The organism is Blautia parvula (assembly GCF_020215665.1).
Lineage (GTDB): Bacteria > Bacillota > Clostridia > Lachnospirales > Lachnospiraceae > Blautia > Blautia celeris.
Genome location: NZ_CP084061.1, coordinates 2,866,350 through 2,924,020 on the forward strand (window position 1 = coordinate 2,866,350; position 57,671 = coordinate 2,924,020).

Annotated in this window: 53 protein-coding genes and 1 tRNA gene (1 of these 54 only partly in view); 8 read left to right on the forward strand and 46 right to left on the reverse strand. The window is 47.2% G+C overall.

The features are described 5' to 3' along the window. Window positions 1-65: 65 nt before the first annotated feature. Genes LC508_RS13375 through LC508_RS13385 form a run of 3 tightly spaced genes read right to left on the reverse strand, consistent with a single transcriptional unit; the run spans window position 66 to window position 1,514 of the window. Window positions 66-449 carry a cupin domain-containing protein gene (locus LC508_RS13375; RefSeq protein WP_207727870.1) on the reverse strand — a complete coding sequence of 128 codons (384 nt, stop codon included), beginning with the start codon at window positions 447-449 and terminating at the stop codon, window positions 66-68. A gap of 33 nt (window positions 450-482) precedes the next feature. After that, entirely contained in the window at window positions 483-1,160 is a 678-nt protein-coding gene (locus LC508_RS13380; RefSeq protein WP_033141052.1) for a DUF554 domain-containing protein, read from the reverse strand. Between the two features lie 15 nt (window positions 1,161-1,175). Next, window positions 1,176-1,514, reverse strand: a complete 339-nt coding sequence (locus LC508_RS13385; RefSeq protein WP_018596100.1) for a cyclic-di-AMP receptor — start codon at window positions 1,512-1,514, stop codon at window positions 1,176-1,178. Window positions 1,515-1,912: 398 nt separating this feature from the next. On the opposite strand from LC508_RS13385, the gene LC508_RS13390 reads away from it, so the two are divergent. Then, a tRNA-Gly gene (locus LC508_RS13390) sits at window positions 1,913-1,985 on the forward strand. Between the two features lie 66 nt (window positions 1,986-2,051). Here LC508_RS13390 and LC508_RS13395 read toward each other — a convergent pair. From LC508_RS13395 to LC508_RS13410, 4 genes are all read right to left on the reverse strand, one after another. After that, entirely contained in the window at window positions 2,052-3,575 is a 1,524-nt protein-coding gene (locus LC508_RS13395; RefSeq protein ID WP_103732566.1) for a serine hydrolase, read from the reverse strand. 280 nt (window positions 3,576-3,855) lie between these two features. After that, a complete protein-coding gene (locus tag LC508_RS13400; protein ID WP_103732565.1) occupies window positions 3,856-5,478 on the reverse strand; it encodes a collagen-like domain-containing protein in 1,623 nt (540 codons plus the stop codon). Window positions 5,479-5,546: 68 nt separating this feature from the next. Beyond that, window positions 5,547-6,635: a tetratricopeptide repeat-containing glycosyltransferase family 2 protein gene (locus LC508_RS13405; protein WP_103732564.1), complete on the reverse strand. Its 1,089-nt coding sequence runs from the start codon at window positions 6,633-6,635 to the stop codon at window positions 5,547-5,549. A gap of 96 nt (window positions 6,636-6,731) precedes the next feature. Then, on the reverse strand, window positions 6,732-7,496 hold the full coding sequence (locus tag LC508_RS13410) for a nitroreductase family protein (RefSeq protein ID WP_033141049.1): 765 nt from the start codon (window positions 7,494-7,496) through the stop codon (window positions 6,732-6,734). A gap of 181 nt (window positions 7,497-7,677) precedes the next feature. Between LC508_RS13410 and LC508_RS13415 the strand changes: the two genes are divergently transcribed. From LC508_RS13415 to LC508_RS13430, 4 genes are read left to right on the forward strand one after another with little or no spacing between them, the layout of a single operon-like run. Then, window positions 7,678-8,049 carry a GntR family transcriptional regulator gene (locus tag LC508_RS13415; protein WP_033141048.1) on the forward strand — a complete coding sequence of 124 codons (372 nt, stop codon included), beginning with the start codon at window positions 7,678-7,680 and terminating at the stop codon, window positions 8,047-8,049. Continuing rightward, window positions 8,046-8,744, forward strand: coding sequence for an ABC transporter ATP-binding protein (locus LC508_RS13420; protein WP_033141047.1), 699 nt, complete (start codon window positions 8,046-8,048; stop codon window positions 8,742-8,744). Before LC508_RS13415 ends, LC508_RS13420 begins: the two co-directional genes overlap by 4 nt. Continuing rightward, window positions 8,738-9,559, forward strand: a complete 822-nt coding sequence (locus LC508_RS13425; RefSeq protein WP_103732563.1) for a hypothetical protein — start codon at window positions 8,738-8,740, stop codon at window positions 9,557-9,559. The genes LC508_RS13420 and LC508_RS13425 overlap by 7 nt, the downstream gene beginning before the upstream one ends. A 48-nt stretch (window positions 9,560-9,607) precedes the next feature. After that, a complete protein-coding gene (locus LC508_RS13430) occupies window positions 9,608-9,919 on the forward strand; it encodes a YbjQ family protein (RefSeq protein WP_033141045.1) in 312 nt (103 codons plus the stop codon). 64 nt (window positions 9,920-9,983) lie between these two features. On the opposite strand, the gene yicI is transcribed toward LC508_RS13430, so the two are convergent. The 19 genes from yicI to LC508_RS13525 all read right to left on the reverse strand — a co-directional run bounded on the left by yicI (window position 9,984) and on the right by LC508_RS13525 (window position 36,210). Further along, the gene (gene yicI / locus LC508_RS13435) at window positions 9,984-12,230 is read right to left on the reverse strand and encodes an alpha-xylosidase (protein ID WP_103732519.1); all 2,247 of its coding nucleotides are present in this window, start codon (window positions 12,228-12,230) and stop codon (window positions 9,984-9,986) included. Continuing rightward, window positions 12,227-12,865: a YesL family protein gene (locus tag LC508_RS13440; RefSeq protein ID WP_033141043.1), complete on the reverse strand. Its 639-nt coding sequence runs from the start codon at window positions 12,863-12,865 to the stop codon at window positions 12,227-12,229. Before LC508_RS13440 ends, yicI begins: the two co-directional genes overlap by 4 nt. 32 nt (window positions 12,866-12,897) lie before the next feature. Further along, window positions 12,898-14,895, reverse strand: coding sequence for a glycoside hydrolase family 31 protein (locus LC508_RS13445; RefSeq protein ID WP_054351948.1), 1,998 nt, complete (start codon window positions 14,893-14,895; stop codon window positions 12,898-12,900). Between the two features lie 77 nt (window positions 14,896-14,972). Then, window positions 14,973-17,042: a glycoside hydrolase family 31 protein gene (locus LC508_RS13450; protein WP_146051735.1), complete on the reverse strand. Its 2,070-nt coding sequence runs from the start codon at window positions 17,040-17,042 to the stop codon at window positions 14,973-14,975. Between the two features lie 26 nt (window positions 17,043-17,068). Continuing rightward, on the reverse strand, window positions 17,069-17,923 hold the full coding sequence (locus LC508_RS13455; RefSeq protein WP_033141041.1) for a carbohydrate ABC transporter permease: 855 nt from the start codon (window positions 17,921-17,923) through the stop codon (window positions 17,069-17,071). A gap of 1 nt (window position 17,924) precedes the next feature. Next, entirely contained in the window at window positions 17,925-18,818 is an 894-nt protein-coding gene (locus LC508_RS13460) for a carbohydrate ABC transporter permease (RefSeq protein ID WP_118593771.1), read from the reverse strand. A gap of 113 nt (window positions 18,819-18,931) precedes the next feature. Beyond that, a complete protein-coding gene (locus tag LC508_RS13465) occupies window positions 18,932-20,323 on the reverse strand; it encodes an ABC transporter substrate-binding protein (protein ID WP_052099400.1) in 1,392 nt (463 codons plus the stop codon). 214 nt (window positions 20,324-20,537) lie between these two features. Continuing rightward, window positions 20,538-21,275: a response regulator transcription factor gene (locus tag LC508_RS13470; protein WP_033141039.1), complete on the reverse strand. Its 738-nt coding sequence runs from the start codon at window positions 21,273-21,275 to the stop codon at window positions 20,538-20,540. Next, window positions 21,272-23,110 (reverse strand): sensor histidine kinase, encoded by a 1,839-nt coding sequence (locus LC508_RS13475; protein WP_103732562.1) that lies wholly within the window; start codon window positions 23,108-23,110, stop codon window positions 21,272-21,274. Before LC508_RS13475 ends, LC508_RS13470 begins: the two co-directional genes overlap by 4 nt. Before the next feature lie 76 nt (window positions 23,111-23,186). After that, window positions 23,187-23,921, reverse strand: coding sequence for a peptidoglycan recognition protein family protein (locus tag LC508_RS13480; RefSeq protein WP_033143760.1), 735 nt, complete (start codon window positions 23,919-23,921; stop codon window positions 23,187-23,189). Between the two features lie 132 nt (window positions 23,922-24,053). Beyond that, a complete protein-coding gene (guaB, locus tag LC508_RS13485) occupies window positions 24,054-25,508 on the reverse strand; it encodes an IMP dehydrogenase (protein WP_033143761.1) in 1,455 nt (484 codons plus the stop codon). Window positions 25,509-25,566: 58 nt separating this feature from the next. Continuing rightward, window positions 25,567-26,070 carry a DUF6106 family protein gene (locus LC508_RS13490; protein ID WP_033143762.1) on the reverse strand — a complete coding sequence of 168 codons (504 nt, stop codon included), beginning with the start codon at window positions 26,068-26,070 and terminating at the stop codon, window positions 25,567-25,569. 102 nt (window positions 26,071-26,172) lie between these two features. After that, a complete protein-coding gene (gene groL, locus LC508_RS13495; protein WP_033143763.1) occupies window positions 26,173-27,798 on the reverse strand; it encodes a chaperonin GroEL in 1,626 nt (541 codons plus the stop codon). A gap of 117 nt (window positions 27,799-27,915) precedes the next feature. Next, the gene (gene groES, locus LC508_RS13500; RefSeq protein ID WP_033143764.1) at window positions 27,916-28,200 is read right to left on the reverse strand and encodes a co-chaperone GroES; all 285 of its coding nucleotides are present in this window, start codon (window positions 28,198-28,200) and stop codon (window positions 27,916-27,918) included. Between the two features lie 382 nt (window positions 28,201-28,582). After that, a complete protein-coding gene (codY, locus tag LC508_RS13505; RefSeq protein ID WP_018596076.1) occupies window positions 28,583-29,374 on the reverse strand; it encodes a GTP-sensing pleiotropic transcriptional regulator CodY in 792 nt (263 codons plus the stop codon). Between the two features lie 854 nt (window positions 29,375-30,228). Continuing rightward, the gene (topA, locus tag LC508_RS13510) at window positions 30,229-32,319 is read right to left on the reverse strand and encodes a type I DNA topoisomerase (protein ID WP_118593773.1); all 2,091 of its coding nucleotides are present in this window, start codon (window positions 32,317-32,319) and stop codon (window positions 30,229-30,231) included. A gap of 1 nt (window position 32,320) precedes the next feature. Beyond that, entirely contained in the window at window positions 32,321-33,208 is an 888-nt protein-coding gene (gene dprA, locus LC508_RS13515) for a DNA-processing protein DprA (RefSeq protein WP_103733226.1), read from the reverse strand. Continuing rightward, on the reverse strand, window positions 33,205-34,731 hold the full coding sequence (locus tag LC508_RS13520; protein ID WP_118593774.1) for a YifB family Mg chelatase-like AAA ATPase: 1,527 nt from the start codon (window positions 34,729-34,731) through the stop codon (window positions 33,205-33,207). The genes dprA and LC508_RS13520 overlap by 4 nt, the downstream gene beginning before the upstream one ends. Before the next feature lie 618 nt (window positions 34,732-35,349). Further along, complete coding sequence (locus LC508_RS13525) at window positions 35,350-36,210, reverse strand: AraC family transcriptional regulator (RefSeq protein ID WP_054351942.1); 861 nt, start codon at window positions 36,208-36,210, stop codon at window positions 35,350-35,352. A gap of 214 nt (window positions 36,211-36,424) precedes the next feature. Here LC508_RS13525 and LC508_RS13530 point away from each other — a divergent pair, with 214 nt between their 5' ends. Together LC508_RS13530 and sigK are read left to right on the forward strand one after the other, a co-directional pair. Next, on the forward strand, window positions 36,425-36,691 hold the full coding sequence (locus LC508_RS13530; RefSeq protein ID WP_081960452.1) for a helix-turn-helix domain-containing protein: 267 nt from the start codon (window positions 36,425-36,427) through the stop codon (window positions 36,689-36,691). Window positions 36,692-36,789: 98 nt separating this feature from the next. Further along, window positions 36,790-37,416, forward strand: a complete 627-nt coding sequence (gene sigK / locus LC508_RS13535; RefSeq protein ID WP_033142378.1) for an RNA polymerase sporulation sigma factor SigK — start codon at window positions 36,790-36,792, stop codon at window positions 37,414-37,416. On the opposite strand, the gene LC508_RS13540 is transcribed toward sigK, so the two are convergent. The 9 genes from LC508_RS13540 to mtaB form a co-directional block, all read right to left on the reverse strand. Further along, a complete protein-coding gene (locus LC508_RS13540; RefSeq protein ID WP_103731489.1) occupies window positions 37,384-38,625 on the reverse strand; it encodes a peptidase U32 family protein in 1,242 nt (413 codons plus the stop codon). The two genes, sigK and LC508_RS13540, sit on opposite strands and share 33 nt — an antisense overlap. Window position 38,626: 1 nt before the next feature. Further along, complete coding sequence (locus LC508_RS13545) at window positions 38,627-39,283, reverse strand: O-methyltransferase (protein WP_103731488.1); 657 nt, start codon at window positions 39,281-39,283, stop codon at window positions 38,627-38,629. Between the two features lie 15 nt (window positions 39,284-39,298). Then, on the reverse strand, window positions 39,299-39,775 hold the full coding sequence (locus tag LC508_RS13550) for an endolytic transglycosylase MltG (RefSeq protein WP_054351941.1): 477 nt from the start codon (window positions 39,773-39,775) through the stop codon (window positions 39,299-39,301). A gap of 65 nt (window positions 39,776-39,840) precedes the next feature. Then, window positions 39,841-40,179 carry a YlbF family regulator gene (locus LC508_RS13555; protein ID WP_033142375.1) on the reverse strand — a complete coding sequence of 113 codons (339 nt, stop codon included), beginning with the start codon at window positions 40,177-40,179 and terminating at the stop codon, window positions 39,841-39,843. Window positions 40,180-40,183: 4 nt separating this feature from the next. After that, the gene (locus tag LC508_RS13560; RefSeq protein WP_033142374.1) at window positions 40,184-41,851 is read right to left on the reverse strand and encodes a ribonuclease J; all 1,668 of its coding nucleotides are present in this window, start codon (window positions 41,849-41,851) and stop codon (window positions 40,184-40,186) included. A 23-nt stretch (window positions 41,852-41,874) separates the two neighbouring features. Then, a complete protein-coding gene (locus LC508_RS13565) occupies window positions 41,875-42,141 on the reverse strand; it encodes a DUF1292 domain-containing protein (RefSeq protein ID WP_033142373.1) in 267 nt (88 codons plus the stop codon). Window positions 42,142-42,241: 100 nt separating this feature from the next. Next, a complete protein-coding gene (ruvX, locus tag LC508_RS13570; protein WP_033142399.1) occupies window positions 42,242-42,676 on the reverse strand; it encodes a Holliday junction resolvase RuvX in 435 nt (144 codons plus the stop codon). Between the two features lie 2 nt (window positions 42,677-42,678). Further along, the gene (locus tag LC508_RS13575) at window positions 42,679-42,951 is read right to left on the reverse strand and encodes an IreB family regulatory phosphoprotein (RefSeq protein ID WP_018596061.1); all 273 of its coding nucleotides are present in this window, start codon (window positions 42,949-42,951) and stop codon (window positions 42,679-42,681) included. Window positions 42,952-43,071: 120 nt separating this feature from the next. Then, window positions 43,072-44,376, reverse strand: a complete 1,305-nt coding sequence (mtaB, locus tag LC508_RS13580) for a tRNA (N(6)-L-threonylcarbamoyladenosine(37)-C(2))-methylthiotransferase MtaB (protein WP_103731487.1) — start codon at window positions 44,374-44,376, stop codon at window positions 43,072-43,074. Between the two features lie 164 nt (window positions 44,377-44,540). Here mtaB and LC508_RS13585 point away from each other — a divergent pair, with 164 nt between their 5' ends. After that, window positions 44,541-44,777, forward strand: coding sequence for an HPr family phosphocarrier protein (locus LC508_RS13585; protein WP_018596059.1), 237 nt, complete (start codon window positions 44,541-44,543; stop codon window positions 44,775-44,777). A 65-nt stretch (window positions 44,778-44,842) separates the two neighbouring features. Here the strand turns inward: LC508_RS13585 and thiI are convergent, their stop codons facing one another. The 11 genes from thiI to dnaK form a co-directional block, all read right to left on the reverse strand. Further along, on the reverse strand, window positions 44,843-46,021 hold the full coding sequence (gene thiI / locus LC508_RS13590; protein ID WP_054351940.1) for a tRNA uracil 4-sulfurtransferase ThiI: 1,179 nt from the start codon (window positions 46,019-46,021) through the stop codon (window positions 44,843-44,845). A gap of 19 nt (window positions 46,022-46,040) precedes the next feature. Continuing rightward, window positions 46,041-47,195, reverse strand: a complete 1,155-nt coding sequence (locus LC508_RS13595) for a cysteine desulfurase family protein (RefSeq protein ID WP_103731486.1) — start codon at window positions 47,193-47,195, stop codon at window positions 46,041-46,043. Between the two features lies 1 nt (window position 47,196). Further along, complete coding sequence (locus LC508_RS13600; protein ID WP_103731485.1) at window positions 47,197-47,934, reverse strand: 16S rRNA (uracil(1498)-N(3))-methyltransferase; 738 nt, start codon at window positions 47,932-47,934, stop codon at window positions 47,197-47,199. Window positions 47,935-47,945: 11 nt separating this feature from the next. Next, window positions 47,946-48,899 (reverse strand): 50S ribosomal protein L11 methyltransferase, encoded by a 954-nt coding sequence (prmA, locus tag LC508_RS13605; protein ID WP_054351939.1) that lies wholly within the window; start codon window positions 48,897-48,899, stop codon window positions 47,946-47,948. Between the two features lie 57 nt (window positions 48,900-48,956). Next, window positions 48,957-49,874, reverse strand: a complete 918-nt coding sequence (locus tag LC508_RS13610; RefSeq protein WP_033142367.1) for an AEC family transporter — start codon at window positions 49,872-49,874, stop codon at window positions 48,957-48,959. Window positions 49,875-50,115: 241 nt separating this feature from the next. Further along, complete coding sequence (locus LC508_RS13615) at window positions 50,116-51,471, reverse strand: APC family permease (RefSeq protein WP_103731484.1); 1,356 nt, start codon at window positions 51,469-51,471, stop codon at window positions 50,116-50,118. A gap of 159 nt (window positions 51,472-51,630) precedes the next feature. Next, entirely contained in the window at window positions 51,631-53,592 is a 1,962-nt protein-coding gene (locus tag LC508_RS28590; RefSeq protein ID WP_103731483.1) for an oxidoreductase, read from the reverse strand. A gap of 416 nt (window positions 53,593-54,008) precedes the next feature. Beyond that, the gene (locus LC508_RS13625) at window positions 54,009-55,016 is read right to left on the reverse strand and encodes a GntR family transcriptional regulator (protein WP_103732776.1); all 1,008 of its coding nucleotides are present in this window, start codon (window positions 55,014-55,016) and stop codon (window positions 54,009-54,011) included. Then, a complete protein-coding gene (locus LC508_RS13630; RefSeq protein WP_158587220.1) occupies window positions 55,013-56,011 on the reverse strand; it encodes a GntR family transcriptional regulator in 999 nt (332 codons plus the stop codon). The genes LC508_RS13625 and LC508_RS13630 overlap by 4 nt, the downstream gene beginning before the upstream one ends. 135 nt (window positions 56,012-56,146) lie before the next feature. Next, window positions 56,147-57,313: a molecular chaperone DnaJ gene (gene dnaJ / locus LC508_RS13635; protein WP_033142362.1), complete on the reverse strand. Its 1,167-nt coding sequence runs from the start codon at window positions 57,311-57,313 to the stop codon at window positions 56,147-56,149. A gap of 87 nt (window positions 57,314-57,400) precedes the next feature. Beyond that, on the reverse strand, window positions 57,401-57,671 hold the end of the coding sequence (gene dnaK / locus LC508_RS13640) for a molecular chaperone DnaK (protein WP_033142361.1). The gene runs 1,601 nt beyond the window's last position; only the last 271 of its 1,872 coding nucleotides appear in the window; its start codon lies beyond the right edge, outside the window; its stop codon occupies window positions 57,401-57,403.

The following is a 57,671-nucleotide window of genomic DNA, read 5'->3' on the forward strand; positions in this document are numbered from 1 at the left end:
ATGCGAAAACGTCCTTTTTGTCAGATTTCGTCAGAGGCTTTTCTCCTCCGCAAAATCTGTCCTGTCTATTTTGCTGCTTCGTTGTAAATGAGAGCCATCATTTCAAAATCTTCGTCTGTATTATTCTCCATGCTGTGGCTCTGTCCCGGCTCAATGACACATACATCTCCGGGATGCACTTCTGTACGGCTGCCGTCATTGTCCACGAAAACTCCTGTTCCCTTCAGCACAAAATACGGCTCTGTGTTGCCCACATGCTGATGCATACCGATGGAGCTGTGCGGCTTTAACACTACTTTGGCATATAACTTGCCGTGTCCGTAAAGCTCTTCCTCCTTCAGGATATGATGGAATTCCACGGTGCCTTCTCCGCCCCGCACATTCTGCTGTTCCACTACATTTGTCTTTCTGACCACGATGTTGATCCCCTTTCTTCTGTCGTATGGCATCCATCCCTTATGACCGGGGTTTGGATTTTCTGTTTATAAAAATGATTTGACGATAAAGAACACTGCGGGAACCAGAAATGCGGGAAGCATATTCATGGTTCTGAAATTCTTGATTCCCAGGATGCTGAGGCCTGAGCTGAAGATCAGGATACCTCCGATAATGGAAATCTCCGCCATGATCGCCGGACTCATGACACCGGCCAGCAGCAGTGCCAGGCAGTAGAAAAATCCCTGCCAGAAAAACAAGACAATGGCTGCCAGTGCGATACCGAATCCAAAGGTGGATGCCAGCACAGAGGATGTGACAAAATCCAGCATGGCATTGGTGAACAGGTAAGTATTGTCCCCTCTCAATGCGCTCTCCATGGGCCCCAGAATGGACAGGGTTCCCACGCAGAACAGCAATATCGCCGTGGATAAGCCCTGAGCCAGATTCCCATTGGAAAACCCGGTGACAAACTTCTTAAACTTGTCCTCCAGATGTATCTTCTCTCCGAGAAGCCCGCCAAGTGCCAGACTCACAATAAACAGAACCGGGTATTCACTCTGGGGCATGTACTTGACTATGGCATTGATTCCCAGCGCTGTGGCTGCCAGCCCCATGGCCTGCATCATGATCTCCTGATGCTCCTCCCGTATTCCTTTTTTCAATCTGCTGCCGATAAAGCTCCCTGTCAAAATCGTAGCGCAGTTTACCAGTGTTCCTATCATCTCTCGTATCCGCCTTTACAGTTTCAGGTATTGTTCCACATTCACAATAAATACTGTAGCGCCGCCCACATCAATGGTGACCGGCGGTGCGGAATATCCCAGCACCGGACCTTTTGTCCCGGCGGAATAAGTTGGATTGATGAGCATCTCTTTTCTTCTAGAACACTCTTCCTTGATGACCTGGAGCACCATTTCCACCTTGTCGTCCTCAGTTCCTATCATCAGCGTGGCATTTCCTTTTCTCAAAAATCCGCCTGTACTGGCAAGTTTTGTCACACTGATGCGTTCCTTATTCAGACGTTCTACCACGAATCCTTCATCTTCCTTGTGCACGATCGCAAAAATCATTTTCATAATGAAGCACCTCCTAATGCAGTGCTGCTCTCTGCCCCCGTCCGGTCTTATCACAGACCCCAGGCGCCGGTGGGCGTCTGACCAGCTTTTCGTCTATTATAGCATAAATTGAGCATAATGGAAAATTATTTTCTCCTTTCACAAAACATTCAAATTCCATTCACAATTCTTTTAATATTTCACCACAGTTTCATCACATTTGTGCTTTATTATTAGATACATAGAAAGGCAATCACCTTTATATAAAAATTTTCTTTTTCATACGCCGGGCTTTATAAAAAGCCCGGCCCTCCTTTTTTTACAGGGTAAATACCCCAGAAATATTTTTTAATTTTTTTCAAAAAACGTGTTGACATTTGACGAAAGATATAGTATATTATGTTTTGTCGTTAAGACATGCGCGAGTGGCTCAGTTGGTGGAGCGCGACCTTGCCAAGGTCGAGGCCGCGGGTTCGAGTCCCGTCTCGCGCTCTTTTTATTTCTTGAAAAGGACGGACATCTCAAAAAGATGTCCGTCCTTTTGCGTTCTGCATTTATCTATGCATAAACACTCCCCGCTTTTCTCACAAGTTCCTCCAGCAGCTCCTGCATCTTCCCAACCACCGGATGACTGCCCAGTCCATATTCTCCTGCCAGCCGTTCCATTCTTGGAAATGCCAGCCAGGTACTGCCCGTCTCATCCTCCCAGAGGGCAATCCTGAGCGGAAGTTCCAGGGAAATGCTCTGATCCTCCTGCATCAGCCCGGTTCCCACTTTTGGAGCACCAAAGACGACCACTGTGGTCGGCCGCAGGGACAGACCTGCCTCCTCTGCATTTTTCGCATGGTCAAATTCTGCAAATACCGGAATTTTCTTTTCTTCCAGAACGTTTTTCAATCGTCTGACCATATCCTTTACCGGAAACTGCCCCTCAAAGAGATACAATTTATTATCATCATAATTGGTGGACAGCAGATCTCCGAACGCCCCCGCAATTCTTCTTCCCAGATTCGTAAAGTCAATACCTTCCTTATTTGCCAGCAGCGTAACGCACACCAGTTCATCCGGATGGGTAAACCTGCTCAGGAAAGAAGAATACCCGGGAACAGAACCTTTGATATCCATCAGTCCTCTGTGCTTATAAAACTGCCAGCCTGCCACTCCCGGCACCTCTCTGCCGTCCGGCAGGTTCCACGGGGCGTAGACAAGCTTTCTGTGCTCAGGCTCATGGATCAGCACTCCTCCTGCCAGCCCGATATCCCAGAAGGAAATATCCTGCGCGGACGCCCAGACATCCCCCACGCCCCTGAGGGCTGAAGACGCTGCCCGCCCTGTCCTTCTGCCGAGTTCGTCATAACTTGCGGCCGGTTCTGTGGGGTCAATGTATGTCCCGTCTTTTTTAAACAACTGATGGATGTTCTCCGTCAGGGATACATCCTCATGCCTGAAGTTTTCCAGGTCCTCCGCAAATCCTGTCCTCTTTAGTCCAAGGAAATGGATCTGCCTTTCTGTCACAAAATCATGATATGTCTCACCGCTTACACGTTCCACGATCTCTGTCAGCATCAGGAAATTTGACGCACTCCATTCCACCTCTGTACCCGGAGTAAAATGCAGGGCTTCTTTGCTTATTAAATCAAGAACCTCTTTAAACTCCCATTCTCTGTAAATGTAAAATCCATCCGTCTGGCAGTCAGGCAGACCCGACGCATGGCGGAGCATCTGCAGAATCTCAATATCATACCATTCCTCCGGTACCTCCGGTATATGATCACCCAGTTTATCTTCCAGCCCCAGTTTTCCATCCTCAAAAAGCTGCATGACTGCCACAGCCGCAAACGCCTGGGAAATGGGGCCTGCCGGCCACATTGTATTGGCTGAAGCCAGCCTTCTCTCACCTGTATCTGACAACCCATACCCCACTACTCTCGGAATATAGGGGGCCTGAACAATTGCCAGGGTAAGTCCCGGAATCCCCTTTTCCTTCATAAACTCCCATATCATGGAATCTACGCTCTGCCCAAGATATGATACATCTGCACTACCTCTCATTTTCATAACTTCGTGTTCTTTCGTATTCATAACTGCTCCTTTCTGAGCCCATGACTCAGAATATAAATCCTCATCACGCTACTGTAACTTTTTTTGTTACCCTTATACTGTAACTATATCAATTACACTTTCACTTGTCAAGAAACATTTACCGATTGACCGGAACTTTTCACCATTTTATGATAAAAGAAAATACTTTCGCTCAAAAAGGAACAAGTGCCCTCCAATCAAAGTATAAAAAACAGGAGGAGAAAACCTGATATACAGATTTTCTCCCCCGTATGGTTTAAAGCTTATTCCTTGTAAATAATTACTTTGTGATACTTTCGGCCTTGCAGGTGGAGATAAAGGTCGGATCACTGTTATTGGCGCCGACAAGAACCACTACGCCATATTCGTTTCTCAGCACACTGCCCTGTCCGACGGTCTGACCGCCTGCCTTGACAGCGGCTCCTGTTGTACCCACCGGCAGATAAGAACGGACAGCAGCCTCACAGTTTGCGCAGCAGCCTGTAGGTGCCGGAGCAGGTGCCGGAAGATACGTGATTCCGTTATTATAGGCAGCACTGGTGATTCTGACGGCTGCGATTCTGCAGATTGATACCGCCTCCTGTGCTGCGCCCTGGCTGTTTACTATCTGGAAAAGACCGGCATTTGGATTTGTGTTCGGGGCAGGAAGAAGGCTTCCCGGACGGCCGCTCACATTGTTGCCGCTTTCCATGGATATCACAAGATTTTCTGTTGGATAAAGCGTGATGATCTGCTGAAGGAGGTTTCTCATCTGCGCAACACATGCACAACATGCCGTATCTCCTGCAGGACCTGTCGCGCCTGTAGCTCCGGTATTCCCTGTGGCTCCGGTGGCCCCTGTAGCGCCGGTTGCTCCTGTAGCTCCCATTACCCCATTGGCTCCGGTCGGGCCGGTTGCTCCTGTCGGACCCGTAGCTCCGTTGGCCCCGGTAGCTCCTGTGGCTCCCATAGGTCCTGGTGCTCCGGTGGCTCCCGCTGCTCCATTCATACCTGTAGGCCCTGTGGCTCCGGTCGGACCGGTTGGGCCTGCAGCTCCGGTAGCTCCGACGGCTCCATTGGCTCCGGTGGGACCCGTAGGGCCTGCGGCACCTGTCGGGCCGGTTGCTCCATTGGCTCCTGTATCACCTTTTGCTCCCATTGGCCCAGTGGGGCCTGTGGCCCCGGCTGCCCCTGTGGCTCCGGTTGGGCCGGTTGCTCCGTTGGCTCCTGTATTTCCCGTAGCTCCGGTGGCTCCCGCGACTCCATTGGCTCCGGTGGGACCCGTAGGGCCTATGAGCCCGGTCGGCCCCGTTGGACCGGCAGCTCCGGTCGGACCCGTAGCTCCGGTGGGACCTGTCGGACCTGTGGGACCTGTGGGACCGGCAGCGCCTTCCGAACCTGTTGCACCTGTAGCCCCGGTAACTCCTGCCGCTCCTGCTGCTCCGGTCGGACCTGTGGGACCAGCCGGAATCGTATAGAACAACTCAGCGCCATCCGGTGTAAACGTTTCATCAACAGACGCCTCTGTGCCGGGTTCTCCCGTCACTGTACCTGCCACGGTAATCACAGGCGTCTTTCCTGCAGGCCCTGTGGCCCCCGTTACACCTGCAATTCCAGGGGCTCCGGTTGGGCCTGTGGCACCACGCATTCCGTTAGCGCCTGTAGCTCCGCTTGGCCCTGTAGGTCCTGTGGCTCCCCGCATTCCCGGAACTCCCGCAGCACCGGTAGCACCTCTTGGGCCGATAGGCCCTCTCGGACCTATAGGCCCCATGGGTCCCATGGGACCTGTAGGCCCCGGGCAGCAGCATCTTCTCTCATGACAAACCGGACAACATCTTGTGTCCTGGCATCCTGCTGCATGCACATCATTATTTCTCTCTGCCGCAGCACTCTCTTCTTTTCCATATCTACAATTATCTTTCATATTATCACATCCATTTCTATTAGCAGTTCAAGACTGCTAATACATTGTATGTTGCTGTCCAATGGATGTTAAGAATTTTGGGAATTTATGTTTTTTCCACGAAAGTATTCCCTATTGTATAAGTAAGCCGCGGAATCCGGTTTATATTTCCCGCCCCTCTCGTTATATGCCTCCGCCTCCGCGTATCTTCCCAGTTTATCACAGCAGACACAGAGCTGCATTGCCGGAATATACCCATAGCAGTCTGGGAGGACAAAACCCCCTCTTTCGATATCCGGCCTGCATTCAAGAGCTGTTTTATACCAGAAGACAGCCGTTTCGTACTGATCCTCTTCCATAAAATGCTTCCCGATGTCACAGCAGATCTCTGCTCTCGGCACATCATATTCCAGGCTCCTTAAGAGCGCCTGCAGAGATGCTGCCCTGTTTCCTTCTTTTTCATAACACTGCGCCATGACCTGGCATGCCTCTATCTTATTTTCCAGCCAGGCATCCGGCTGCCTTAAAAAGCTGCCGAATGCCTCGACAGCTTCCCCGTAAGCCCCATGGTAATATAGTTCCCGGGCATAATAATAGAGTTCTCTTGCATTCAGGACCTTCCCCTGTGCCAGCATCTTCTTATATATATTGAGGTTCCTGTCCGGGTCCCCTGCACCGATCTTTTTATGTGAAACAGCAGCCTCTGAGTATACAATATTTCCGCCGGGCGTTATGACCTCATGTACTGCGCCCTGCCATAAAAATCCACGTCCGTTCCGAATCAGACGCTCTCTGTAATACCAGAATACTGCATTTCCTTTCTCATCAAATGCCGTATGATACCGCATCATCACAATATCCGTGTCCAAAGACAAATCACGTTTCATTGTCAAAAAAGCCATTCTGTCCTTCTCGAGCAGCACATCATCCGCGTCCATCCACATACAGTATTCCATAGATGCTTTGGAAAAAGAAAAGTTCCTGGCAGCCGAAAAATCATCTGTCCATTCAAATGTAAATACTTTGTCAGTATACCGTCCTGCAATCTCCTTTGTCCTGTCCTTTGATCCTGTATCCACAATGATCATTTCATCCACCAGGTCTTTCATCCCTGAAAGACAGCGATCCAGAACCTCCTCCTCATCCTTAACGATCATACATAAACTCACAGTTATCATGCATTCCCTCTTCCTTCACACGCATGTCTCATTACACAATATGCCGCGGCGCGCATAATTGTACGTGAATTCAGAAAAAAAGGACGTGACTCTTCATCACGTCCTTAAAATAGCACTCAATATATACTGGCTGTTGGGGAAATTCTTATGTGTGATATCCTCCAGGCGTATCAAATCCACGTCCAGCCACAATTCTTCTGCAACGATCATAAGATGAGAAAACATGATACCAAAATTAAACTCCTCATACCTGCCCAGGTGATTCATATTATGCTTCTTGGCAAATACGTGAATTCTGTTATCGTAAACCACAAACCGCCATGGCTGGCTGTTCATACTGGACGGCGCCAGGCGTGCGGAATCCAGAAGCTGCTTCATCCACTGTCGCGGAACCTCCTTGTACACACAAAGCTCCTGCAGATCCATGCGCTTTGCTTCCACAGCCTTTCTTGTATGGCTGCCCCGGCTGTATCCGAAAGCCATGAGAATCACAAATTTCAGATTCCCCTTGTGAGGGTTTCCTGCCTTTGGCTTCACACCGCTTAAAAAACATGTCCCCAGCCCTTTTGCACACATAAAGAGCGCAAGCTGCTCCATAATATATCCCGCGTTCATCATAGCGCGGTCTTTATCCTCTGAGTAAAAGGCAATGTAATAAGGTGCCTTCGCTCCCAGCAGATGTATTCTTTTATTTTGTCCCTTAGTATTATCTATAATAGAAATCTCCGTATGGATACCCGGATTCAACCCTTCAATCTGGCTGTAATACTCTCTGATCTCACTCAGCAGAGCCGCCTTTACCGGTTCCATCTCATAGCTTCGGACAGATTTTCTTGAAAATATCGCTTCGTATAAGTTCATACTCTCACCTTTTAATTTTTCCGTAACAATATTGTAACATATAATCGGGGAATTGCAATGCCTAAATGGATGGTTTTTCAAATTCTTTTGTATTTTTTTAAAAACCTATTGACAAAGTACCTGTAAATGCGTATTATTGTATTAAGCAATTAGTACAGTAATACAGGAGGTGTTACATTATATGTCGTGGAAACTGAATCCTGATCGGCCTGTCTATGTACAGCTGATCGAGCGTATCACAACAGATATCATCGCTGGCATCTATCCGCCGGGAAGCAAACTTCCATCTGTGCGGGATTTGGCGCAGACAGCAGGCGTCAATCCCAACACTATGCAGAAAGCCCTGTCAGAGATGGAGCGTACCAATCTGGTGTACAGCCAGAGAACCAGCGGAAGATTCATTACGGAGGACCTTAGTATGATAGATGATCTGAAAACAGAACTTGCATCTGAACAAATCAAGGAGTTTCTTGAAAAAATGGAAAAAATAGGCCTGTCTAAAGAGGACATCATAGGGCTGATCAATAAAGTGAGCGAGGAGGAGAAAAAATGAGTACGATTCTGGACTGCCGGGGCCTGACAAAACGTTATGGCAATAAACTGGCACTTGACCACATCGACTTATCACTGGACCGTGGTAAGATCATCGGTCTGCTGGGCCCAAACGGCAGCGGCAAAACCACATTAATCAAACTGCTGAACGGCCTTTTGGTTCCCACTGAGGGAGAGATCTTTGTTGACGGCAAGGCACCCGGTGTGGAGACAAAGAGGATTGTATCCTATCTGCCGGAACGCACCTATCTGAACCGCTGGATGCGGGTTTCAGATCTTATATCCTATTTCTGTGACTTTTATGAAGACTTCGACAGGTCACGGGCCTATGACATGCTGCAGAAGCTGAATATCAACCCCAACGACCGTCTAAGCACCATGTCAAAGGGTACAAAGGAAAAAGTACAGCTCATTCTGGTCATGAGCCGCAGAGCCAGTCTGTACTGCCTGGATGAACCGATTGCAGGTGTTGACCCTGCTGCCAGGGATTATATCCTTTCCACGATCATCAACAACTATGATGAAAATGCTACCATCCTCATTTCCACCCATTTGATCTCAGATGTGGAAAACATTCTGGATGATGTGATTTTTATTCAGAACGGGCATATCCGCATGCAGGACAGCGTGGACAATATCCGCATGGCCAAAGGAGTATCTGTGGACAGTCTGTTCCGGGAGGTGTTCAAATGTTAAAGAAACTATTCAAATATGAGTGGAAATCTGTTTCCACGCTACTATTAATTGTACACGGAGCGCTTTTAGTTTATGCACTCATCGGGCGCATTGGATATCAAATTTATTTTTCAAAATTTCTTTCTGACTCATCCAATACCGTTATGGGCATAACAACCATGTTTTATGTGGTCGTCTACGTATTCGGGATCATGGCAGTCCTGCTTATGACCATGCTGTATCTGGCAATACACATACAGAAAAGTTTCTTTTCAGATGAAGGCTACCTGACGCACACGCTTCCGGTATCTCCCACACAGCTTTTGTTGTCCAAAATATTTATTTACTGGGTATGGACAATACTTGACCTGATCTTTGTTGCTGCATCCATTGCCATCCTTCTGGTGAACAAAGAGACCTGGCCCGCCATCGTTTACGGATTCCGGGAGATGTGGCACACACTGACCTCCCTGAGCGGACTGTCGGATATCCTGAACAATATTGTATATCTGCTGTCCCTCTGTATAGAATTTTTCATCTTCTCCACAGGGCTTTTGATCTTCGCTGTCTGCCTCGGAAGCCAGTTCAAGACCCACAAAGTTATGGGGTCCGTGTTATCTTTCTTTGGTATTATAATTTTATGCAATATCGTAGACCTTATTATTACAAGTATTACCCTTCCGGGCGGATTCGGAACCGTAATGATGATCACACGTGCCGGTGAAAGAGTCACTAATTATTCCTATATCATAGAAACCCTCTGGTATCTGGCAGCCGGTATTTTCTTCTTCTTTGGAAGCAGATATATCTTGTCAAAAAGACTGAACCTGGAGTAGAATAAAGACATATGATCACACTTTTATAATCAAAAGGGGGAAATGCTTATGCTGATAGTCACAACAGATCACATAACCGGAAAAAATGTTGAAATGCTTGGCCTGGTAAAAGGCAGCACCATCCAGACCGTGCACATGGGCAAAGATATCATGAACGGATTCAAGACTCTGGTGGGCGGCGAACTGACCTCATATAATGAGATGATGAATGAGGCCAGAGCCCTGGCAACCAAACGCATGGCGGAGGAAGCCCAGTCCATGGGAGCAGATGCCATTGTATGCGTACGCTACTCATCTGCCTCTGTTGCCCAGGCCGCAGCTGAGATCATGGCTTACGGCACCGCAGTAAAATTTGTTTAAAGAAATGGCGCAGGAACCGTTTTTTCCGGTACTGCGCCATCTTTTTATTTTCTTTTATACTTTCTTATACCATTTTAAACTTCTGTCCGCCAAGGCTCTTTACCATATAGTTATCGTTTCCGCCTTCAATATGTACAAGAATCTCTCCGTCCCTGCATTCTGCATGGGCTTTCATCACAATTTTGCCTCTGCAGTCCGGTATCTCCACATCTGCTTCTTTTCCATCGGCAAATACAGACAACAGAAGTGTCACACCGTCCGCAAAGTCATATTCCGCTTCCCGGTCATTCTTTCCGACAGGCAGAATCGTATTTTCCTTCACCATAAGCGGCATGGAATGGTAATCGTAAACTTCCCTGTACCAGGTTCCGCCCTCTCTTGTCTCCCCGGTGATCAGATTCACCCAGGTTCCCTTCGGCAGATAATAATCCACCTCACCGGATTCTTTAAATACAGGCGCCGCCAGCAGGGAAGAACCGAACATATACTGACGGTCCAGGGTATCACAGGCTCTGTCCTCAGGGAAATCCAGGAACATGGGCCGCAGAACCGGTGTGCCGTATTCATGGGCACGGACAGCCTGTCCGTACAGATACGGCATCAGGCGGCATTTCAGATTCACAAACTCTTTCAGCACTACACAGGCTTCCTCATCAAATAGCCACGGCACGCGGTAGGAAGAAGACCCATGCAGACGGCTGTGTGAGCTCAAAAGCCCGAACTGGCACCAGCGTTTGTAAATATCTGCCGGAGCTGTCTGTTCAAATCCGCTGATGTCATGGCTCCAGAATCCAAATCCACTGAGGGAAAGAGACAATCCGCCCCGCAGCGTCTCAGCCATGGAAACATAAGTAGCGGAGCAGTCGCCGCCCCAGTGAGCCGGGAACTTCTGCCCGCCAACCGTTGCGGAACGTGCAAAGAGTACGGCATCCCCCTCACCTCTGACTTCCTCCAAAAGCCGGAATACGGTCTGATTATATAAATAGGTATAATAATTATGCATTTTAACCGGATCTGAGCCGTCAAAATAAGCGATATCCTTCACCGGAACCCTCTCACCAAAGTCTGTCTTAAAACAGTCCACACCCATGTCCAGAAGTGTCCTTAATTTGCTCTGGTACCAGGCGCAGGCATCAGGATTCGTAAAGTCCACAAGCCCCATCCCCGGCTGCCACAGATCTGTCTGCCATACGCTTCCGTCCGTGCGTTTCAGCAGATAGCCTTTCTCGCTGCCCTCCTCAAACAGGCAGGATTTCTGACCGATATAAGGGTTGATCCATACACAGATCTTCAGGCCCTTGTCGTGGTATCTCTGCAGCATGGATTTGGGATCCGTGGTCACATTGGGGTCCCATTTGAAGTTACACCACTCAAAAGCCTCCATCCAGTAACAATCAAAATGGAACACATGCAGCGGGATATCCCTGTCTGCCATTCCCTGTATAAAACCGGACGTAGTATTCTCATCATAATCCGTCGTAAAGGATGTGGTGAGCCAGAGGCCGAAGGACCAGGCAGGAGGCAGCGCAGGCTTCCCTGTCAGTTCTGTGTATTTCTCCACGGTTCCCATTGGGCTTTGACCGCTGATGAAATAATAGTCCAGACGCTCCCCTTCCACGGAGAACTGGATTCTCTCCACTTTCTCACTGGCAATCTCATAAGCCACGTCGCCCTCATTATCCACCAGGACACCGTACCCCTTGTTGGTAATATAAAACGGAATGTTTTTGTAGGCAATCTCACTGGCTGTGCCGCCGTCTTCATTCCACATTTCCACAGTCTGTCCGTTTTTCACGAAAGGTGTAAACCGTTCGCCAAGACCGTAAACATACTCATCCACATCAATGAGAAGCTGTTCCACCATATAGTTCTTTCCGGTTTCCCTGTTGTGCATATGTGCCAGGTTGCGGAAGCTGGACTCTGTCAGGAACTTGTCCCCCTCATAAAAAGCCAGCTTATACGCATTCGGCGTCTTGTCGATCACTGCCCTTAAACTTCCGCTGGCGAAGGTCAGACATTCCTCTGTCTCTGTGATCTGAGCATGGGGATGATCATTTGTGATCTCCGCAAAAGGCCCTTTATAAAGTGCTCCTGCGTGGTGGACGGCAGACACCTTGATCACGCCCTCCATAGGTGTGGAAAGTTTGACCGTCAGCATGGGAATGTTCAGGGCATCCCCTCTGCCTGCAATATGTTTTCCGGGCAGATAAACAGTCAGTTCATCTCCCTTTACGGTATGACCGCCGTACTCTACAGCGTAGGCGGGGGTCATTTCGTCTTTTAACAGCCAATATCCATTGGTAAATTTCATAGCTGTGGTTCCTCCAGTTCTTCTATTTTTGGTTCATGCTTCTTCAATACCCGTTCCATAAATTCAGAGCAGAGCAGGGATGCAGCTCCGGGCACAACTATCATGGTATAGGGTATCCATGCCACTATCGCAGCAGAGGACACTAAAATAAACAGCAGCATAACAGTTGTCAGGAAATAACGTCCTGTCATGAACATGGACAGCTTTAAAATCCATCCCATAGGCATTTCAAATCTGGAAAGCGCAGGGAATACATAGCAGAGCATTCCTGCCGCGTAGATACTGACTCCATAGTAAAGGCAGATAAAAAATAATCCCACGTTTCCTGAAGTCTTCGCCTGTAATATCCCCACGTTTAACTGCAGGATAAACAAAACCACGGCGAAGAGTATTTCAAGAAGAATGCCGTCTTTCAAGTTTCTCCGGTATGATTTCAGAAACTGCTCCAGCACATATCCCTCTTCATTTTTAATAACCTTCACTGCAGTATAGTACATAGCAGTTGTAGATACACCAATCGTTATGATGGGGAGGCATCCAATCAGCCAAAATAAACTCAATACTATTGTATTGAATATCTTATCAATCACCTTTACATACTTACCGTCATAACCAAATATTGTACCATTGCCCATATGTCATCCCTGCTTTCCTTTTCAATCACTGTTTAAAAAATCTCTTCCAGTTCCCCTGCTTTTACAAATACAGGAATACTCTCATACGGCGCGTCACATACATATTCTGCACCGCCTTCATATAACCTGTTGTCGTTGATATTTTTCCATTTTCCTTCCGGCAAATATACCTTACGTTCCCGAACACCTTCATACAATACCGGGCAGACAAGTACCTTGCTGCCGAACATGTACTGATCTTCAATTTCCCAGGCTTTTTTGTCTTCCGGAAAATCATAGAACAGGGGACGCATGATCGGTGTTCCTTTTTCGTGGGCATCCTGCATCAGAGTCTTCACATAAGGACGCATCTTTTCGCGAAGCTCCATATACTTCCTGCAGATCTCATATACTTCTTCACCGTAGCTCCATACCTCGTTTTCTGCTCCGCTTATGTGTTTCCCTCCACCTGTAGTGCCGAGAGGTTCTTTGAATGGTTCACGGAATCCATGCAGCCTCATAACCGGACAGAATGCACCGAAAGCAAACCATCTGACAAAACATTCTTTAAATGCATCATCATGGATATTACCGCCGTGGAAACCGCCGATATCGGTTGTCCACCACGGAATACCGGAAATGCCCATATTCAATCCTGCTGCCAACTGGTTTCTCAGGGCACGGAAAGAAGAGTCAATATCACCGGACCATACCAACGCACCGTATTTCTGGCTCCCTGCCCATGCACAGCGAAGAAGATTGACAATATTTTTCTGTCCCTCTGCTTCCATTCCCTCATATGCCATACGGGCATAATATTTCGGATATAAATTTCCCACTTCCATATCAGCTCCCAGGAAATAGCGGTAATGTTCAAATTCGTATCCGGTAAACTCAGGCTCCGCCTCATCTAACCAGAAAATCTTAATGCCCAGGTCATAATAATTTTTCTTTATCTTCTCCCACACATAATTTCTTCCGTCAGGATTGGTCACATCTATAATGCAGGCATCTCCAAGCTGTCCGATCCGTTTCCCGTACTCAGAACGGGTCAGGTATCCCAGCTCTGTCATCTCCTCATAATTCTCACTCTCCGCGTCAACGGTAGGCCAGATGGATACCATCAGTTCAATGCCCATCTCCTTTAATTCCCTCACCATTGCTGCAGGGTCCGGCCAATAATCTTTATCGAACTTCCAGTCGCCTTGATGGGGCCAGTGGAAGAAATCCACTACAATGACATCAATGGGAAGACCTCTTCTCTTATACTCCCTGGCAACTTCCAGAATCTCATCCTGTGTCTGGTAACGCAGCTTACACTGCCAGAATCCCATTCCGTAATCCGGCATCATGGGAACCTTACCCGTGGCATCTGCATAGGCTTCTTCGATCTCAGCCGGGGTATCTCCCGCTGTGATCCAGTAATCCATCTGTTTTGTTGACTCAGCGATCCACTCTGTAACGTTCTTTCCAAATGTCACCTGACCGATTGCCGGATTATTCCACAGAATACCGTACCCTCTGTCTAACAAGGCAAACGGAACACTTGCCTGGGAATTTCTATGGGCCAGCTCAATGATACAGCCTTTCACATCCAGATACGGCTGCTGATACTGTCCCATACCGAAAATCTTCTCATCTTTATATGCCTCAAACCGGACTGTCAATTTGAAATTATCAGAGCACTGCCGTGGGTTAAAGGTACGCGGCACGATCTCCAATGCGCTTGCGAACTTATCACTTCCCTCATACATATCTCTGGTGCGGTCATACTCCTCCAAAAGAAGCTTTCCATTCTGATTATAATATTGGAGTACCCCGTTGTCCATGATTTTACAGGTTAATTTCCCATTGGTGATAACTGCTTTTTTCCCTTCAATGGTGATCTGTACCTCTGTATCTTCCGGTTCTAAAAGCGCGCTGTCCGTATCCGGGATAAACTCACTGCGCTGTGTTGCGCGCACACGCAGACTGTTTTTCCCCCATGGTTCGATGAGGAGCAGTTCCTTGTCCTGTCTCCTGTATAACTTGTTGCCCACTTGTTTCAGCATTCAAATACCTCCTCCTGATTGACTTTCTTATTTTATGAAAGGGCTGCCCCAGTTTTACGTGCAGCAACCCTTTTCGTTTAGAAGTTCAGTTCAAATTCATTTTTTGTAAACAGTGGAATCTGTTCGATAGGTGCAGCCGCAGTTACTGTCTGTCCGCCTTTAAAGCACTCGCCCGTCCATACATTTTTCCATTCCGCTCCTGCGGGAAGATAGACCTCTCTTTCCTCCTGTCCTTTTTCCATAACAGGAGCGACTAAAATTTCAGGTCCGAACATGTACTGTGTCTCATTCTCCCAGCATGTCTTATCCTCCGGGAAATCATAAAACAGAGGTCTCATGACCGGTGTACCTTTTTCATGCGCTTCTTCCATCAGCCTGCGCACATAAGGACGCATGGCCTCACGCATTTCAATGTATTTCTTACAGATTTCATAAACCTTATCTCCGTAAGACCAGATTTCATTCGGCGCTCCGGATACGCACTCCGCGCCTCCGGTTGTTCCGTACTGAGGCTGATACGGCATGCGATAGCCATGCAGTCTCATAACAGGACAGAACGTACCGTATTCAAACCATCTGATCAGAACCTCATGGAAATCCTCATCATAGATATTAGCCCCGAAAAATCCCCCGATATCTGTTGTCCACCAGGGAATCCCTGCGATTCCCATATTGAGGCCTGCTGCAAACTGGTTCTGAAGACTTTCAAAGGAAGAATGGATATCACCTGACCACACAAGTGCCCCGTATCTCTGGCTTCCGGCCCATGCACAGCGCAGCAGATTCACGATGTTTTCCTGTCCTTCTTTTTTCATGCCTTCAAAGAAGGTCTGTGCATACATTACCGGATAGACATTTCCGATCTGGACATTCGGTCCCAGATGATAACGATAATTTTCAAAATCATACACCGTATATTCCGGTTCCGCTTCATCCAGCCAGAAAATCTTCACACCCTTGTCATAATAATTCTGTTTTGCCTTGTTCCACACATACTCTCTGGCTTCCGGATTCGTCGGGTCATACTGGATGGTATTGCCCATATAAGTGTTGTCAATACGGACACCTTTTTCCACCCGTGTCAGGAGACCTTTTGCCTTCATCTCCTCAAAATTCTCACTCTTATAATCCACCATAGGCCAGATGGATACCATAAGTTCAATACCCATCTCCTTCAGTTCCGCGATCATGGCATCCGGGTCCGGCCAGTATGTCTCGTCAAATCGCCAGTCACCCTGCTTCGGCCAGTGGAAGAAATCCACTACAATGACATCAATAGGAATCTGACGGCGTTTGTATTCTCTTGCCACCTCCAGAAGCTCTTCCTGTGTCTGATATCTGAGTTTACACTGCCAGAATCCCATTCCGTATTCCGGCATCATGGGAACTTTTCCCGCTACATCTGCGTAAGCTTCCTCAATTTCAGCCGGTGTATCGCCTGCAGTGATCCAATAATCCAATTTCTTTGTGGATTTTGCTTCCCATGTGGTAATATTTTTATTGAAGCTGACACGCCCGATTGCAGGATTGTTCCACAAAAATCCATATCCAAGGGAAGACAATGCAAAAGGAACACTTGCCTGGGAATTTCTGTGTGCCAGTTCCAGTTCTGCACCTTTGACATTTAGGAATTTCTGCTGATACTGGCCCATACCGTAAATCTTCTCGTTTGGATTGGATTCAAAACGCATGGTGAGCTGATAATCGCCCCCGATGATCGGTTTGAATTCCCTTGCTTCAACCTCCAGGGAGCTGCAAGTATCCGCAAACATATCCTCTCTGTTGCGGACATATTCCTCAAGCAGTACTTCCCCCTTTTGGTTGTAAAAAGTAAGCTTTCCGATATTGTTCACTACTGCCCTGATCTTTCCGTTTGTAATTTCTGCGGAAAAATCATGTATTGCAATACTTGCCTCTTCGCGTCCCTCCGGTTTTCCATCTAATGCCCAGAGCTCATCCGGCATCTCGGGCATCTTGGAGGCGCGGACCCGGAGACTGTTCTTTCCCCAGGGTTCCACGATCACGCGCTCCGCATCATAACGGTAATACAATGCATGATCCTTTTCCTCAAAATATCCCAGTAAAAAATGATTGTCCGAACGGAAATCTCCGGTGGATGCACCTTCTTTTTTTATAATATCCGTCATTTTTTGTCCTCACTGTCCTATACTTCTTATTCTTTTACTGCACCTGCCGTCAGGCCGCCTACAATGTATTTCTGCAGGAATACAAACAACAGGATAACAGGCAGTACCAAAATTGCTCCGTATGCCATAATACAGTTCCACTTGGTTCCGTATTTACTCTGGAATTTATAGATATTTGCTGTCAATGGACGCATATCCGGTTTTACGTTAAATGTCATGGAGTATGCCAGGTCATTCCAGCCGCCCAGGAAGGAGATAACTACTACTGTGATAACACCTGTCTTGATCGCCGGAATCATGATCTTGAAGAAGGAACGGAACACACCGCAGCCGTCAATTCTGGCAGCATCATCCAGGGATGTGGGCACGCTCTTGAAATAAGGTCTCAAAGTTACAACGATAAACGGAACAGATCCTGAAGCAATTGCCAGGGATGGTCCTAAATATGTTCCTAATAAATGCAGCTTGTTAAAGATCAGATACATAGGAGTCAGCATCAGGGATGCAGGAAGCATCTGGGTTACCAGGAAGGTAAGCAGGAATACTTTTCTGCCCGGTACTTTATAACGTCCCATGCCGTAAGCTGCCGGAATACCAAATACCAGTGAGATTACCATGGATAAAAAAGCAATACAGATACTGTTCTTCAGGGAAGACAGGAATTCTGCATCCTGGAAGTTCTTGATCCAGGGCTCTAAGGTAAAATTGTGCGGATAATATGTCACAAGTTTGCCGAACGATTCCGCATCTGATTTAAAGGACATTGCAAGAATCCAGTAAATCGGAAACAGGAACAGAATGGCAACAATAACTGCGATAACACAGTTGATCAAATTTCTTCTTTTTTCTTTGGAGCTTGTTATTTTCACTTTTCCTGCCATTCTAATCATCCTCCTTTGATATGAGACGCAAGTAGAATAGTCCGACAATGAACAGGCATGCGAACAAGATGATCGCCGCTGTAGAACCTAAGGAGAATTCATACTGTTTGAAGGACAATGTATAAGCGTAAGTACCAAGAACATCAGTAGAGTTCAGAGGACCGCCGCTTGTCATAACAAACATCAAATCGAATGCTTTGAAGGTATAAATAAAACCTAACATAAGCACAGACAAAATAGCCGGTTTCATAAGCGGAAGTGTGATATAGAGGAATCGCTGGAACGGATTAGCACCGTCAACCTCCGCACTCTCATAAATCTCCGTGGAAATCCCTGTCAGGCCGGAAGTCAGCAGCAGCATATTGAACGGAATTCCAACCCAGCAGTTCACTGCAATGATCGCGATCATAGCTGTACTTCCGTTCAGCAGCCATTCCACCGGAGCGTTGATCAGCCCAATCTTCATAAACAGGTCATTGATCACACCACTGGATACATCGAACATATTCTTGCCCAGCAAAGCCGTAACAGACATGGGCATCATATAACCTACCAAGATCATACCACGGATGGGTCCGGCAAGTGTAAACTTCTTTGAGAAAAACAGTGCAAATATAAATCCTATAGTAAACTGTACAACCAAACATCCAATGGTAAATATAAATGTATTTTTAAATACCATCAAAAATGTTTCATTGTGGAATAACTCTATGTAGTTGGACAAACCTACAAAGACATCGGTTCCGCCTTTGAACGTTTTAACATTTACATTCCTGAAACTGAGCACAAAGTTATAAATCAGCGGATACCCAAGAACCACCAGCATATAAATGAATCCTGGAAGGATAAAGGTATAGCCTTCTCTTCTTTTTTTTGCCGCCATCGACATTTTCATGGATTTCACCCCTCTTCCAAATTCCTATCTGTTTCTTTTAAAAAGGTTTAAGATGTATCGCCGGGATACACCTTAAACCTTGTTTTACAGTCAGCATCCAGACTTATTCTGTATTACTTCTGTACTGCAATAGGTGTTTCTTCCAAAATAGGTGAAATCGTTGCCTGGGCTTCTTTCAAAGCTTCTGCCGGGTCTTTGTCACCCAGTAAAGCTGCCTGCTCTGCTTTGTACAGGGCTTCGGAAATGGTCGGCCAGGACTCGTGAGGTCCCCTTGCTACTGCAAATTCCATGGAATCGTTGAATACTTTGTATCTTTCATCTGCTGTCCAGAAGTCTTTCAGTTCAACTGCATCTGCACGAACCGGTAATTTTCCTGCGATTTCACACCAGTCTGCCGTGTTCTGTGCGGACTGCATATATTTCAGGAATTCTGCACACTCTTCTACATTTTCAGAACCGCTGCATACACCGAAGTTTTCGCCGCCGATAACGGTTGCCTGCTGCTCGCCTTTTGGCATTGGAGTATATTTGTATTCCCATGTTACATCGTCTTTATTATCGGTATCTAATGTAGCAATCTGCCATGTACCGGATTCCAGCATTGCCGCTTTACCTGCGATCCAGGCATTGTAAGCATCGCCCTGTCCCCAGTTTACAGCTTCTTTACTCATATATCCGTCTTTTACCAGATCACTTAAGAATGTCAGCGCATTTACTGCCTTGTCACTGGAAACATCTGTGATGTCTGCTCCTGCTCCATACAGCCACGGAATGAACTGGAAGGTTCCCTCTTCATTGGCGATTGCTGACATGGCAAATCCATAGACACCATTTGCCTCATCTGTGGTCTTCTCGCATGCTTCTTTGAATTCATCCCATGTTGTCGGCGGATTTTCAATTCCTGCAGCTTTTAAAAGGTCCATGTTGCAGAGTAATGCCAGACAGTTTGAGTTGTTCGGCAGTCCGTAGTATTTGCCGTCAGCATCCATACAACTGCTCAGAGGTCCTTCATAGAACTGGTCCAGATCAGACCATCCCTCCAGATATTCGGTGATGTCCGCAAATACTCCCAAAGAAATGTAGGAAGCCATATCCGGTGAATCTACCATACCGATGTCAGGAAGCTCTCCTGATACAGCACCGATCGTATACTGTTTCATCAATTCATCACGTGATACAAAAGTAGGTACAATGTAGATATCACTCTGCTCTTCGTTGTATTTCTTTACAACTGCATTTAATGCGTCAGCCTCATGCTCAAAATAATGCCAGAGGGTAACTTCTTTTCCGCCATTGGGCTCACCTATGTCTGCTGCAGTAGCTTTTGTTCCTGTTTCAGTCTCTGTGGAACCGGTGTCCGCATCATCTGCGGTATCCTCTGTACCGGTATCTGTACTGTCAGTCTTAGTGTCGCTGCCTCCCGAACTGCCGCAGCCTGCTGTCATGGTCAATACCATCGCAGATGTCATGGTCAGTGCCAATGTCTTAACAACTTTCCTCTTCATTTTGTTTCCTCCTTTTGTTTTTTTGTTTCTTAGGATGTCCTTATTATAGCGTTTAAATGATATTTCAAAAACCGCCGCTTTTAAGATTTGGATTAATTTTTTAGGGTATTTTTTTAATATTGGAGTAAAAAATTAATATTTTTTATTTTTCATTGTATATATTGTACATTTACAGCATATATTGACAGCATTTTATACACAAAAAAGCGAGACACTAACGTCTCGCCTTTATAAACTCCGTCACATTGACTCCAGTCTCTTCTTTGAAGCATTTGTTAAAATACTTGGGATCTGAAAATCCCACACTATACAGTACCTCGTCCTTAGAAATTTCCCCTTCCAGCAAAAGTTCCTGGGCTTTCTCAATCCGGTATCTCCGAAGGAACCTGGAAAAATTCTCTCCCACATCTCTGCTGAACAGATAACTGAAATATTCCGCACTGACACCCAGGTCTGCAGCCAGATCTTTCTGTGAAATTTTAGATGCATAAGAGCATTCTATAATATGCATTGCCTTTAAAATAAGCGGATGCGCATTGGGATATCTGCTTTTTAAATCCCTGTTCTCTTTATCCCAGACCACACTGTTGTGCTCCTCCAGTCTGTGTATAATATCCTCAATGTCCTCAGGGACCAGAGGCTTCACCAGATAATCCGTGACCCCAAGAGAGATGGCCTGCCTGGCCAGTTCAAATTCCTCATACGCGCTGATGATCACAAACTTAGTCTTCATATCCTGAGCTCTTGCTGCTCTAATCAGAGAGATTCCATCCATATAGGGCATTTTAATATCAGTAAAGACCACATCAGGCTCTAATAGCTTCATGAGTTCAAATGCCTCTTTTCCGTCCGCCGCCTCACCCACGACCTCATGCTTATCCGAAGCCATCATGATCAGATTTCTGAGTCCTCTGCTGGCCCTCTTCTCATCTTCTGCTATAAGTATTCTCACACTAATTCCTCCTCCTGGCATATCTCACTCTGTTTTTTCAACTCTGATTCCGGGATTGGAATCCAGAATATAAAGGAGGTTCCTGAATCCAGATTTGTCTGCATTTGGATATCCAGATTTTCTCCATAATACATACGCATTCTTGTAACAACATTTAATATTCCTATCCCTACCTTCTGACGCTGCAGCACAGGTGCCATTCCTTTTGACTCCAGGATATTTTTTATTACCTTTTCAGTTTCAGAATCTATTCCGCTTCCATTATCTTTTATCTCTATTCTTAAGCGGCCTTTTTCCTCTGAAACAGTGATCTTCACCATTCCCCCCTCATGTCTTCCCTCAAACCCATGAAGGATGGAATTTTCTACAAATGGCTGGAACATCAGCTTACAGCATGGCCAATAACCGTATTCCTCTTCAAAATCAATAGAATAATCAAATACATTCTCAAATCTTGTCTTCTGCAGATAAAGATACTGGTCAATCCAGGCTATCTCCTGATACAGATATACATCCTGGCATTTCTGGTCAAAGGTATAGCGTAGTATGTTGGAAAGCTTTTTGATCAGCACAGATACCTGACGATTTCCCGCCTCTATAGCTTCATAGTTGATCGTACCCAGTGTATTACATATGAAATGTGCATTGATCTGGGATTCCAGGGCCTCCCGCTCTGCCTGATGCTGGCGCTCAATGGACGCCAGTGTCTCCTCATGCTGTCGTTTCATGGCAAGATTTTTCTCTTCCAGTGCTTCGATCATTCTATTGTACTCATCCGCAAGCTGCCAGATTTCATGTTTTCCTTCTATGGAAATCTTACTGTGGAAATTTCCTTTTTTCACTGTCTTAATAGACTCTGAAATCTTTGTCACAGGCTTGAGAAGATAACGCATGAAAAAAACAGTCAGAAATATGTAGGCCGCCAGAATCAGAATATAGATGATGACACCCCTGTTGTAAATCTGGTCCACATGCTCCTGCATTTTATGCTCATCCATCAAAATATTCATAGTCCAGCCAAAATAGCCCAACTCACGGCTGATCACCTGTATCTCATCATCACGCACCAGGCTGTCCTCTGCGGTACCGATATATTTATCCATATTATGGTAGAGAATCTGTCCGTTCTCATCTGCGATGTAGCCCTGCGCATATTTAACTTTTGGTATCTCCACTGTGTTTAAAAATTCTTTAAAGACATCCATATTATAGCTGACGATCAGAACATTTTTCACTTTTTTAAGCCCGGTCCTGTTGCCGATCAAAGGATATGCCACGTGAAAAAGGCGCAGGTCAGAATCCTGCGGATGCACACTTGGCTCTGTGGATGCCATGTACAGGGGAATATAATAGTTATTCGTATTGTTCATGACCTCCTGAAACATTTCACGCAGATACTTATCGTTGTCATCATCCCACATAGCCCCGTCGGAACGCTTATAACGGTCATACTGGCACATCAGGCCATCCTCACCCACAATGGCTACGGCAACTGTATTCTTAATATAATCATAGTCTGACAGGGTATTATATAATGCACTATATCCATTGCTGTCATAAAAAGATTGGACTTTATTATATATATCCGCAGATACCACCATCTCACTGCCAAAATTTATATGCTCTTTAATAGAATAATTCACATTTTTCTGAACAGATACCAATACTGCATTCTCTGTTTCAAAGCTTTGTTCCACAAGATAGTTCAGGTACTCATTTTTCAGATATCCCTGAAAAACCAGTGCCATCACCAGAACCGCCAGCGTGAACACAAGAACAAAAGAAGAAACGATATGCTCTTCAAAATATGTCTTTATCTTTCTGTATATACGCATCGAATCCCCCCTTTTCTTTTTACAGCCATACCGTTAGTGCGTTCACACCCTGGTGGCTCCTTAAGACCAAACGATGTTACCCTTCCGCCGCCTTCACTTCCTCAGCCACCACCTGGATCTGCCCGTCCACATCCTTTTTAAACTGCTCCCAGGCATCGGGGTGGTCCACAAAGTATTTGGGGCAGATTTTCTCTGTCACATCGTAGTGGCGGATCACATCACTGCTCTTTAAATCAAAACGGTAGCAGAGCCATCCAACCAGCTTCACAAGGGAGTCATAGGTTGCCTGGGTAAATTCGCCGGTCTCATCCTTGTGGCAGCACTCGATGGACAAGGTGTCGTCATTGCGGGAATTGGAGGCATAGGCAATCTCTGAACTGGGAATACACTGGACGATCTCGCCCTCGATTCCTATGACGAAATGGCTGCTCACTTTTGTCTCGTGGCTGTCCTTCAGGCCCTCAAAATAGTTTCTGTTTTCCGCTGCCGTGCTTCCCGGATTGGCGGTATAATGCACCACAACGCCTTTTATTTTCTTCAGAGGGATACCTGGCCTGGAATACTCGTTTACATCCAGCAGGTTCACGTCAAAAGGCGGCGCGCCGATAAAACTGCCGTTCTCCTGGGTGACCTGGGCCTGCAGTTTTTCCAGTTTGGCCTCCTGTATCTTTCCTGTCATTATTTTTATAACCCCTATTGCGAAAATGATTCCCAGCAAGACCAGGCCGAAAAGCATGAGCCTTCTGTTTCTCTGTTTCCTTCTGTTTATCCTTCTGTAATCCCTTCTGGTATTTCCTCTCCTTTGTCCCATAAGCGTTTCTCCCCATTTATGTACATTTCCTGTATCACAGGCTTCCCCTTTATAAGACAAAAGGCTGTTGCCACTTTAGCAACAGCCTCTGTTCTTGTATCGATAGGAGATACACAATGCCTGTGCTTCCTATTATTCGTCTACACTGTAATTCGGTGCTTCTTTTGTAATGTGAATGTCGTGCGGATGAGATTCTTTCAGAGACGCAGCTGTGATTTTTACAAACTGACCGGTCTGCTTCAGAGTCTCGATATCTTTTGCACCGCAGTAACCCATTCCGGAGCGGAGACCACCCACTAACTGGAATACGGTATCCTCTACATGGCCTTTGTAAGCAACTCGTCCTTCCACGCCTTCCGGAACCAGTTTCTTGGCATCCTGCTGGAAGTAACGGTCCTTGCTGCCGTTCTCCATTGCCGCAATGGAACCCATGCCGCGGTAAACTTTGTATTTTCTTCCCTGGTATAATTCAAAATCTCCGGGGCTTTCGTCACATCCTGCGAAGATACTGCCCATCATGCAGACATTGGCTCCTGCCGCAATGGCTTTTGTCATATCTCCTGAATACTTGATACCGCCGTCTGCGATGATCGGGATGCCTGCCTCTTTTGCGGCAGCATAGCATTCCATAATTGCAGTGATCTGCGGTACACCAATACCTGCAACCACACGTGTGGTACAGATGGAACCGGGTCCGATACCAACCTTGACAGCATCCACACCAGCCTCGATCAGGGCTTTTGTAGCTGCTCCGGTTGCCACATTACCTGCAACTACCTGCAGATTCGGATGTTTTGTCTTGATCTCTCTGACTGCTTTGAGAATGTTGGCGGAATGTCCATGGGCTGAGTCCACAACAACAACATCGACCTGTGCCTCCACTAACGCGTCAACACGTGCCATGACATTGGCTGTGATACCCACTGCGGCACCGCACAGCAGTCTTCCCTGCTCGTCCTTTGCGGATAACGGATATTTTATCTGTTTCTCAATATCTTTAATGGTAATAAGACCTTTTAAGTTGAAGTTTTCATCGACAATCGGAAGTTTTTCTTTTCTTGATTTTGCCAGGATTTTTTTTGCTTCCTCTAAAGTCACTCCTTCTCTGGCTGTGACCAGATTCTCTGATGTCATGCTCTCTTTGATCTTCTTACTGAAATCCTCTTCAAATTTCAGATCACGGTTGGTGATGATACCTACCAGCTTCCTGCCCTCAGTAATGGGAACACCAGAAATACGGAATTTTGCCATCAGATTGTTGGCATCCTCCAGAGTATGTTCAGGTGAGAGATAGAAAGGATCTGTGATAACACCGTTCTCGGAACGTTTTACCTTGTCCACCTCATCTGCCTGTGCTTCTATAGACATATTTTTATGAATGATACCGATACCTCCCTGTCTCGCCATGGCGATCGCCATACGATATTCGGTAACTGTATCCATTCCTGCACTCATCATCGGAATATTTAACTTCACTTTTTTTGTCAGATTCGTCGACAAATCAACCTGATTGGGGATTACTTCGGAATATGCCGGAACCAGCAGCACATCGTCAAAAGTAATGCCTTCACCAATAATCTTACCCATTTTCGTTCTCCCTTCGTTTGTTTATAGTAAAATAATATAACAAATTACGACAAACCTGTCAATCCGTAAAAACTTTTCTCGGACAGCTTTTTTCAATATTTTTGATCAATTCCATGTCCGGCTCGATCAGCACTTTACAAACCTCTTTGTCGTCCGGGATGATCATGGCATAAATATTATGAGATGGATTTCCGGATGAAAAATCAAAAACCTTCATATTTTTATTATGATTCTGGTAGTCCAGACGATGTGACTTGAGGGGTGCCATAATTTCCATCTTGGAAAGGTCCAGGCTCTTTATTCTCTTTCTCTTTGCCTTGGAAGCGATCCTGTCAATGTCCAGTTCTCCATTCACATAGAGATATTCAAATTCCAGATCCAGGTTCGGCAGCAGAAAATAGGCAGCCACTCCCAGAACCACAGCTACAACCAGGGCAATCGGTGTAAATAAAATACCGGCAACTGCAGCCAGTACGATCAATGCGATAACCAGTACCTTGATTGCCTTCTCCTTCATCGTCTGCTCCTTTTTCACGAGCAGCTCTGAGTACGCGTCGTTCATGTTTTCCTCCTTTAGTATCAGCTTTTGCTTATAAGTCTATCACAAAGAAATGCCGGTGTCCATATGACACCGGCATAAGAAATGTGAAATTTCTATTATATATTACATCATTCCCATTCCAGGAGCACCGCCTGCCGGCATAGCCGGTGTTTCTTCTTTGATGTTGGAAACAACAGCTTCTGTTGTCAGCAGAGTACCTGCAACGCTTGTTGCGTTCTGCAGTGCGCTTCTTGTAACTTTTGTAGGATCCAGGATACCTTCTTTGACCATATCCACATATTTCTCGTTTAATGCGTCAAATCCTACACCTGTCTCGGATTCTTTTACTTTGTTGATGATAACAGAACCTTCCAGACCGGCATTTGCTGCAATGTGGTACAGCGGGGATTCCAGAGCTTTCAGAACAACCTTAGCACCTGTCTTCTCGTCTCCGTCCAGTCCTGCGATCAGTTTCTCAACTTCTTTGGATGCGTGGATGTAAGCAGATCCGCCGCCTGCGATGATACCTTCCTCAACTGCTGCTCTTGTAGCATTCAGGGCATCTTCCATACGCAGTTTTGCTTCTTTCATCTCTGTCTCGGTAGCAGCACCTACACGGATAACAGCAACGCCGCCGGCCAGTTTTGCAAGTCTTTCCTGTAATTTCTCTTTATCAAATTCAGATGTTGTCTCAGTGATCTGATGTTTGATCTGAGCGATTCTTGCATTGATATCTTCTTTGTTGCCTTCGCCGTCAACGATAACTGTGCTTTCTTTCTGTACTTTAACAGATTTTGCACGTCCTAACTGATCCATGGTAACGTCTTTTAATTCCAGACCCAGTTCGTCGGAGATCACAGTACCGTTTGTCAGGATCGCGATATCCTGCAGCATCTCTTTTCTTCTGTCACCATATCCCGGAGCTTTGACTGCTGCCACGGAGAAGGTTCCTCTTAATTTATTTACGATCAGGGTTGTCAGAGCTTCGCCTTCAATGTCTTCAGCGATGATCAGCAGTTTTGCGCCTGATTTTACGATCTGCTCTAAAATAGGAAGTAAATCCTGGATGTTGGAGATCTTCTTGTCAGTGATCAGAATATAAGGATCATCCAGAACAGCTTCCATCTTATCCATATCTGTAGCCATGTATGCGGAGATATAACCTCTGTCAAACTGCATACCTTCTACCAGATCCAGCTCTGTCTTCATGGTCTTGGATTCTTCAATTGTGATAACACCGTCATTGCTTACTTTTTCCATAGCATCTGCTACCATTTCGCCCACTTCATCATCGCCGGCGGAGATAGCTGCTACTCTTGCGATCTGGTCTTTTCTTTCGATCTTGCCGCTCATCTTCTGAATAGCGTCAACTGCAACATCTGTTGCTTTCTTCATACCTTTTCTCAGGATGATCGGGTTAGCGCCTGCTGCCAGGTTCTTCATACCTTCGTTTACCATTGCCTGTGCCAGAACAGTTGCTGTGGTGGTACCATCACCTGCTACATCGTTTGTCTTGGATGCAACTTCTTTGATCAGCTGAGCACCCTGGTTTTCAAATCCGTCTGCCAGCTCGATCTCTTTTGCGATTGTAACACCGTCGTTTGTGATAAGCGGAGCGCCGAAAGATTTGTCAAGAACAACGTTTCTTCCTTTCGGTCCTAAAGTTACACGAACGGTATCAGCTAACTGGTTTACACCACTTTCAAGGGCAGCTCTTGCTTCTGCGCCGTATTTGATTTCTTTTGCCATGATTCGATTCCTCCTGAAATTAAAATAATGTCTATTTCTGTTTTCTGGTTTTATTCATGTTAATAGAGTTTCCGTAAAATCAGCTTCTGCTGCTGTCTCTTCGCCGACAGCTTCCTGTTATTTTACTACTGCAAGGATATCGCTCTGCTTAACGATGATGTACTCTTCGCCGTCAAGCTTCACTTCTGTACCAGCATATTTGGAGTAGATCACCTGGTCACCTTCGGCAACTTCCATTTTGATCTCTTTGCCGTCAATCACTCCGCCCGGTCCTACTGCTACAACTTCTGCCTGCTGTGGCTTTTCCTGTGCCTGGCCCGGTAACACGATTCCGGATTTTGTGGTCTCTTCTGCAACCAACTGTTTTAATACAACTCTGTCTCCTAATGGTACTAATTTCATATCTATTGCCTCCTTTTAGAATTCTCTGCTTGTTATTAGCACTCATTTGATTCGAGTGCTAACCGTTAGTCATATATTAGTGAATCTGCCGCATTTCTGCAACTTCTTTCATCTCCAATTAATTGAGTTAATACTAATTATTTCTCATTTTTTCTCTTGTATTCTCGTTTTATCTCATCTTTTTAATTTTCATTGAATTTTATATTTATTTTAGAATCTTTATATTTCCGCATGAAAACCAGGTTCCGGGCCATCCCATAGCAAAAGTTTAGCCCAAATCTGCTGACCGCATACAGTATTTTCCGTAAAAATATAAAAACCCAAAGAAAACCGGAGGTTATTTCCTACTATATGAATAACCTCCGGTTTTCTTTCCATGCATTTACTGTTTTTTCACCAGTTTGCGTTTCTTGATCTCTTCCAATTCATCAAAGATCACTTCATTGAGCACTTTGATATAGGTTCCTTTCATGCCTGAGGACCTGGACTCAATAACGCCGGCACTCTCAAATTTTCTCAGCGCATTGACGATCACGGAACGTGTGATTCCCACTCTGTCTGCAATCTTACTGGCAACCAGAATTCCTTCGTCCCCGTCCAGCTCATCAAAAATATGGATGATCGCTTCCAATTCTGAGAAAGAAAGCGTATTGAACGCAGATTTCACAACCTGGATCTTCCGGTTCTCCTCTGCATTCTCCTCATGTACAGAACGCATCATTTCCAGCCCAACCACTGTTGTTCCATATTCACTTACAATAATATCCTCAATATCATACCCTTTCTGATCCCTGTACATAAAAAGGGTACCCAGTCTCTCGCCGGCAATATCAATGGGGCTGATGATCGCCATATACTTACTGATGTTCTCGCCTTCAAATCCCAGTGTCTGGAGATTCACGTTCTCCTTTGTTGACAGCACGCCCAGCAGACGTTCATTGAGCAGTTTATCAATATATCCTCCCACTTCACTGTCAATCAATTCCGTAATCTCCTCCACGCCCGGACAGGTACCTACACCAAGCACCTTTCCTTTCCGGCTGATAACCAGGATATTAGAATCCAAAGTCTCCACCATCACCTCACAAATGTCGTTGAACAGCACCTTAGAAGAATTGTTGTTATGAAGCAGTTTGTTAATCTTTCTGGTTTTATCCAATAACTGTACGCTCATAGCGACCTCCTTTCACTCTATTCCTACAGAATATAACCGCTAATTTCTATTCTCTATATCCTTTTTTATTTTAACACACAATTATTCTGAAATCAATGCATGATTTTTTTATTTTCTGTCTATTTATCTCTTTCCCACAAACTTAACTTTCAAAACAATTGAAATTTCCCAGACTTCCCTTACTTTCCCCGTCTGTCAGATACTTTCCCCCATTCTCCAACTCTTCCCTCCCCCCATCCCCCAATGTCAGATACCACCCCCTTTTCCCCCAACCTTACCCCCAACTCTTCTTTCCCCACACATCCCTTTTCTCACTGCCAAATACCTGTGTGAACACCCATCCAGCACCTTCCGCATACACTGCCTTTCCCACTTCCAGATACCTGTATTAACACCTATCCAGCACTTTCCGCATGCACTGTTTTTCTCACTGCCAGATACCTGTAGACCATCTATCCAGCACCTCCCGCATACATCTCTTTTCTCTCTACCAAATACCTGTGTAAACACCCATCCAGCACTTTCCGCATGCACTGTTTTTCCCACTGCCAGATACCTGCCGCACAAAGTCCCTGGGGGCCATTGGAGGCAGATGGCTGGATGGACTTATGGGAAAAAGCGGGAAGAATGGGTGATAGAATTTGCTTCACAAAAGCAAATTCTAAGGATAGCTGAGCAGACAAAACATCAGTTTTGTCTGCGGTTCTATCCGGTTCACCCATTCTTCCCGCTTTTTTCCATTAGTCCATCCCCATCTGCCGACTGGCCTCCAGGGACTTTGTGCGGCAGGTATCGTCCGCCCTAGACAACCTCCGCCCCTGCCACACTCTCGCTCTCATTCAACCTTACACAGATCAGGCCTCCTGCTCCACCTCATCCTTCTTCCGTATCATCACAAACCCACAATGCTCATCCGCACAAACAATCTTATTCCCCTTCTCCAGCATATACCCACCGCAATTCGGGCATTTCTCCTTAGAAGGCTTCTGCCATGACATAAACTCGCATTCCGGATTATTCTCACATCCATAATACCGGCGCCCCTTCTTACTCCTGCGCAGCACCACATCTTTCCCGCAGACAGGACAGGGAACACCGATTTTTTCAAGATAAGGCTTCGTATTCCTGCAGTCCGGAAATCCCGGACAAGCCAGGAACTTCCCGTGCGGTCCATATTTGATCACCATATTCCGCCCGCACAGATCGCAGATAACATCTGTCACCTCATCCTCGATCTTCACTTCCTCCAGCTCTTTCTCCGCAGTCTGCACTGCATCCTCCAGATCCGGATAGAAATTCCGTATCACAGTCTTCCACTGCACAAGTCCTTCCCCCACACTGTCCAGCAGTTCCTCCATTGTGGCCGTAAAATACACATCCACAATACTGGGGAATGACTTCTTCATAATATTATTAACGACTTCGCCCAGCTCCGTCATATACAGATTCTTATTCTCCTTCGCCACATACCGCCTTGCAATGATCGTGGTGATCGTAGGGGCATAGGTACTTGGACGTCCGATTCCCAGTTCCTCCAGCGCCTTTACCAGTGTAGCCTCCGTATAATGTGCCGGCGGCTGTGTAAAATGCTGCTGCTCATGGAATCCCTGGAAGGAAAGCTCTGTGCTCTCGTCCAGTCCTTTTGCAAGGAAAGAATTCTCTGTCTTCTCCTCATCCTCCTGCACATAGACAGCCATAAAGCCGTCGAATTTCAGCTTAGAGGCAGCCATGGTAAAATAATACTCTCCGCCCTTGATTTTCACGGATGTAGTCTCATATTTTGCATTCTGCATCCTGCTGGCAGTAAAGCGTTTCCAGATGAGCTGATACAGCCTGAACTGATCTCTGCTCAGAGATTCCTTCAGAGAAGCAGGTGTCCTTGAAATATCTGTTGGACGGATGGCTTCATGGGCATCCTGTATCTTTTTCTTCTTATCATCCTTTTTCTCCTGGGTCAGAGTGTATTCCGGCCCATACTGGGAAGTGATGTATTCATGAGCGGCAGATTCAGCCTCCTCAGAAATCCTGGTGGAGTCTGTACGCAGATAGGTGATAACACCCACTGTGCCGTTCCCTTTAATATCAATTCCCTCATAGAGCTGCTGCGCCAGACGCATGGTCTTCTGTGTGGAAAAATTCAGCACTTTCGATGCTTCCTGCTGTAAGGTACTGGTAGTAAACGGAAGCGGCGGCTTTTTCGTTCTCTCGCTCTTCTTCACCTCAGCCACTTCATAGCTGGCGCCCTCCAGCCCGGCAAGGATCTTATCCAGTTCTTCCCTTGAGCCGATGCTCATTTTTTTGTTTTTATTTCCATAGAACTTGGCAATCAGCGGCTTCTTTTCGCCTTTGACAGCAAATTCCGCATCCAGTGTCCAGTATTCCTCAGGGATAAATGCATTGATCTCATCCTCACGGTCCCCGATGATGCGCAGGGCCACTGACTGTACACGGCCCGCACTGAGCCCTCTTTTCACCTTAGCCCAGAGTACCGGACTGATCCTGTAACCAACCATGCGGTCCAGCATTCTTCTGGTCTGCTGCGCATCCACCAGATTCATGTCAATGTCGCGCGCCTCTTTAATAGAAGCTTTCACTGCAGTTTTCGTGATCTCATTGAATGTAATTCTGCGCATCTTCTTCTCGTCCAGTTTCAGCGCTTTGGACAGGTGCCAGGAAATGGCTTCTCCTTCACGGTCGGGGTCAGTTGCAAGATATACCTTGTCCGCTTTTTTCGCGGCCTTGCGAAGCCCCGCCAGGATATCCCCCTTTCCCCTGATAGTTATATATTTAGGTTCGTAATCATTCTCCACGTCGATTCCAAGCTGGCTTTTGGGAAGATCCCTTACATGTCCGTTGGACGCCATGACCTCATAATTTGAACCGAGAAATTTCTTGATTGTCTTCACTTTTGCCGGTGATTCCACAATCACTAAATATTTCGCCATCTCAACCTCCCGTTCTGGCATAATAATTTTTGACTGGCTCTGCTACAAGCCCCTTCAATTCCAGTTTCAATAATATTTCCTGAATTTCCCCAGGATTTAGTTCTACCTGAAGGAAAATCTCTTCCAGATATTTTGGCCTCAAATCCAGACAACTATACACCATTTCTTCCCGGCTTGCAAGCCTAAAGTTTGATTTTGCCTCCAAATCTGTTTTTAATTTTTCCGAAATCTGAAGTTCATCCAGAATAATATCCACGGAGTTTGCAATGCCTGCGCCTTCAAAAATCAAGTTGTTGCATCCCTCACTGAGTGTATCCCCCAAGCGCCCCGGAAGGGCATAAACAGTCTTTCCCTGCTCCAGTGCAAAGTTCACAGTAATCAGGGAACCGCTCTTTTTCCCTGCCTCTATGACCAGTACCAGATCCGCCAGTGCACTGATGAGTCGGTTCCTCCTTGGGAAATGGTAGGGAAGGGCCGGTGTCTGCGGCTCATACTCTGAAAGTACGCCTCCCCGGAACGGAATCCTTCTATATATATCCATATTCTGCCTGGGGTAACAGATATCCACACCGTTGCCCAGAACCGCAAAGGTCTCTCCTCCGCCGTCCAGCGCTCCCCTGTGCGCCCAGCCGTCCACACCTCTGGCCATTCCGCTTATGATCTGGATCCCGAACCGGGACAGCTCTTTTGCAAAGTAATACGCCTGTGAGCTGCCGTAACTGCTGCACCTTCTGGCCCCCACAATAGCCACACTCTTTTTACGGCTGTCCGGAAGTTTTCCCTTCACATACAAATATTCCGGCATGTCCTCAAAACATCTGAGCTTGTCCGGATAGGCTTTTCCTGTCTTGGAACAGCAGAAAATCTTCTCTTTTTCCATGTATTTCATACCTTCTTTCTCTCCAGTCCTCTGTAGCACACAGCCTCACTGATCTGTGCTTCCTTGATCTCTTCTTCCCCATCCAGGTCTGCGATCGTACGTGCTGTCTTTAAAATCTTATGATAGGCCCTGGCACTTAAATTCATCTTTTCGTAAGCTTTTTCCAAAAGGCGCTGTCCTTCACGACTGACACTGCAGTATTTTTCCACCTGTTTTCCGGACAGTTCCGAATTATAGCATACCTTCAGCCCCTGATACCTGTCCTGCTGTGCCAAAAATGCCTTTTCTACCCTTTTCATAAGCTCTGCCGAACTCTGTCCCGCCTTCCCGCCGGAAATCTCCTGATACGTCATGCAGGCCGCTTCTGCGCAGATGTCTATCCGGTCCAGTATGGGGCCGCTGATTTTCCCGGCATACCTGCTGATATCCCTGTCCGTACAGGTACAGCGCTTCAGATCCGGATATCTGCCGCAGGGACAGTGGTTCATTGCTGCCACCAGCATACAGTGTGCCGGAAATTCATAAGAACCCCCGGTTCTGGCGATCATCACCTTATGCTCCTCCAGGGGCTGTCTCAGTATTTCTATGGAATTGTGGGAAAATTCAGGAATTTCGTCCAGAAAAAGAACGCCTCTGTGTGAAAGTGTGATTTCCCCGGGCCTTGGAATTCTGCCGCCTCCGGCCAGCGCCTGGGGAGAAATGGTGTGATGCGGTGCCCGAAATGGCCTTGCTGACATAAATGGCTGTTCCTCTGTCAAAAGCCCTGCGACACTGTATATTCTGGATACTTCCAGACTCTCCTCTCTGGAAAGCCGCGGCATAATAGTAGGAATCCTGCGGGCGATCATCGTCTTCCCCGCACCCTGAGGCCCTGTCATGAGAAAGTTATGGAACCCGGCAGCCGCAATCACGGCAGCCCGTTTCACAGTCTCCTGTCCCTGGATCTCCCTGAAATCCACATTATAAACAGGTTCCTTAAGATTCTCCCGGTCATATATCCTCTGGTCTTCCACACCCCATTTTTCCCTGCCAGACGCGTCCAGAAACTCCTGCAGGGACTCCACTCCCAGAACCTTTATCTTTCCTGTTGCCAATGCCTCCCTGCAGTTGCCCACAGGAACGATACAGAGCCAGCACCCGTTTTGCGCCGCGGTCTCTGCCAGAGGCAGGATACCTCTGACGCTGTTTATCCTGCCGTCCAGCCCCAGTTCACCGGCCAGCATCACACCGCTTAATTTCTCCTCTTCTATGTATCCGAACGCTGCCAGAAGTGCGGCTGCAATGGGCAGGTCAAACCGGTTCCCCTCCTTCCGCACATCTGCCGGCGCCAGATTAACCGTGATCCTTTTGGGCGGCAGGCTGATCTTCGTGTTTCTGATCGCCGTTTTCACCCGCTCCTGGGCCTCCCTCACCTGGGATGACAGGTATCCGACCATATTAAATACAGGCAGACCGCTGCTCACATCCGCCTCTACCCGTACAGGAACGCAGTTCACACCGCAGATAGCTGCTGACATAACACTGCTGAACATACAGATACTCCTTTCCCCCGCAGCAGGACAGAAATACCCCTCCGGCGCGGGTGTACATATTCTCTTTTTACTTGCTTCATTTGTTTTGGAAACAACGGTGGAACCACCTGGAAAGAAATGCGGGAATCCGCTTTCTGACTTATTATTACTGTATCATATTTTTTTCTGCCACGCAATGGCTGACTGGATTTTTTATTATAAAACCCAATCACCCTGCTTACCTGCAAATCATATATTACTCTGAAAAATTATAGGTATTCCAGGACTAAATTTATGCCAATGTCTTCCCAATTACCTATAATTTCTGTACTCTTCTTAAGAATTATTGGTATTTCAAAACCAAAAAACGGCTATTTCTTCCTCGATTACCTATAATTTCTCTACTCTTCTTAAGAATTATTGGTATTTCAAAACCAAAAAACGGCTATTTCTTCCTCGATTACCTATAATTTCTCTACTCTTCTTAAGAATTATTGGTATTTCAAAACCAAAAAACGGCTATTTCTTCCTCGATTACCTATAATTTCTGTACCCTTCTTAAGAATTATTGGTATTTCAGAACCAAATACCGGCTATTTCTTTCTCGATTACCTATAACACACATAATCTTCTTAAATATTATCCGTTTACATGAGCCTGATCCTTCCTGTACTCCCTTGGCCCTATCCCACATTTTTCCTTAAAGATATGCGAAAATGCCAGCGCATCCCTGTATCCCACCCGGGCAGCGATCTCACCGATTGTATCCTGCGTATCACGCAGAAGTTCCTTTGCCCTCTCCATCCTCACCTGCAGGAGATACTGCTGGGGCGGGCATCCCATGACGGTTCGGAATTGTCTGGTCAGACCGCTCCTGTTCATTCCATGTTCCCGGGCGATCTGCTCGATTTTCAGGCTCTGCTCCATATGCGCTTTCATATATGCGGCAATCTCCTGTATTTCTCCGGCTCTGCCCCTGCTGTCCGGCACTTTATATCCTGTCTGCCCCAGGGATTTCCTGTAATCCTCGATCAGATCGATCCATATCTTCGTCACACGGCAGTTCTGTTCCAGCCGCTCCACATAGTCCGCACTTCCCGCCTCAAGCATATCTCTGACTGTCCTTGTCAGTTCCGCCAGACAGTCTGCAGAACAAAGGGGCGTCCCCCCGGCAAGACCGGCCTCCCTGACACATTCCTCCACCTGGGCACCACAGGAACACAGACGGATATAATAGAAGAAATCCTGCGCGTTTCCCTGGATTTTCACTTCCGTCTCCGGGGTGACCGCCAGCACATTTCCCACGTTTACGCCATAATCTTTCCCGCCTGCTGTTATACTTCCGCTCCCTTTGGTTATGATAAATAAAGCATATTCCCCGCTCCCTGTCCGGTACTTAGCCATCCCCTGTCCCATACAGCTCCACTCCACAGACAGCAGGCTCATGCCGCCCTGCGTACAGTCACTTCCCTGCTGCTGACTATTGTAATTCCCGCCCATATAAACAGCCCTCTGCTCCTACTCTTTTTCATAAGATTATAGGTCAATTTCACCCTAGAGTCAATAGGTCACAACGCCATAATTGATTAACAATGGAGAGCTGTAGTAACCATTCAGACAAATCTTTGCATTTCCAGCGCTGACCGTACGGAACCCCAATGCCAATAGGCATCCGGCCTTATGAAGCGGCTTCCAGACGACCGGATGCATAAAGATGAACGGTTACAGGCTGTTTCAAAAAAGAAAAGAGGTATATGAATTGTCCAGATTAAAAGACTTAAGAATCAAAAGGGGATATACCCAGATCAAAATGCAGCACCTGACCGGCATTGATCAGAGCGATTACTCTAAAATCGAAAACGGAAAACGCTACTACACCTTTGAACAGTGCAAAAGGATCGCTCTTGCCCTGGATACCAGCATGGACTATCTGGCAGGTCTGACAGACGAGAAAAAACCTTATCCCAGAAGCATGAACTGAGTTTTTTTGCAGCCTACCCGTCCCTAAATGAGTGGGAAAAGCACAATTTGGCGGATTTGCTCATAGACTATAATTAAATCCCTTTGAGGTAAAGCTGCTTGAAAACATTTCTTAAGCCCTTGACTTCCGAAGAAGAGAAGTATTATCTTCAAGAATACAAAAGGGGCAGCCAGGAAGCTAAAAATATTCTCATAGAGCGCAATCTGCGCCTTGTTGCACATATTGTGAAAAAATATCAAGGGGTTGAGGAAGATTTAGATGATTTAATTTCCATCGGAACCATTGGGCTTATCAAGGCCATCCATACATTCAACGGAGAGAAATCCAACCGTCTCTCCACCTATGCTGCGCGATGCATTGACAATGAACTCCTTATGCTGCTGCGTTCCAAGAAAAAGACCAACAAGGAAGTTTCCCTCTACGAGCCTATCGGAACAGACAAAGAGGGCAATGAGATAAATCTTCTGGATGTGATTGAAAATGAACCGGTAGACGTGGTGGACCACTATTCACTGAAGGAGGATATCAGAAAGCTCTACGGGCTTCTGGACCAGGTGCTCAGTGAACGGGAACTGGAGGTGCTCAAGCTGCGGTACGGACTCTACGGAGAAAAAGAACTGACACAGAGGGAAATAGCAAAGCGGCTGAATATCAGCCGCTCTTATGTCTCCCGTATTGAAAAAAACGCTGTCTTAAAGCTCCGGAACTGCTTCCTTCCGTCTTAAAATATCGTACAGTTCAAGCCCTTCCCCCAAATCCACATACAGCACCTGCTGGGGATGGGGGGCACTCTCACAGGAATTCCCTTCCTCATCATATATGGCTTTCACAACCACCGGGCGGTTCTCTCCGTCCGGTTTCATGGCCTCTATGTTCTCTCCCACGAGGAATTTATTCCTCTGGGTGATGCGGTACAGCCCTTCCGGCGTCCTGTCTTCCAGATATCCCAGATAAGTATAGTCTTTGGCATAAGTATTGCTGTCATATATCTGTGCAGTTTCATCCGGTTTCCCATAGAAAAATCCGGTAGTGAACTGTCTGTAGGTACATCCCATAATCTGCTCCCTGTACCAGGGCATATTTTTCTGATAAAGTTCAGGGCTGTCAAAATAGTCATCTATGGCTTTTCTGTAGGTCCTGGCCACTGTCGCCACATACAGGGCAGTCTTCATGCGCCCTTCTATTTTCAGGCTGTCAATTCCCGCTGTCAGGATATCATCCATATGCTCAATCATACACAGATCCTTGGAATTGAAAATATAAGTTCCTCTCTCGTTCTCATAGACAGGCATATATTCCCCGGGCCTTGTCTCCTCCACAATGGAATATTTCCAGCGGCAGGGATGGGTACAGGCCCCCTGGTTGGCATCTCTTCCTGTGAAGAAATTGCTCAGCAGGCATCTACCCGAATAGGAAATGCACATAGCCCCATGGATAAATGTCTCAATCTCCATATCCCTGGGAATATTGGCACGAATCTCCCTGATTTCCTCCAGGGAAAGCTCCCTTGCACACACCACACGCTTAGCCCCCAGTTCATGCCAGAACCGGTAAGTGCCGTAATTGGTGTTGTTGGCCTGGGTGCTGATATGCCGCTCAATCTCCGGGCAGACTTCCTTTGCGATCATAAAAACACCGGGGTCTGATATGATCAGTGCATCCGGCTTGATCTCTTTTAACTCTTCAAAATATTCCCGCACACCCTCCAAATCCCTGTTGTGGGCCAGGATATTGGCTGTCACATACACTTTCACCCCGTATCTGTGGGCAAAGGCAATACCTTCCGCCATATCCTTCATGGAAAAATTCCGGGCTTTTGCCCTCAGTCCGAACACCTCGCCGCCGATGTATACGGCATCTGCGCCGTAGATCACAGCGATTTTCAGAACTTCCAGGCTGCTGGCGGGAATCAGTAATTCTGGTTTTTTTCTCATTTTATCCATCCTGTTTCTGTTTCTTTATACTCAGAGTCACTCCATCTCCCAGAGGCAGTATGGAGGTTTCCAGTTCTTCATGGTTCTTCAGCACATAGAGATACTCCCGCATCCTTTTGTAAATGGTGCGGTTCCTGCGCTCCACGGCAAAATGAGACTCAATCAGGTCCCCGTCCTGCAGCACATTGTCGGACACCAGGATTCCTCCCGGTCCGAGAAGCCTTAACACTTCCGGAAGAAAATGGATATACTGCGCCTTGGCAGCATCCATAAAAATCAGGTCATAAGGACCCTCCAGTGTTGTTAATACCCGGGCGGCATCCCCGCAAAGCAGGGTGATCCGGTCCTCTTTGCCCGCTTTTCTGAAATTTTCCCGCGCAATGGGTATCCGCTTCTCATAGTTCTCTATGGTGGTGATCCTGCACGTCTCCGGCGCGTATTCGCTCATCAGAAGCGTGGAGAACCCAACAGCAGTCCCCACCTCTAAAATGAGGCGGGGACGTTTTATCTGCAGCAATACTTTCAGGAAACTCTGCATCTCCCTGCGGATGACAGGCACCCTGTCCTCCCTGGCTTTTTTCTCCAGTTCATTGAGAAAGGGAGTGTTTCCTCTGTCCAGGGAATTGATATAGGTTACCATTCTCTCGTCAACTATCACTTTTTATTTCCTCTGCTATTCTGTTCCCTGGTCTGTGCCTTCCCCGCCGGTCTCCGAGGTGTCCTGTACAGCCGAATTGCCGTCTGTACCGTCACCCTGGGTGGGCTGGCCGTCCACATTCTCCCGGGCCAGAATTGCCATCATCTCTTCTGCCGTCATATTGGTATTCAGAATATAGGTACCTGCCTGAAGTTTCTTCTTATAATTGGACAGTTTCTCCTGTACTACGAAGACCTTTGCGTCCTCGATCAGGCCCTTCTTCTTCAGAATCTTGCCTATCTGATAGACAGAGGAACCATCCTTGATCACAACCGTGATATCTGTTCCCTCTCCCTCAGCCATCGGAACCTCATTGAAGATCGCATACCCGAAATCATAGGCAGACTTGCCCACAAAAATGACTGCGAATATAATACAGGCATAAACTGCCAGTCTGAAAAATCCGCTTGCCATTATAGATGCCGCACCCTGTTTTCTGATTCCTTTTGCCATGTTGTTCTCCTTATAACCTGTTCCCTCCCGGCATGAAAAGCGCCGGCCGAAAACAGCTTGTTTTGTTAAAGATCCGGAATATCCAACTGTATTCCCTGATGAATGGAAGCATCAATACTCTGAAGCTGTCTGCACAGCGTAAGCTCCGCTTCCAGGAAACGGTTTACCTCCGGAATCCTGCACAGTTCATCCATCTTGCTGTCTATATCATCAATCGCATCATAGAGATTGATATCGTCACCTTCTGCCTGAATCTGATAATTCAGCTTGCGCAGCTCATCTACCTGTTCCTTCAGCCCCGGGACCGCCTTGATCTCTTCCAGAGCCGTGCAGTACTGCTTGTAGACAACGCCGTTCTTGATTGCATGCACCAGCTTGTCCACGCAGACATCGATTATACTCATCTTCCTAAGCCTCCATGATGATGGGGAGAATCATGGGATTTCTCTTGGTTCTCTTCCATAAAAATTCACCCAGGGAGTCCTTGATCACATTCTTGATTTTGCCCCAGTCTGTTATATGCTTGTCCAGGCACACATCAATGGCGTCCTCCACCACAATTCTGGCCTCATCCATCAGATCTTCCGATTCCCTTACATACACAAAACCACGGGAGACTATGTCCGGTCCTGCCAATAGACGGCTGGAACGCTTCTCCAGAGTCAGCACCACGATCATGATACCGTCCTCTGCCAGATGCTGGCGGTCACGAAGCACGATATTTCCCACATCGCCCACACCAAGTCCGTCAACCAGGATAGCGCCTGTGCGCACTTTGCCTGTAACTTTAGCAGGTTCCTCCTCATTCAGTTCCAGCACATCGCCGGACTGCAGGATAAACACATTTTCTTTCGGGATCCCCAAATCCAGGGCAAGACCTGCCTGGGCTTTCAGGTGGCGGTATTCACCGTGCACCGGAATGGCATATTTGGGTTTTACCAGGGAATAGATCAGCTTGATCTCCTCCTGGCAGGCATGTCCGGATACGTGGGCATCCTGGAAAATAACGTCCGCGCCTTTCATGCTCAGTTCATTGATCACCTTGGATACTGCCTTTTCATTACCCGGAATGGGGTTGGAACTGAAAATGATCGTATCGTTGGGCTTGATCGTCACTTTCTTGTGAATGCTGGCTGCCATCCTGGACAGGGCTGCCATGGACTCGCCCTGGCTTCCCGTGGTGATCAGCACCACCTTCTCGTCCGGATAATTCCTAAGCTGGTCAATCTCAATAAGCGTCTTGTCCGGAATCCTCAGATATCCCAGTTCAGAGGCTGTTCCGATGACATTGACCATGCTTCGGCCCTCCACAGCCACTTTCCTGCCGTATTTGTAAGCAGAATTAATGATCTGCTGCACCCTGTCTACATTGGATGCAAAGGTGGCAATGATGATCCTGGTATTCTTATGCTCTGCAAATATATTGTCAAAGGTCCTTCCAACCGTGCGCTCGGACATGGTAAATCCCTTGCGCTCCGCATTGGTACTGTCGCACATAAGTGCCAGTACACCTTTCTTTCCGATTTCCGCAAACCGCTGCAGATCAATGGCGTCTCCGAACACAGGTGTATAGTCCACTTTGAAGTCACCGGTATGCACCACGATTCCCGCAGGTGAATAAATTGCCAGCGCGGAGGCATCCTGAATGCTGTGGTTTGTCTTGATAAATTCTATACGAAAGCAGCCCAGATTGATGGACTGTCCATGTTTGATCACTTTTCTCTTGGTACTTCTAAGCAGGTTATGCTCTTTGAATTTATTCTCGATTAATCCGATCGTAAGCTTTGTTGCATAGATAGGGATATTGATCTCCTTCATCACGTAAGGAAGCGCCCCGATATGATCCTCATGACCATGGGTGATAACGAAACCTTTGACTTTGTCAATATTGTCCTTCAGATATGTGATGTCCGGTATAACAAGGTCAATTCCCAGCATATCGTCCTCCGGAAATGACAGACCGCAGTCCACTACGACAATACTGTCCTCATATTCAAAGGCAGTAATATTCATTCCTATCTGTTCCAACCCGCCCAAAGGAATGATCTTCAATTTTGAGTTGTTGTTTTTTTTCAAGTTAATTCCTCCAATTTCTCCGTTCAATTTTCAAATTCAATGTCCTCTAACATGGCTTCAAAGACCTTAAAAACCGCATCGTATTCCGTATCGTCTTCCACGAACACGTAGCAGCCTTCTTCTTCGCCATCCTCTGAAATGTCCTTTAAAATATATGCTGCTGCCCCTTCATCGTCCGAATCGTCGGGATCCACTACCAGCAGATATACGCTTCCGTTCACTCTTGTCTGTTCCAGAATTCCTAACTCCAATTCTGTTCCGTCTTCTCCATCAAAAATAATTGTCTCCATACATTCTTCCTTTCTGTCGTTCTTTTTACGTGCATAAACGCCCAAACCCGGAAACGAGCCTTCTTTCCCTCAATAGTCCAAATACGGTATCAAGCTGAAATCAAACTGTACCCGGGTTTGCTTTTGCATCCAGATAGCCCTGCAAAATAAACACTGCAGCTATCATATCCACGTATTTACTTCTGTTCTCTCTGCGCACACCGCTTTCCATGAGCGTACGGTTGGCCTCAACAGTAGTCAGCCTTTCATCCCACATGATCACAGGCAGTCCGCATCTTCTCTCCAGCATTTCCTTCAGCTCCAGAGACTTCTGCGCCCGTTCTCCTATGGTGTTATTCATGTTCTTGGGAAATCCAAGAACAATCTCTTCCACCTGATATTCGCTTACAAGCTCCTCAATCCGGCGAAGGGATTTTCTGAGTTTATTTTCATCTTCCCGACGGATAATTTCGATTCCCTGGGCAGTAAGACCCAGAGGGTCGCTGATCGCCACCCCTATTGTCTTAGAGCCATAGTCAAGTCCCATGATTCTCATCATCAGTCACGCTTCCAGGATTCGTTCTTGATATACTCCTTCAAAAGCTCCTCCACTAACTCATCACGCTCTACTTTCATAATGGTGCTTCTGGCACCCTTGTAGCTGGTGATATAAGTCGGGTCGCCGGACATGATGTAGCCAACGATCTGGTTTACCGGATTATATCCTTTCTCCGCCATGGCATTGTATACCAGGTCCAGAACTTCCTTTACCCGGACTTCCGGTTCTGTCTTCACTTTGAAATATTGAGTATTTCCTAAATTATTCTCCATAATCTCTCACGCCCTTATCTAAACTTGTAACTATTCGGGTTACCTATTCGGATCGCAACCGCCGGATAGTTCTCTAAACCATATCCTTATTCTAATATATCTTGGAGGGAAATTCAACCATTATATTGCGCAAATAAAAACGCCATCTTCGACAAATCCGCCAATTTTGCCAATTTTTATGCAATTCTCCAGGCTTTCTTTTGTCTCTGCTGCCACTTTCAAATACTCTCTGGTATGGCCGATCCAGTATGTTTTACCATGAATCTGGGCCTGCTCCTCAAAGAGGACCTCCACTTCCCTGCCGAGATAATATTCCATAAATTTCTGTTTCTGCTGTTTTCCCAGCTCGATCAGCACATGACTTCTGGCTGACTTTATCTGTTCCGGTATCTGTCCTTCCATGCGGTCGGCCCGGGTGCCCTCCCGTCTGGAATATTTGAAGATATGGGTCTCGTAAAAGCCTGCACGCTCTATCATGTCTCTGGACTTTTCAAACTCTTCCTCTGACTCCTGGGGAAATCCCACGATCACATCTGTGGTGAGAGCCGGATGGTCAAAATATTTACGCAGAAGTGCACAGCCGTCCAGATACTCTTCGGCAGTGTATCTCCTGTTCATGCGTTTCAGGGTTTCATCGCAGCCGCTCTGCAGGGACAGATGGAAATGAGGACATATTTTAGATAAGCTGCTTATAGTTTTGACAAATTCTTCCGTAATAATACGGGGTTCTAAAGATCCCAGGCGAATTCTTTTCACTCCCTCGATCTCATGGACAGCCAGAATGAGCTGAAGAAGCGAATCACTGCAGTCCACACCGTAGGAACTCAGGTGGATGCCTGTGAGGACAAATTCCTGGTAGCCGTTCTTAACAAGCCGTTTCACCTCGTCCACGATTTCCTGCCTTTTCCGGCTTCTCACACGCCCCCTCACATAGGGGATAATACAGTAGCTGCAGAACTGATTGCATCCGTCCTGCACTTTCAGGTAAGCTCTGGTGTGCTCCCCTGTGGAGGAGAGCTTCAGTTCCTCATATGCCACCGGTTCTTTTAAGTCTATCAGTTCTTTTTCCTGGCCCTTTTCCCTGTCATACTGCTCTAATACAGCCAGCAGATCCTGTTTTTTGTTGTTTCCCAGCACAATATCAATGGCCTTGTCTATCTGTGCCTCATCTTTTTTTGCCTGTACATAGCAGCCTGCTGCCACCACCACGGCATCCGGATTCATCTTCTTGGCCTTGTGGAGCATCTGCCTTGATTTCCTATCCGCAATGTTGGTGACCGTACAGGTATTGATGATATAAATGTCCGCCCCGGGCGCAAAAGGCACGATCTCATACCCTGCCTGTTCCAGCATCTGCTGCATGGCTTCTATCTCGTAAGCGTTGACTTTACAGCCCAAATTGTGCAATGCTACTTTTTTTTTCATTCTAAACCTCTTTATCGTGATAATTCGTTAAGCGTTTTGACGAATAGTTGTCATATTCTTTGTATTTTATTTCTCCCTTTTTTATATTGACTTTTTTTGCCATAAACGGTAACATAAGTCTTGTAAGAAGCAAAAAACGGAATAGGTAAGGGAGGATTTTTCCAATGAAAACAGTAAAAATTTCACTGAATTCTATCGACAAAGTAAAATCATTCGTGAATGAAATTACAAAATTTGATTATGATTTTGATTTAGTATCCGGAAGATACGTTATCGACGCTAAGTCCATCATGGGTATCTTCAGCTTAGATTTATCCAAAGCTATTGACTTGAACATCCATGCAGCTGATGGCGCTTTAGATGACATCTTAACTGTATTAAAACCATATTTAGTAGACTAATCGAGATTCATTCCGACAAAGCAACAGCCAGGACTGCCCGAGGGCAGTCCTTTTTTTCTGCTTATTTATTCACAGATGATCGTCTCTGCCGTTTGGATGGCTTCCTCCATCATCTCTTCTATCTTCTCCTGAAGTTTTTCCTCAGAGCGCTTGATGACCTTCAGGCTCGGCTTTGTCACAGGATGTTTGGCCACGAAAATGGTACAGCAGTCCTCATAGGGAAGGATGGAAGTCTCATATGTGTTGATCTTCAGAGCCACATCCACGATCTCCTGCTTGTCAAATCCGATCACCGGGCGGAATACAGGCATGGTGCACACTTCATTTGTGGCTGCCAGGCTCTGCATGGTCTGACTTGCAACCTGTCCTATGCTCTCTCCGGTTATCAGTCCCAGACAGCCGTCCTTCTCCGCAAATGCCTCAGCGATCTTCATCATATAGCGGCGCATAATGATGGTCAGCTCCTCATGAGGGCACTTTTCATAAATATATAACTGAATATCCGTGAAATTGACCACATGCAGACGGATGGGGCCGCTGTAGCGTGCCACCAGTTTAGCCAGGTCCACAACCTTCTGTTTCGCGCGTTCGCTGGTGTACGGCGGCGCGTGGAAATACACAGCGTCAATCTTTACACCGCGTTTTGCGATCATATAGCCGGCCACCGGGCTGTCAATGCCGCCGGACAGAAGAAGCATGGCTCTGCCGCCGGTGCCCACAGGCATGCCGCCGGGCCCCGGGATCACCTGGGAATACAGATATATCTTATCCCTGATCTCCACATGGATAAACACATCCGGTTTGTGCACATCCACTTTCATATTGGGGCAGGCATCCAGGATCTCTCCGCCCAGCTCCGCATTCAGTTCCATGGAATTCATGGGATAACTCTTTTTCGTTCTCCTCACATCCATCTTAAAGGTCATGGTCTTATCACCGTAAACCTCCTGTGTGTAGGATACAACGGCCTTCGCCAGCTCCTCGTATCCCTGGTCCTGAAGCACAACAGCAGGACAGATGCCGAAGATACCGAACACCCGCTTCAGCGCCTCCACAGTCTCCTCATAATCATATTCTCCCCGGGCAAACACATAGATCCTGCCCCTCTCCTTCACCACGTCAAATTCTCCATCCACGCCCTTTAACACGTGGCGGATCTGGTCCACCAGAGCGTCCTCGAAGATATAGCGGTTCTTTCCCTTGATCGCTATCTCCGCGTATTTTATTAAAAATGCTTTATACATATTCTATTCCTTTCCTTTATCAGTGCCTTGCATACTTTCGGAGCACAGGCAGTACAGTTCTGATCTGCTCCAGTGTATAATCAAGCTCCTCTTTTGTGGTAAATTCACTGAGGCTGAAACGAATGGCCGATTCCCGCCGTTCCTGGTCGGCGGATATGGCTGTCATGGAGGCGCTTGCTGCCCGCTTATGGCTGGAACAGGCACTTCCCGCAGATACATAGATTCCCTTGTCCTCCAGGGTGTGCAGCAGCACTTCGCTCCTCACGCCCAGAAAGCTGGCATTTATAATGTGAGGTGCCCCGTCCTTTGGCAGCGGCCCGTTGATAACCACCCGCTCCATTTCCGACAGGTTCTTTGCCAGATAAGTCTTAAGCGCTCTCAGCTTTTCCATTTTTTCCTCATGGTTCTCATAGACCATGCGTGCCGCAGTGCCAAGGCCCGCAATCCCCGGTACATTGTCTGTGCCGGAACGCATGCCCTTCTGCTGCCCGCCTCCCAGGATCATGGGATGGATCTTAACCTTTTCGCTGACATACAGGAATCCCACGCCCTTCGGCCCATGGATCTTATGGCTGCTCACAGAGAGCAGATCGATCCCCATACGCTTCGGATAGATCCTGTACTTTCCGTATCCCTGTATGGCGTCCACATGGTATACGGTCTTCGGGTTCCTGTCATGTACCAGCTTAGCCGCTGCCTCCACAGGCACAACCGCTCCCATCTCATTATTCACATACATGGTGGATACCAGGATCGTATCAGGGCGGATTGCTGCCTCCAGTTTTTCCAGGGACAGATTTCCTCTCTCATCCACCGGAATGACCGTGATCTCATACCCCTGTTCCTTCAGCCATTCCAGAGGGGCAGAGACTGCCGCGTGCTCAAAGGATGTGGTAATGATGTGCTTTCCCTGCCTGCAGTTGGCATACGCAGTACCCACAAGGGCCCAGTTGTCCGATTCTGTTCCACCGGAGGTGAAGAAAATCTCTTTCTCCTGTACTTTCAGGGTTTTGGCAATTGCGGAGGCTGCTTCCTTCACATACCGTTCCGCTTCCACGCCTTTTAAATGCATGGCTGATGGGTTGCCGTAATCCTCCATCATGGTTTTCACCACAATGTCCTTTACCTCTTCAAAACATTTTGTGGTGGCTGAGTTGTCCAGATACGCTTCCATTCTATTCCTCCAGTGCAAACATCAGGACAGAGAGGACGGTAAGCCCTGCTGTCTCTGTCCGCAGAATTCGTTTTCCCAGTGTGATGGCCCTGGCCCCCATGTCTGCCGCCATACGCACTTCTTCCTCGTCAAACCCGCCCTCCGGTCCGATAAAAATACCGATGGACTGGCCCGGTTCTATCTGATCAATGATCTTCTTTGTCTCTTTCATGTCTTTTGCCAGTTCGTAGGGCAGAAGCACCACGTCCAGCTCTTTCGCATGCTCTACGGCTTCGCTAAAACGCATCACATGTCTGACTTCCGGCACATACATACGTTTTGACTGCTTTGCCGCGCTCTCGGCAATGGCCTGCCAGCGGCGAATCTTATTTTCTTCTTTTTTTCCATCCAGCTTTACCACAGCACGCCTGGTTGCCACGGGAATCACCTCATGGACTCCAAGCTCCACGGCCTTCTGGATGATCAGCTCCATCTTATCACCTTTTGGAAGCCCCTGAAACAGATAAATCCTGGAAGACAGCTCATATCCTGCCTCCTGCACATACATCACATGCGCCAGGACTTCCTTGTCACCCAGCTCCTCAATGTAGCAGGCATACTCCAGATCATCCCCTGAGCTTATGAGGATCTCCTCTCCTGTTTTCATGCGGAGCACATTTTTAATATGGTTTACATCACTGCCCAGGATGCGGATGGTGTGATCCTCCACCTGGGAAGGCTCTACGAAAAAACGGTACATGAAAACGCTCCTTATTTCTTTTTGGCAGTCACGGATACCCACTCACCCTGATGTGTCACCTCAAGGATCTCAAGGCCAGCATCCTTCACTGCCTTCACCACAGTTTCTTCCTTGTCATCAATGATACCTGATGTGATATAAATACCACCCTTTTTCAGCTGGTTCAAAATGACCGGGGTGAGCGGCACCAGCACATCTGCCAGAATGTTGGCTGCCACAATATCGTATTTCTCATATCCCACCCTGTCCTGAATGGCTTTGTCATCAATGATGTTTCCGATCATCATGTCAAAGCTCGCTGCAGGAATATCATTCACTTCCTTATTCTCCTCCACAGCCGGTACTGCACATGGGTCCAGGTCAGTTCCCACTGCGTGTTTTGCTCCCAGCTTTAAGGCCACAATGGACAGAATGCCGCTTCCCGTCCCCACATCCAGAAGCTCTGTCTCGGATGTCACATATTTCTTAAGCTGGCGGATGCAGAGCTGTGTCGTCTCATGCATGCCCGTTCCGAACGCGGTTCCCGGGTCAATATGGATGATCATGCGGTCCCTGTCCTCCTCCTTTACTTCCTCCCAGGAGGGAATGATCAGAATATCATCCACGTAAAACTGTTTGAAATACTGTTTCCAGTTGTTGATCCAGTCCTTGTCCTCTGTCTCGGATGTGGTGATGGTACCCTCACCGATATCCACGAAATTGCGGAGTTCTGACAGCTCGGCATTCACCTTCTCCAGCATTTCCTCTACATTTTCATCCTCATCCAGATAGAAATTCAGATATGCCACACCGTCATCCTCGGGCATATCCGGCAGGATGTCCACAAACATCTGCTTTTTATCCTCCTCTGTCAAAGGTTGTTTATCCTCTATCTCAGCACCCTGGATGCCGATATCCGCCAGTGTGGAGATAATGATGTCCTCCACGTCGGTCTTTGTTTTCAGTGTGAATTTATTCCATTTCATATATTATATTCTCCTTTCCTGCTGCCATCGCAGCCAGTGAAATCAATCTTGTCCTGCCTACACAAATAAAAATACCAGGGAGATCGTAACAGCCGAGAGCACAGTGGACAAAATGATCCCCTCGGATATGGCTGCGGTCTCTTTCCCGTACTGCTCGGCCATCATCATGGGCATATTGGCCACAGGCAGAGACATCATAAGTACAATGGATGCCCTCATAATATAATCCGGCAGCAGAGGTTTCAAAAGCAGGGCCAGGGCTATGGGCACTGCAAGAAAACGGATGGCTGTGAAAAGCAGAAGCCTCCTGTTCCTGAACACACTTCCCAGGTTCATTCCCACCAGGGACATACCGATCACCAGCAATGACAAAAGCGTACACGCATTGCCGCAGTAGTTTACCAGTGACTGCAGATCTGCCGGAATCCTGATATGGAACCAGTAGATAAAAAAGGCTGTGATGCAGGCAATAAAGCCGGGGCTGAAAATATCTGTCCAGGACTGTTCCACCCCTTCCACGCCTTTTTTCACCAGCATGATACCAAAGGTGAAGATCACCACATTGAACAGAAAGTTAAAGACGATCACATACACCATGGATTTTGGCCCCAGCACCGCGGAGGCCACAGGCAGCCCGATAAACCCAAGGTTGCCGAATACAGTCATCAGAATGTATGCCTCCTTCTGGGAGACAGGCACCCGCAGGATCTTCGTCAGAGCATATCCCAGTATGATGAGAAATGCAAAACAGAGAACGCCTATGAGGGCCACCAGGCCCACATCTTTTCTGGATATGGTGCTCAGGTCACTGAACATGCTGGATATGATCAAAGCCGGGGAGCAGAGGTTCAATACCAATGCTGACATGTCTTTGGATGCAGCTGAGGATATGATATGCTTTTTATACAGCAGAAACCCTGCCATAATCAACGCGAATATTATTATCATCTGCTTCATAACTACAAGACCGCTCATTTTTCCACACTCTCCGCTTTTGTTATCATTATAATTGTCTGTCGCTGTAATTGTCTGTTGTCCTGATAATTACATCCAATATTCCTATTATATATAAAAAATATGAGGAATGCAACGATAAAAGAAACGGAGAGCCAATATAAAAAAACAGAGACGCGGCCTCCGAAAAGGATCACATCTCTGTTTTTCTGATACAGCGAAGCAAAACTCCGCCTTTTTACTGACCTTTTTATGGGTCTTCTTATGCTTCCTCGTAGCTGACTTCCATATGGACTTTTCCGGATCTTTTGCGGAAAAACGCGTATGCAAGACCAAATACCAGTACCACTACATTGGCAACAAACTCCCACGGTTTCAGATCACTGAACAGAAGTGTTGTCTGCAGGATCAGGGAGATACCGCCTATTACAGCCCAGAACAGAAGCACGCCGTTACTTACATGGAACCTGGATTTGTTCCACACATCCGGAATCTTCTTGACCATATTGTAGGAGGTAAACGCCAGTATTGCAAAGAATACGTTGTTTAAGATAACTGCCATATTGCCGATCGTGGAGATTGGAACATTGAACAGGATAACGATCACACACTCCAGGTAGAACATGGTGAGGATGACTGTAGGTGTTTTGTATTTCTTATGGATCGTAGCAACCTTAGGCGGGAACCATCCGTCAACTGCTGCCTGCAGGATCGGTTTTGTAACCCAGCCAAGTGCAGAGTTCAGGGTTGTGGACAGTGCGAACATGGCACCGCCGACAATAAAGAATACATGCAGCGGATACGGAAGCACTTCCGCGGATACCAGTGTCAGCGGCTGATTGGCAACTTCCGCTACCGGAAGAACGCCGGATGCAACCACTACCAGACCTGCATAGAATACAGCGATGATACAGGTAGCTACAATGATGACAAACGGAATATCCTTGGTGGGGTTCTTACACTCCGCGCCCAAATGGATGACAACGTTCGCTCCGCCTACGGCCCAGGTAAACAGGGCACCTGCGGACAACATGGATTTCACACCGTGGGTCATGAATTCCGGCTGTTCAAAATAAGTCGGAGTCACATGGGGCAGACCGAACACGATAAATGCTGTCAGGGCCAGAATCATGATCAGCATCATGGCGTTCTGCAGTTTGGCTGCTCCCTCAATTCCCATCAGGTTCGTGATATAGAAGACGGTCAGCACGATGAGTGCGATCAACTGGCGTACAAAGCCGTTGGAAGACAATGCCGGGATCAGGCCCAGCATATAATCCGCAAAGCTAAGCGCGTACATAGCCAGTGCCGTCCAGGACAGGATATGAACGATAACGAAAAATCCTGCGCTGACATCATTCCCCAGAAGTGCAAGCTGTGTGTAAAAACCGCCTCTCAGACGAACCGTACCTGCTACAAATATCAACGGAATATTGGTAAAAATAGTAAAAATAGCGGCGATCAGCATGGAAATGCTGGCTGACCTTCCTGTCATGGCAATACCGATACCTACCATGGCAAAAATACCGGAACCGATCGTCTGTCCGATACCAATGGACAGCAGTTCTTTTCTGCCTAATACCCTCTTTAGTTCTTTGGTTGAAGCAACTTCAGACATATATTCCCTCCTCTTTTATACGCTAATATTGTATATAGACATAACTGCATCTGATTAAACCAAAAGATGCACAGACTCCCCCTGTACTGCCCGCCCCGGGGAATCTGCATTCCCCGGGAGACAGTGCATTAGAGAAGAGGTTATGTCTATGTCCTGCCGTTATGCGTATTTTCCTGCAAAATATCCGCCGCTTACTGCCTGCAGAATCTTGCCCGGTTTGATACAGTCACCTACTGTGATAAATTCCGCGTCGTTTGTGCGGAGTTTCTCCACCTCATCGATCTTGGATCTCATGCCCACAGACAACAGAACCGTATCTGCCGGATAGATGACCTCCTTGCCGTCTTTATCTTTTGCGTGTACACCGTCATCCTCAATGGAGGTAACTGTGACTTCTGTATACGGATGTAAATTCTCTGTGCGTTTTTCGTATTCCAGCATCATGGCTTTCAGATGCAGGATCGGTGCGTCCGGAGCCAGTTTATCCTGCATTTCCAGAACGGTCACATCCTTTCCTTCCATAGCCAGGGCCAGACCTTCCTCGCATCCCACAAGACCGCCGCCGATCACAACGACTTTCTCTCCGAATTTCAGGTCCGGGTCGCGAAGCTGTGTGACTTTTACTACATTTTCTCTGTCAACTCCCGGGATCCTTGGGATGATCGGTTCTGCGCCCACTGCGCAGACTACTGTATCCGGTGCGATCTCCCGGATCAACTCCGGTGTTGCAATTGTATTCAGGCGTACCTGGATTGCTTTTCTCTCCACCATGCGAATCAGGTACTGCAGATAACTTCCGAGATCCTCTTTGAAGGAAACATCGTGGACAGCCACGTTGAGCATACCGCCGAGACGGTCCGCTTTCTCAACCAAAATAACTTCGTGTCCCTGCTCTTCCGCTTTCAGGGCTGCCTGCATACCGCCCGGGCCTCCGCCGATCACCAGCACTTTCTTAGGCTGTGGTTTTGGCTGGTACATACCTTCTTTTAAGTCACGTCCGACTTCCGGATTTACCACACACTGGGAAATGCCGGAGCACATATCTACATACGGAACGAAATCCAGAGACAGGCAGTGATTACATCTCACGCACGGGCGAACCTCATCGAAACGTCCTGCTTTTGCCTTGTTCGGGAATTCCGGATCTGCCAGGATCTGACGGCCTACATAGATCACGTCTGCCTTGCCGGATGCAATGATGTCTTCCATCTCTGCCGGATCAGACAGGGCACCTACCGTCGCGATGGGTGTCTTCACATGTTTCTTAATGGCCTCTGCCAGATATACATTGACACCGTGCGGCAAAAATGCGGACGGGAACATACGGCATCCGGAGTTCACATCGCGGAAGGAAGTGGCGGATACATGGATCAGATCCACTTTGCCGTCCAGCATTTTCGCAAATTCAATGGCATCCTCTATGCCGTAGCCGCCTTCCATGAATTCATCACCTGAGATACGGATCTCAATGGGGAAGTTGGGTCCCACAGCTTTGCGGATACGGTCAATGACCATAAGCGGGAATCTGGCGCGGTTTTCAATGGAACCGCCGTATTTGTCTGTTCTTGTATTGTACAGCGGGGATAAGAATTCACTGAGCAGCCAGCCATGGCCGCCGTGGATCATGACCATATCAAATCCGCCGAATTTTGCCACATAAGCGCCATGTGCAAAGGCATCTGCGATCTCATTCATGATGTCTTCGTCCATGGGTGTTACATCCACACCGTATACACCCGGCTGTGCACTTGGTCCGTAGATGATCCCGTTTGTGTACTGGGGATGGGCACGGGCACCGCTATGTAAAATTTCAATATTTGCCAGTGCATTGTGCTGATGGATTCTGTCTGTCAGCTGCAGATGAGATGGCATAAATCCCTCGTTGTCCAGATTGCAGAGGTTTCCATGGGCACTTCCCGTGTGGGCGTGGACCAGAGTCTCACCTCTTGTAACAATGGCTGCACCGCCTTTTGCACGGTTTTCAAATGCGGCAAGGTTCTGCTCGGATAAGAAGCCGGATGTATTAGGCTCTGATCCCATGGGAGCAGTTGCGATACGGTTTTTCAGAGTTACGTTTCCGATTCGTAACGGGCTGAATAAATGTGGATAGTTAGTTGACATAATAGCACCTCATTTCTCTTTAATTGGTATACATTAATTGTTGTAATACCTTGTCAACCTTTCCGATTGGCTTATATTGATACTAGCACAATTTATAAGTATAATCAATATTTTTTTATTATTTCAGCATTAAAGTTAATTTTACGCTCACTAATTTGTGCATTTTTCACAGTTACAATATATTTTAAATAAAATTAATATATTCCAATTATATTTTTAATATATTCCAATTCTCCATAAAGTCTTTAGTCTATACCAAATCTATTTTATAACCGCTTATATGTCCTACAACATGTATATTCCGTAATCTCCAAAAAAGAAGACATAGAAAAAGCAGCGCGCCATAATCCGGCACACTGCCCTTCTCTCTTGCTTTCTGTTCTGTTTTTTGTATATCCCTGTATCATGTCAAATATTCAGCTATTCTCCGCAGCCATTCCCTCTTCCAGCCATCTTCTGAACACCAGCTCCCGCAGATGGAACAGGGAACCCTGGTCAGCATACTGGTGGAAAGGAAAACTGCTGATACCCTTTTTTCCGCACAAAAGCTGTATCTCCCTTATAAGCCCGTCTTTGTAGGAGAGGTTCTGCGGCAAAATGACTGCCTGGTACCGGTCGTTTTTGCGTTCCAGTTCGTAAATACCGCTTTTTACAGGTATGTAGGCATAAGGGCTGACCACACCGAATTCCTTCAGGAAGCATTCCACGCTGAAACGGTACCACTCACTTCCGTAAATAACGGCAATGGGCTTTTCCCCCTGCAGCTTGGCAATATTGCTGATGGTCTCATTGGATACGGACAGGACCACCTTCTCCACCGGTATCCTGTCTCCGCCTTCCACTACATGTTTCACGGTTGCCCAGACCTCATCATGATGGTTGATGGTGGTGGCGAACAGGTCATATTTTTCTCTGTTTAATACGCCGGGCTTTTCCCTGATTTCATCTATGAGATACGCGTCCGCATGGACATTGCAGAAGTCTGCAATCTCCCGGGCTGTATCCTGCAGAAATTCCTCGCTGCAGTCTATCCAGGCAAGCTTCAGCCTCTCTCTGTCCGGGACATGCCTCCAGGCGCTTTCCATGAACATACGCTCAATCTCTTTCTGGCTTTTGCCCATGGATGCCAGCTTTTCTATGGCATCATCAATCACCCCGCATACTTTTTCGTCCATATCAGCTCTTCGGCTGGTGTCTACATAAGTACCGCTGCCTTTTTTCGTGGATGCATAGCCTTCCCTGCACAATTCCTCATATGCCTGCTTCACCGTGTTGCGGGCCACATGCAGATTCTCGCTCAGCTTCCGCTCCGGCATAAGCCGCTCCCCCTCTTTCAAGGTACCGTTCTCTATCTCTGCCATTAACTTCTGCGCGATCTGAAGATATACAGGTATCTTTCCGTTCTCTTCTAATGTCCAGCTCATATTTCGCCATTTCCCTTCTGTCTGTCCATCTTGCCTACCACTTCCACCATGTGCATCCAGGAACCCTGGTCAATCTCATATTCCATGGGAATGATCCTGCTCCTGCTTTTCCTTGCCCTTGCCACCACCTGCAGTGTCCACGCACTTGCATACTCTATGTAATCGGGAGAAATGATCAGGGGCATTCCCTGCCGGCAGCAGTTGTCAATGGCCTCACTCATCTCTTCCTCACTGGCACAGATCTGTTCATTTGTCTTGCCCAGATGCTGCAGGGTCCTCCTTGCATTCTTCAAAAATGTAGCGCTCCTGTACAAAATGCAGATGGGCTGGTCTTCCGGTATGGTGGCCAGACGCGCTATGGTCTCTCTGCTCTCCACCAGCGCAAAGGTCTCAGTGGGGATCCCCAGGGCATCCGCATACCCTATGAACTCCTGGTAATGGCTCTGGGAGATAAAGGCCAGATCACACCTGGAACTGATCACTCTGCTCCCTGAGAGCAGTTCCTCCAGCACATAGGTTTCCACCGTCAGATTGGGAATGGATTCCACCACAGGTGCAATGGAATGCAGGATTTCAATATTGCATTCCACCAGTGCTGCACAGATTTTCTGTTTTTCCTGAAAATGGCTGACCAGTTCCTGCTGTGCCAGCAGAAACACCCGGTTCATGGGCAGACCGCTGGACGACACTTTTGAAAACATTTCCTCCACGATATCCGAAGGACTTTTCCCCCTGCTCTGCCCGTTTTCCGGCTGCTTTTTCTGCACATAGGCACCTCCGCCGCGGATCTTCTGCACAACGCCTCTGTCCTGCAGCCAGGTATATGCTTTTTTCACCGTACCCACAGACAAACCGGAAACCTCGGCCATTCTGACCTCTGAGAGAAGCCGTTCCCCCGGAACCAGGATGCCATCCGCTGCCTGCTGCTCCAACTGCCGGGCAAGCTGAAGATACAGCGGTGTTCCGCTGTTCTTATCTATCTCTATTTTCTCCATCGCAACAACCTTAAACTTTCTTATTCTCTGATAAATCCATTGTATCATATCCCCACATCTAAAAAAAGAGACTGCCGGAGGGAAAATTTGTACATTCTCCCCGACAATCTCCTGATATGGCTGATTTCAGGCGAATCAGTCCTCAAAGGTCTCTTTCAGTTTGTCCATAAAGCCCTTTTTCTTTTTCTCTGTGCTGCCGGACGGGCGGTTGCCGCAGGCCTCATCGAATTTTCTGAGAGCCTCCTTGGCATCCTCATTCAGTTTGGTAGGTACCTGAACCACCAGTGTCACATAGTGGTCGCCGCGCACGCTCTTATTTCTGAGAGACGGCACACCTTTGCCTTTCAGACGCACTTTTGTGTCTGTCTGGGTACCCGGCTTCACATCATACATTACATCTCCGTCCACTGTGCTGATGCGCACCTCGCCGCCGAGGGCAGCCTGCGCAAATGTAATGGGCGCTGTTGAGAATATGTTCATATCCTGCCTCTGGAAAATGGGATGGCGGGCAACAACAACCTCAACCAGCAGGTCTCCTCTCGGCCCGCCGTTTGTTCCCGGTTCTCCCTTATCTCTGATACGGATACTCTGTCCATTGTCAATACCTGCCGGTACAGAAACCTGGATTTTCTTTCTCTGGTTCACGTATCCGGTTCCGCGGCAGTCTGTACATTTGTCCTTGATCACCTTACCGGTACCGTGACACTCCGGACAGGTCTGTACATTTCTCACCATACCGAACATGGACTGCTGGGTATATACCACCTGGCCTTCTCCGTGGCATTTCGGACAGGTTTCCGGGGAAGTTCCCGGCTTCGCACCCGTTCCGTGACAGGTATTACAGGTCTCCTTCAGGTTCAGATCCAGCTCTTTTTCACAGCCAAAGACTGCTTCTTCAAAGGTAATGCGGACGGACGCCCTTACATTGGCACCCTTCATAGGGCCGTTGTTGGCTCTTCTTCTTCCGCCGCCGCCAAATAGATCGCCGAAAATATCGCCGAAAATATCACCCATATCGGCGCCGTCAAAACCGCCGAAGCCTCCAAAGCCTCCTGCTCCGCCGGCACCTCCGTTTTCAAAGGCCGCATGGCCGAACTGGTCATACTGTCTTCTCTTATCCGGGTCACTCAAAACGCCGTAGGCCTCTGTAGCCTCCTTGAATTTCTTCTCCGCTTCTTTGTCTCCGGGGTTTACATCAGGATGGTACTTCTTTGCCAGCTTACGGTATGCGCTTTTGATCGTGGCGTCGTCAGCGCCTTTGTCCACGCCTAAGACTTCATAGTAATCTCTTTTATCTGCCATTGGTCTTATTCCTTTCTAAACATACAGTCAGGCATGGAGTGCTGTAAACACCCCATGCCATCCAAGTCATTTACTGACAAAGCTATTTTATACTTCTCTGTAGTCTCCGTCAACCACATCATCACCGTATGCTTCATTTCCTCCCTGAGTGCCTGCGTCCGGGCCCGGACCTGCCTGTGTTCCCTGGGAAGCCTGTGCCTGCTCATACATCTTGGCGAAGAGTTTCTGTGCGCTCTCCATCAGTTTGTCTTTGCCGGCCTTGATGTCAGCCACCTGAGCATCTGTGATCTCGTCTGTATTTGCACAGCTGTTTAACAGTTCTTTTAATGCGTTCAGATCTGCTTCTACGGCAGTCTTG

Excerpts from the sequence above, each read along its gene's own strand:
- LC508_RS13425 (WP_103732563.1), top strand. The coding sequence starts at position 8,738 with ATGTTAAAGAAACTATTCAAATATGAGTGGAAATCTGTTTCCACGCTA.
- LC508_RS13375 (WP_207727870.1), bottom strand. The coding sequence starts at position 449 with ATGCCATACGACAGAAGAAAGGGGATCAACATCGTGGTCAGAAAGACA.
- groES (WP_033143764.1), bottom strand. The coding sequence starts at position 28,200 with ATGAAATTAGTACCATTAGGAGACAGAGTTGTATTAAAACAGTTGGTT.
- LC508_RS13625 (WP_103732776.1), bottom strand. The coding sequence starts at position 55,016 with ATGAGCTGGACATTAGAAGAGAACGGAAAGATACCTGTATATCTTCAG.
- guaB (WP_033143761.1), bottom strand. The coding sequence starts at position 25,508 with ATGGGTAAGATTATTGGTGAAGGCATTACTTTTGACGATGTGCTGCTG.
- LC508_RS13395 (WP_103732566.1), bottom strand. The coding sequence starts at position 3,575 with ATGAATACGAAAGAACACGAAGTTATGAAAATGAGAGGTAGTGCAGAT.
- LC508_RS13475 (WP_103732562.1), bottom strand. The coding sequence starts at position 23,110 with ATGCGTATATACAGAAAGATAAAGACATATTTTGAAGAGCATATCGTT.
- LC508_RS13595 (WP_103731486.1), bottom strand. The coding sequence starts at position 47,195 with ATGGAAGCGTATCTGGACAACTCAGCCACCACAAAATGTTTTGAAGAG.
- LC508_RS13400 (WP_103732565.1), bottom strand. The coding sequence starts at position 5,478 with ATGAAAGATAATTGTAGATATGGAAAAGAAGAGAGTGCTGCGGCAGAG.
- prmA (WP_054351939.1), bottom strand. The coding sequence starts at position 48,899 with ATGAAATGGAATAAATTCACACTGAAAACAAAGACCGACGTGGAGGAC.
- thiI (WP_054351940.1), bottom strand. The coding sequence starts at position 46,021 with ATGTATAAAGCATTTTTAATAAAATACGCGGAGATAGCGATCAAGGGA.
- LC508_RS13525 (WP_054351942.1), bottom strand. The coding sequence starts at position 36,210 with ATGGGCGGGAATTACAATAGTCAGCAGCAGGGAAGTGACTGTACGCAG.
- LC508_RS13630 (WP_158587220.1), bottom strand. The coding sequence starts at position 56,011 with ATGGAGAAAATAGAGATAGATAAGAACAGCGGAACACCGCTGTATCTT.
- LC508_RS13405 (WP_103732564.1), bottom strand. The coding sequence starts at position 6,635 with ATGATAACTGTGAGTTTATGTATGATCGTTAAGGATGAGGAGGAGGTT.
- mtaB (WP_103731487.1), bottom strand. The coding sequence starts at position 44,376 with ATGAAAAAAAAAGTAGCATTGCACAATTTGGGCTGTAAAGTCAACGCT.
- dprA (WP_103733226.1), bottom strand. The coding sequence starts at position 33,208 with ATGAAATACATGGAAAAAGAGAAGATTTTCTGCTGTTCCAAGACAGGA.
- LC508_RS13460 (WP_118593771.1), bottom strand. The coding sequence starts at position 18,818 with ATGAAAATGTCGATGGCGGCAAAAAAAAGAAGAGAAGGCTATACCTTT.
- LC508_RS13410 (WP_033141049.1), bottom strand. The coding sequence starts at position 7,496 with ATGAACTTATACGAAGCGATATTTTCAAGAAAATCTGTCCGAAGCTAT.
- LC508_RS13585 (WP_018596059.1), top strand. The coding sequence starts at position 44,541 with ATGAAAACAGTAAAAATTTCACTGAATTCTATCGACAAAGTAAAATCA.
- LC508_RS13445 (WP_054351948.1), bottom strand. The coding sequence starts at position 14,895 with ATGCTGAAACAAGTGGGCAACAAGTTATACAGGAGACAGGACAAGGAA.
- LC508_RS13385 (WP_018596100.1), bottom strand. The coding sequence starts at position 1,514 with ATGAAAATGATTTTTGCGATCGTGCACAAGGAAGATGAAGGATTCGTG.
- LC508_RS13550 (WP_054351941.1), bottom strand. The coding sequence starts at position 39,775 with ATGGCAAAAGGAATCAGAAAACAGGGTGCGGCATCTATAATGGCAAGC.
- LC508_RS13520 (WP_118593774.1), bottom strand. The coding sequence starts at position 34,731 with ATGTTCAGCAGTGTTATGTCAGCAGCTATCTGCGGTGTGAACTGCGTT.
- LC508_RS13490 (WP_033143762.1), bottom strand. The coding sequence starts at position 26,070 with ATGAACGACGCGTACTCAGAGCTGCTCGTGAAAAAGGAGCAGACGATG.
- topA (WP_118593773.1), bottom strand. The coding sequence starts at position 32,319 with ATGGCGAAATATTTAGTGATTGTGGAATCACCGGCAAAAGTGAAGACA.
- LC508_RS13565 (WP_033142373.1), bottom strand. The coding sequence starts at position 42,141 with ATGGAGACAATTATTTTTGATGGAGAAGACGGAACAGAATTGGAGTTA.
- yicI (WP_103732519.1), bottom strand. The coding sequence starts at position 12,230 with ATGAAATTTACCAATGGATATTGGCTGTTAAAAGACGAAATGACCCCC.
- ruvX (WP_033142399.1), bottom strand. The coding sequence starts at position 42,676 with ATGAGAATCATGGGACTTGACTATGGCTCTAAGACAATAGGGGTGGCG.
- LC508_RS13480 (WP_033143760.1), bottom strand. The coding sequence starts at position 23,921 with ATGGGACAAAGGAGAGGAAATACCAGAAGGGATTACAGAAGGATAAAC.
- LC508_RS13555 (WP_033142375.1), bottom strand. The coding sequence starts at position 40,179 with ATGAGTATAATCGATGTCTGCGTGGACAAGCTGGTGCATGCAATCAAG.
- LC508_RS28590 (WP_103731483.1), bottom strand. The coding sequence starts at position 53,592 with ATGTCAACTAACTATCCACATTTATTCAGCCCGTTACGAATCGGAAAC.
- codY (WP_018596076.1), bottom strand. The coding sequence starts at position 29,374 with ATGAGCGTACAGTTATTGGATAAAACCAGAAAGATTAACAAACTGCTT.
- LC508_RS13420 (WP_033141047.1), top strand. The coding sequence starts at position 8,046 with ATGAGTACGATTCTGGACTGCCGGGGCCTGACAAAACGTTATGGCAAT.
- LC508_RS13575 (WP_018596061.1), bottom strand. The coding sequence starts at position 42,951 with ATGGAGAATAATTTAGGAAATACTCAATATTTCAAAGTGAAGACAGAA.
- LC508_RS13450 (WP_146051735.1), bottom strand. The coding sequence starts at position 17,042 with ATGACGGATATTATAAAAAAAGAAGGTGCATCCACCGGAGATTTCCGT.
- LC508_RS13455 (WP_033141041.1), bottom strand. The coding sequence starts at position 17,923 with ATGGCAGGAAAAGTGAAAATAACAAGCTCCAAAGAAAAAAGAAGAAAT.
- LC508_RS13465 (WP_052099400.1), bottom strand. The coding sequence starts at position 20,323 with ATGAAGAGGAAAGTTGTTAAGACATTGGCACTGACCATGACATCTGCG.
- LC508_RS13600 (WP_103731485.1), bottom strand. The coding sequence starts at position 47,934 with ATGTACCGTTTTTTCGTAGAGCCTTCCCAGGTGGAGGATCACACCATC.
- LC508_RS13530 (WP_081960452.1), top strand. The coding sequence starts at position 36,425 with ATGAACGGTTACAGGCTGTTTCAAAAAAGAAAAGAGGTATATGAATTG.
- LC508_RS13380 (WP_033141052.1), bottom strand. The coding sequence starts at position 1,160 with ATGATAGGAACACTGGTAAACTGCGCTACGATTTTGACAGGGAGCTTT.
- dnaJ (WP_033142362.1), bottom strand. The coding sequence starts at position 57,313 with ATGGCAGATAAAAGAGATTACTATGAAGTCTTAGGCGTGGACAAAGGC.
- LC508_RS13615 (WP_103731484.1), bottom strand. The coding sequence starts at position 51,471 with ATGTCTGAAGTTGCTTCAACCAAAGAACTAAAGAGGGTATTAGGCAGA.
- groL (WP_033143763.1), bottom strand. The coding sequence starts at position 27,798 with ATGGCAAAAGAAATCAAATACGGCGCAGAAGCAAGAGCTGCCCTTGAA.
- LC508_RS13440 (WP_033141043.1), bottom strand. The coding sequence starts at position 12,865 with ATGGGCAATGGTACAATATTTGGTTATGACGGTAAGTATGTAAAGGTG.
- LC508_RS13415 (WP_033141048.1), top strand. The coding sequence starts at position 7,678 with ATGTCGTGGAAACTGAATCCTGATCGGCCTGTCTATGTACAGCTGATC.
- LC508_RS13540 (WP_103731489.1), bottom strand. The coding sequence starts at position 38,625 with ATGAGAAAAAAACCAGAATTACTGATTCCCGCCAGCAGCCTGGAAGTT.
- LC508_RS13610 (WP_033142367.1), bottom strand. The coding sequence starts at position 49,874 with ATGAGCGGTCTTGTAGTTATGAAGCAGATGATAATAATATTCGCGTTG.
- LC508_RS13430 (WP_033141045.1), top strand. The coding sequence starts at position 9,608 with ATGCTGATAGTCACAACAGATCACATAACCGGAAAAAATGTTGAAATG.